59 protein-coding genes and 1 riboswitch (1 of these 60 running past the window's edge) are annotated in these 57,671 nt (G+C 48.9%); of the genes, 3 read left to right on the top strand and 56 right to left on the bottom strand.

Translation table 11 applies throughout. The annotated features are described in order from the left end of the window. From dusB to pth, 33 genes are all read right to left on the bottom strand, one after another. A protein-coding gene (dusB, locus tag QD47_RS10400) for a tRNA dihydrouridine synthase DusB (RefSeq protein ID WP_044646060.1) crosses the window boundary here: on the bottom strand, positions 1–984 show its 5' portion. The gene continues 45 nt to the left of window position 1, outside the view; the window shows 984 of its 1,029 coding nt (coding positions 1–984); it begins with the start codon at positions 982–984; the stop codon falls past the left edge of the window. Between the two features lie 46 nt (positions 985–1,030). Then, entirely contained in the window at positions 1,031–1,231 is a 201-nt protein-coding gene (locus tag QD47_RS10395; protein WP_044646059.1) for a helix-turn-helix domain-containing protein, read from the bottom strand. Then, positions 1,183–1,731 (bottom strand): 2-amino-4-hydroxy-6-hydroxymethyldihydropteridine diphosphokinase, encoded by a 549-nt coding sequence (folK, locus tag QD47_RS10390; protein ID WP_044646058.1) that lies wholly within the window; start codon positions 1,729–1,731, stop codon positions 1,183–1,185. Before folK ends, QD47_RS10395 begins: the two co-directional genes overlap by 49 nt. A gap of 9 nt (positions 1,732–1,740) precedes the next feature. Then, the gene (gene folB / locus QD47_RS10385) at positions 1,741–2,103 is read right to left on the bottom strand and encodes a dihydroneopterin aldolase (RefSeq protein ID WP_044646057.1); all 363 of its coding nucleotides are present in this window, start codon (positions 2,101–2,103) and stop codon (positions 1,741–1,743) included. 70 nt (positions 2,104–2,173) lie between these two features. After that, on the bottom strand, positions 2,174–3,040 hold the full coding sequence (gene folP, locus QD47_RS10380; RefSeq protein WP_044646056.1) for a dihydropteroate synthase: 867 nt from the start codon (positions 3,038–3,040) through the stop codon (positions 2,174–2,176). Next, the gene (locus QD47_RS10375; protein ID WP_044646055.1) at positions 3,037–3,933 is read right to left on the bottom strand and encodes an aminotransferase class IV; all 897 of its coding nucleotides are present in this window, start codon (positions 3,931–3,933) and stop codon (positions 3,037–3,039) included. Before QD47_RS10375 ends, folP begins: the two co-directional genes overlap by 4 nt. Positions 3,934–3,936: 3 nt before the next feature. Next, positions 3,937–4,512 (bottom strand): aminodeoxychorismate/anthranilate synthase component II, encoded by a 576-nt coding sequence (gene pabA, locus QD47_RS10370; RefSeq protein ID WP_044646054.1) that lies wholly within the window; start codon positions 4,510–4,512, stop codon positions 3,937–3,939. 5 nt (positions 4,513–4,517) lie between these two features. Continuing rightward, entirely contained in the window at positions 4,518–6,140 is a 1,623-nt protein-coding gene (locus QD47_RS10365) for an anthranilate synthase component I family protein (RefSeq protein WP_044646053.1), read from the bottom strand. 129 nt (positions 6,141–6,269) lie between these two features. Next, positions 6,270–7,208 (bottom strand): cysteine synthase A, encoded by a 939-nt coding sequence (gene cysK / locus QD47_RS10360; protein ID WP_044646052.1) that lies wholly within the window; start codon positions 7,206–7,208, stop codon positions 6,270–6,272. A 216-nt stretch (positions 7,209–7,424) separates the two neighbouring features. Further along, the gene (locus QD47_RS10355; RefSeq protein ID WP_044646051.1) at positions 7,425–8,369 is read right to left on the bottom strand and encodes a peptidyl-prolyl cis-trans isomerase; all 945 of its coding nucleotides are present in this window, start codon (positions 8,367–8,369) and stop codon (positions 7,425–7,427) included. 20 nt (positions 8,370–8,389) lie between these two features. After that, the gene (hslO, locus tag QD47_RS10350) at positions 8,390–9,274 is read right to left on the bottom strand and encodes an Hsp33 family molecular chaperone HslO (RefSeq protein WP_044646050.1); all 885 of its coding nucleotides are present in this window, start codon (positions 9,272–9,274) and stop codon (positions 8,390–8,392) included. A 224-nt stretch (positions 9,275–9,498) separates the two neighbouring features. Continuing rightward, entirely contained in the window at positions 9,499–10,266 is a 768-nt protein-coding gene (locus QD47_RS10345; protein ID WP_044646049.1) for a type III pantothenate kinase, read from the bottom strand. Between the two features lie 6 nt (positions 10,267–10,272). Continuing rightward, positions 10,273–11,163, bottom strand: a complete 891-nt coding sequence (gene nadC, locus QD47_RS10340) for a carboxylating nicotinate-nucleotide diphosphorylase (RefSeq protein ID WP_044646048.1) — start codon at positions 11,161–11,163, stop codon at positions 10,273–10,275. Beyond that, positions 11,153–12,766 carry an L-aspartate oxidase gene (gene nadB, locus QD47_RS10335; RefSeq protein WP_044646047.1) on the bottom strand — a complete coding sequence of 538 codons (1,614 nt, stop codon included), beginning with the start codon at positions 12,764–12,766 and terminating at the stop codon, positions 11,153–11,155. The genes nadC and nadB overlap by 11 nt, the downstream gene beginning before the upstream one ends. Positions 12,767–13,045: 279 nt before the next feature. Then, positions 13,046–15,085, bottom strand: coding sequence for an ATP-dependent zinc metalloprotease FtsH (ftsH, locus tag QD47_RS10330; protein WP_044646046.1), 2,040 nt, complete (start codon positions 15,083–15,085; stop codon positions 13,046–13,048). A 97-nt stretch (positions 15,086–15,182) separates the two neighbouring features. Further along, positions 15,183–15,722, bottom strand: coding sequence for a hypoxanthine phosphoribosyltransferase (gene hpt, locus QD47_RS10325; RefSeq protein WP_014279057.1), 540 nt, complete (start codon positions 15,720–15,722; stop codon positions 15,183–15,185). A gap of 47 nt (positions 15,723–15,769) precedes the next feature. After that, complete coding sequence (gene tilS / locus QD47_RS10320) at positions 15,770–17,218, bottom strand: tRNA lysidine(34) synthetase TilS (protein WP_044646045.1); 1,449 nt, start codon at positions 17,216–17,218, stop codon at positions 15,770–15,772. A gap of 64 nt (positions 17,219–17,282) precedes the next feature. Continuing rightward, on the bottom strand, positions 17,283–18,224 hold the full coding sequence (locus QD47_RS10315; RefSeq protein WP_044646044.1) for a protein kinase domain-containing protein: 942 nt from the start codon (positions 18,222–18,224) through the stop codon (positions 17,283–17,285). After that, positions 18,208–18,957, bottom strand: coding sequence for a vWA domain-containing protein (locus QD47_RS10310; protein WP_044646043.1), 750 nt, complete (start codon positions 18,955–18,957; stop codon positions 18,208–18,210). The genes QD47_RS10315 and QD47_RS10310 overlap by 17 nt, the downstream gene beginning before the upstream one ends. Positions 18,958–19,083: 126 nt before the next feature. Beyond that, on the bottom strand, positions 19,084–21,591 hold the full coding sequence (spoIIE, locus tag QD47_RS10305) for a stage II sporulation protein E (RefSeq protein ID WP_082067159.1): 2,508 nt from the start codon (positions 21,589–21,591) through the stop codon (positions 19,084–19,086). Between the two features lie 514 nt (positions 21,592–22,105). Then, complete coding sequence (locus tag QD47_RS10300; RefSeq protein ID WP_025683065.1) at positions 22,106–22,633, bottom strand: S1 domain-containing RNA-binding protein; 528 nt, start codon at positions 22,631–22,633, stop codon at positions 22,106–22,108. Between the two features lie 123 nt (positions 22,634–22,756). Further along, positions 22,757–23,086 (bottom strand): FtsB family cell division protein, encoded by a 330-nt coding sequence (locus QD47_RS10295; protein WP_044646042.1) that lies wholly within the window; start codon positions 23,084–23,086, stop codon positions 22,757–22,759. Between the two features lie 4 nt (positions 23,087–23,090). Further along, a complete protein-coding gene (gene yabQ / locus QD47_RS10290; RefSeq protein ID WP_044646041.1) occupies positions 23,091–23,669 on the bottom strand; it encodes a spore cortex biosynthesis protein YabQ in 579 nt (192 codons plus the stop codon). Then, positions 23,666–23,950, bottom strand: coding sequence for a sporulation protein YabP (gene yabP, locus QD47_RS10285; RefSeq protein ID WP_014279048.1), 285 nt, complete (start codon positions 23,948–23,950; stop codon positions 23,666–23,668). The genes yabQ and yabP overlap by 4 nt, the downstream gene beginning before the upstream one ends. Before the next feature lie 148 nt (positions 23,951–24,098). Next, the gene (locus QD47_RS10280) at positions 24,099–24,377 is read right to left on the bottom strand and encodes an RNA-binding S4 domain-containing protein (protein ID WP_014599342.1); all 279 of its coding nucleotides are present in this window, start codon (positions 24,375–24,377) and stop codon (positions 24,099–24,101) included. Beyond that, positions 24,377–24,649: an HU family DNA-binding protein gene (locus QD47_RS10275; RefSeq protein ID WP_007428028.1), complete on the bottom strand. Its 273-nt coding sequence runs from the start codon at positions 24,647–24,649 to the stop codon at positions 24,377–24,379. Before QD47_RS10275 ends, QD47_RS10280 begins: the two co-directional genes overlap by 1 nt. A 302-nt stretch (positions 24,650–24,951) precedes the next feature. Next, the gene (gene yabN / locus QD47_RS10270; protein WP_044646073.1) at positions 24,952–26,451 is read right to left on the bottom strand and encodes a bifunctional methyltransferase/pyrophosphohydrolase YabN; all 1,500 of its coding nucleotides are present in this window, start codon (positions 26,449–26,451) and stop codon (positions 24,952–24,954) included. Between the two features lie 162 nt (positions 26,452–26,613). Beyond that, positions 26,614–28,419, bottom strand: coding sequence for a putative polysaccharide biosynthesis protein (locus tag QD47_RS10265; RefSeq protein WP_044646040.1), 1,806 nt, complete (start codon positions 28,417–28,419; stop codon positions 26,614–26,616). A gap of 142 nt (positions 28,420–28,561) precedes the next feature. Next, a complete protein-coding gene (gene spoVT / locus QD47_RS10260) occupies positions 28,562–29,104 on the bottom strand; it encodes a stage V sporulation protein T (RefSeq protein WP_044646039.1) in 543 nt (180 codons plus the stop codon). 167 nt (positions 29,105–29,271) lie between these two features. Further along, positions 29,272–30,390: a peptidylprolyl isomerase gene (locus QD47_RS10255; protein WP_044646038.1), complete on the bottom strand. Its 1,119-nt coding sequence runs from the start codon at positions 30,388–30,390 to the stop codon at positions 29,272–29,274. Continuing rightward, positions 30,374–33,901, bottom strand: coding sequence for a transcription-repair coupling factor (gene mfd / locus QD47_RS10250; protein WP_044646037.1), 3,528 nt, complete (start codon positions 33,899–33,901; stop codon positions 30,374–30,376). The genes QD47_RS10255 and mfd overlap by 17 nt, the downstream gene beginning before the upstream one ends. A gap of 206 nt (positions 33,902–34,107) precedes the next feature. Next, entirely contained in the window at positions 34,108–34,338 is a 231-nt protein-coding gene (locus QD47_RS10245; protein ID WP_025682476.1) for an anti-sigma-F factor Fin family protein, read from the bottom strand. 87 nt (positions 34,339–34,425) lie between these two features. Continuing rightward, positions 34,426–34,986 carry an aminoacyl-tRNA hydrolase gene (pth, locus tag QD47_RS10240; protein WP_044646036.1) on the bottom strand — a complete coding sequence of 187 codons (561 nt, stop codon included), beginning with the start codon at positions 34,984–34,986 and terminating at the stop codon, positions 34,426–34,428. Positions 34,987–35,061: 75 nt separating this feature from the next. On the opposite strand from pth, the gene QD47_RS10235 reads away from it, so the two are divergent. Next, entirely contained in the window at positions 35,062–35,262 is a 201-nt protein-coding gene (locus tag QD47_RS10235; protein WP_044646035.1) for a hypothetical protein, read from the top strand. 69 nt (positions 35,263–35,331) lie between these two features. Here QD47_RS10235 and QD47_RS10230 read toward each other — a convergent pair whose 3' ends face one another. The 13 genes from QD47_RS10230 to QD47_RS10165 all read right to left on the bottom strand — a co-directional run bounded on the left by QD47_RS10230 (position 35,332) and on the right by QD47_RS10165 (position 48,023). After that, entirely contained in the window at positions 35,332–36,285 is a 954-nt protein-coding gene (locus QD47_RS10230) for a ribose-phosphate diphosphokinase (protein ID WP_025682473.1), read from the bottom strand. 59 nt (positions 36,286–36,344) lie between these two features. Next, positions 36,345–37,742 carry a bifunctional UDP-N-acetylglucosamine diphosphorylase/glucosamine-1-phosphate N-acetyltransferase GlmU gene (gene glmU, locus QD47_RS10225; protein WP_152643787.1) on the bottom strand — a complete coding sequence of 466 codons (1,398 nt, stop codon included), beginning with the start codon at positions 37,740–37,742 and terminating at the stop codon, positions 36,345–36,347. Positions 37,743–38,088: 346 nt separating this feature from the next. Continuing rightward, positions 38,089–38,376 (bottom strand): septation regulator SpoVG, encoded by a 288-nt coding sequence (gene spoVG, locus QD47_RS10220; protein ID WP_007428016.1) that lies wholly within the window; start codon positions 38,374–38,376, stop codon positions 38,089–38,091. A gap of 162 nt (positions 38,377–38,538) precedes the next feature. Beyond that, entirely contained in the window at positions 38,539–39,378 is an 840-nt protein-coding gene (gene purR / locus QD47_RS10215; RefSeq protein ID WP_044646033.1) for a pur operon repressor, read from the bottom strand. A gap of 185 nt (positions 39,379–39,563) precedes the next feature. Next, entirely contained in the window at positions 39,564–40,418 is an 855-nt protein-coding gene (gene ispE / locus QD47_RS10210) for a 4-(cytidine 5'-diphospho)-2-C-methyl-D-erythritol kinase (protein WP_044646032.1), read from the bottom strand. 156 nt (positions 40,419–40,574) lie between these two features. Next, positions 40,575–40,754, bottom strand: coding sequence for a small, acid-soluble spore protein, alpha/beta type (locus QD47_RS10205; RefSeq protein ID WP_007428013.1), 180 nt, complete (start codon positions 40,752–40,754; stop codon positions 40,575–40,577). A 164-nt stretch (positions 40,755–40,918) separates the two neighbouring features. After that, entirely contained in the window at positions 40,919–41,197 is a 279-nt protein-coding gene (gene veg, locus QD47_RS10200; RefSeq protein WP_044646031.1) for a biofilm formation stimulator Veg, read from the bottom strand. Between the two features lie 201 nt (positions 41,198–41,398). Continuing rightward, entirely contained in the window at positions 41,399–42,295 is an 897-nt protein-coding gene (gene yabG, locus QD47_RS10195) for a sporulation peptidase YabG (protein WP_044646072.1), read from the bottom strand. A gap of 148 nt (positions 42,296–42,443) precedes the next feature. Then, complete coding sequence (gene rsmA / locus QD47_RS10190; protein ID WP_044646030.1) at positions 42,444–43,328, bottom strand: 16S rRNA (adenine(1518)-N(6)/adenine(1519)-N(6))-dimethyltransferase RsmA; 885 nt, start codon at positions 43,326–43,328, stop codon at positions 42,444–42,446. Positions 43,329–43,335: 7 nt separating this feature from the next. Continuing rightward, positions 43,336–43,881, bottom strand: a complete 546-nt coding sequence (gene rnmV / locus QD47_RS10185; RefSeq protein WP_044646029.1) for a ribonuclease M5 — start codon at positions 43,879–43,881, stop codon at positions 43,336–43,338. Between the two features lie 146 nt (positions 43,882–44,027). Continuing rightward, positions 44,028–45,176 (bottom strand): 3D domain-containing protein, encoded by a 1,149-nt coding sequence (locus QD47_RS10180; protein ID WP_044646028.1) that lies wholly within the window; start codon positions 45,174–45,176, stop codon positions 44,028–44,030. A 269-nt stretch (positions 45,177–45,445) separates the two neighbouring features. Next, a riboswitch (cyclic di-AMP (ydaO/yuaA leader) is annotated at positions 45,446–45,726 on the bottom strand. A 201-nt stretch (positions 45,727–45,927) separates the two neighbouring features. Then, entirely contained in the window at positions 45,928–46,698 is a 771-nt protein-coding gene (locus tag QD47_RS10170) for a TatD family hydrolase (RefSeq protein WP_044646026.1), read from the bottom strand. Between the two features lie 41 nt (positions 46,699–46,739). After that, the gene (locus QD47_RS10165; RefSeq protein WP_044646025.1) at positions 46,740–48,023 is read right to left on the bottom strand and encodes an HD domain-containing protein; all 1,284 of its coding nucleotides are present in this window, start codon (positions 48,021–48,023) and stop codon (positions 46,740–46,742) included. A gap of 330 nt (positions 48,024–48,353) precedes the next feature. Here QD47_RS10165 and QD47_RS10160 point away from each other — a divergent pair, with 330 nt between their 5' ends. Beyond that, positions 48,354–48,608 carry an AbrB/MazE/SpoVT family DNA-binding domain-containing protein gene (locus QD47_RS10160; protein ID WP_007428005.1) on the top strand — a complete coding sequence of 85 codons (255 nt, stop codon included), beginning with the start codon at positions 48,354–48,356 and terminating at the stop codon, positions 48,606–48,608. Between the two features lie 124 nt (positions 48,609–48,732). Here QD47_RS10160 and rsmI read toward each other — a convergent pair whose 3' ends face one another. The 10 genes from rsmI to QD47_RS10110 form a co-directional block, all read right to left on the bottom strand. Then, positions 48,733–49,614, bottom strand: a complete 882-nt coding sequence (gene rsmI, locus QD47_RS10155; protein ID WP_044646024.1) for a 16S rRNA (cytidine(1402)-2'-O)-methyltransferase — start codon at positions 49,612–49,614, stop codon at positions 48,733–48,735. Further along, a complete protein-coding gene (locus tag QD47_RS10150) occupies positions 49,611–50,366 on the bottom strand; it encodes a tRNA1(Val) (adenine(37)-N6)-methyltransferase (protein ID WP_044646023.1) in 756 nt (251 codons plus the stop codon). Before QD47_RS10150 ends, rsmI begins: the two co-directional genes overlap by 4 nt. Before the next feature lie 89 nt (positions 50,367–50,455). Beyond that, complete coding sequence (gene yabA / locus QD47_RS10145) at positions 50,456–50,830, bottom strand: DNA replication initiation control protein YabA (protein ID WP_014279024.1); 375 nt, start codon at positions 50,828–50,830, stop codon at positions 50,456–50,458. Positions 50,831–50,857: 27 nt separating this feature from the next. Beyond that, positions 50,858–51,658 (bottom strand): PSP1 domain-containing protein, encoded by an 801-nt coding sequence (locus QD47_RS10140; protein ID WP_014279023.1) that lies wholly within the window; start codon positions 51,656–51,658, stop codon positions 50,858–50,860. Positions 51,659–51,796: 138 nt separating this feature from the next. After that, a complete protein-coding gene (holB, locus tag QD47_RS10135) occupies positions 51,797–52,792 on the bottom strand; it encodes a DNA polymerase III subunit delta' (RefSeq protein WP_044646022.1) in 996 nt (331 codons plus the stop codon). 150 nt (positions 52,793–52,942) lie between these two features. Continuing rightward, positions 52,943–53,386 carry a YaaR family protein gene (locus QD47_RS10130; protein WP_044646021.1) on the bottom strand — a complete coding sequence of 148 codons (444 nt, stop codon included), beginning with the start codon at positions 53,384–53,386 and terminating at the stop codon, positions 52,943–52,945. Between the two features lie 200 nt (positions 53,387–53,586). After that, positions 53,587–53,916, bottom strand: coding sequence for a cyclic-di-AMP receptor (locus tag QD47_RS10125; RefSeq protein WP_007427998.1), 330 nt, complete (start codon positions 53,914–53,916; stop codon positions 53,587–53,589). 81 nt (positions 53,917–53,997) lie between these two features. Next, the gene (gene tmk, locus QD47_RS10120) at positions 53,998–54,639 is read right to left on the bottom strand and encodes a dTMP kinase (RefSeq protein ID WP_044646020.1); all 642 of its coding nucleotides are present in this window, start codon (positions 54,637–54,639) and stop codon (positions 53,998–54,000) included. A 104-nt stretch (positions 54,640–54,743) separates the two neighbouring features. Beyond that, entirely contained in the window at positions 54,744–56,327 is a 1,584-nt protein-coding gene (locus QD47_RS10115) for an aminotransferase class I/II-fold pyridoxal phosphate-dependent enzyme (RefSeq protein ID WP_044646019.1), read from the bottom strand. Positions 56,328–56,472: 145 nt separating this feature from the next. Continuing rightward, entirely contained in the window at positions 56,473–56,658 is a 186-nt protein-coding gene (locus QD47_RS10110) for a sigma factor G inhibitor Gin (protein ID WP_025682457.1), read from the bottom strand. Between the two features lie 404 nt (positions 56,659–57,062). On the opposite strand from QD47_RS10110, the gene QD47_RS10105 reads away from it, so the two are divergent. Beyond that, a complete protein-coding gene (locus QD47_RS10105; protein WP_044646018.1) occupies positions 57,063–57,587 on the top strand; it encodes a hypothetical protein in 525 nt (174 codons plus the stop codon). Positions 57,588–57,671: the final 84 nt, after the last annotated feature.

The following is a 57,671-nucleotide window of genomic DNA, read 5'->3' as shown; positions in this document are numbered from 1 at the left end:
ATCATTTTCTACCGTGTGTAGTCCGGATACAAAGCCATCCAAAATACGTACCATATCATCACGTTTCGTTTCTTCCATAACAACGTCCTTAATGCGTGCAGAGCCTCTAAGTCCTTTGAGGTACCAGGCCAGATGCTTACGCATTTCGCGGACAGCCACAGCTTCACCCTTCAATGCCACCAGGCGGTCCATATGCAGAATGGCAATGCGGATTTTTTCTTCCGGTGAAGGATCAGGCAAAAGCTCACCTGTCTGCAAATACTCAATCGTACGGTACAGCATCCAAGGATTACCCAGAGCGCCACGTCCGATCATAACACCGTCACAGTTGGTCAAATCGAGCATCCGGCGGGCATCTTCCGGTGTTGCCACGTCCCCGTTTCCGATTACAGGAATGGAAACTGATTCTTTAACTTCTTTTATAATATCCCAGTTCGCATGTCCCGTATACAATTGCTCCCGTGTACGGCCATGTACGCTGACAGCCTGACCTCCGGCACGTTCTACGGCACGGGCGTTCTCTACGGCATAAATATGCTCGCTGTCCCATCCAATACGCATTTTCACGGTAACAGGTTTACTAACGGATTCCACGACAGCGGATACCATTTCATAAATTTTATTGGGATCGAGCAGCCAACGGGCACCCGCATCACATTTGGTTACCTTGGGAACCGGGCAGCCCATATTGATGTCAATAATATCTGCGTTCGTCTCCTGATCCACAACCTTCGCCGCTTCCACCAAAGATTCACGATCTCCCCCAAAAATTTGCAGACTGAGCGGCTTCTCGCGCTCATCTACGAACAGCATCTCACGGGTGCGCTTGTTGCCGTGAATGATCGCCTTGTCACTAACCATTTCTGCGCATACCAAGCCTGTGCCAAATTCTTTGGCAATCAGACGGAAAGCAGGGTTACACACGCCCGCCATCGGAGCCAGGACGACCTGGTTTTTCATTTCAATACCGCCGATTTTCAACATTCTCTGTTCACTCCTTTATTCATACTTGTATATGGTGTACTTATCGTCATTCCGTCAGTTCCCGGACTTCAATTTCTAGCGTTTGGGCAATAATGTCCAACATGTCAGGCTCTATTGTTCGGTTGCCCCGTTCCACAGCACCCAGTACGGCCAAGGATATGCCGGTTCGCTCAGCCAACTCCTGCTGCGTGAATCCTTTTAGCTTCCGAAAGGCGCGAAGCCGCTGCGCCAGCTGCTTGTTTTCCAAAACTGTATGCCGTCCTTTCCATCCAATGATTTCAATGCAGTATGCATGATACTGTACAGACCGGATGGATCTTGGTTAGGAACGATGTCAGCTAATGGCACAAGCACAAAAGCGCGCTCCAACATACGGGGATGAGGAAGCTCCAAATCCGGTGTAGCCAGCTGCACCGCTTCCATCCATAACAAATCCAGATCAATGGTGCGCGGACCGTTAGGAATATGTCTTACTCGACCCAGACGGCTCTCTACTTCTAACATGAAGGTCAGAAGCTCCTCTGGAGCAAGTGTTGTGGATATGGCTGCTGTCATATTCAAAAAAGAAGGCTGATCCAGATACCCGACAGGCTCTGTTTCGTACAGGCTGGAGCAACGCAGCACCCGTATACCCGGATGTTCGTCCAGCGCCGTGATGGCTTCATACAGGGTATGCTCACGATCCCCCAAATTAGCCCCTAAAGCAATATAAGCCTCTGATGCCTCAGAGGTCGAATGTGCGTTCATGTACCGTTCCTACTTTCTTGCGCGATAAAGCCCAACCGTCACGCCCTCAAAATGAATATCGAACGGCGGATGCGGCTTCGTGACTTTGACAGTCAGTGCATTGACACTAGTATAAGTGTCCAGTAAGGAAGATGCAATACGTTCGCCCAAAGCTTCAATCAATTGGTAAGATTCCTTTTCTACAATATCTTTAACGGTGTAATGCACCTCAGCGTAATTAACCGTTTTGTCCAATGCATCTTGCTCGCCCGCCTCACGCAGATCAAGCTCCAGTTCCAAATCAATGTAGAAACGCTGTCCCAGCTTACGTTCTTCAGGAAAAACGCCGTGATATCCATAATACTCCATGCGATGTAAAACTATTTTATCCATCGTGGTAGTCCCCCTGTTTTTTTATTTCAATTTTTTCTCTAAAATGCAGTGACTTTATGCGGAGTGGGCTTTACCCCCCATAACTCAGTGCATTTTTGGACCCGTACACCATCGCATCACACATCCGTACCGTGCGTTTGATTTGCGCAACATCATGTACACGCACTATCTGACAGCCTTGGGCAATGCCAAAGGCGACCGTAGCCGCTGTGCCCTCAACCACATCATCTACAGGCAAATCCAGCGCTGTACGGATAAATCTTTTGCGTGATGTCGCCAGCAACAGCGGGTAGCCCAACTGACTTAGTGTATCCAGAGAAGTCATAGCATGGATATTTTCGTCGTAATCTTTGGCAAACCCGATGCCCGGATCTAAAATGATCTGTTCCGCACGTACACCCGCATCCAGCGCCAATCGGATACTTTCTTTTAAATCATCAATCATATCAGGTATTAAATCGCTATAGTTACGGTCATGACGATTGTGCATTAAAATGACTGGACAATCGAATTGTGAAGCCACACTTGCCATGTCAGGGTCTGCCTTAAACCCCCACACATCATTGATGATATGCGCACCTGCTTCAAGCGCCTGCCGGGCTACTTCAGCTTTGTAAGTATCCACGGATAATGGAATGTGCGGAGCAATACGGTGAATAGCCTGTACTACCGGAATGACACGTGCCAGTTCTTCTTCCACGCCTACCGGATCATGCCCCGGCCGGGTGGACTCTCCGCCAATATCAATAATATCGGCTCCATCCTCCACCAGCTTCAAGGCATGTAAAACGGCAATCTCCAGACTATTGTGCAATCCGCCATCGGAAAATGAATCCGGGGTCACGTTCAGTATACCCATCACCTGTGTCGAATCTCCGAGCGTAAGCTCGGCCTCGCCCATCTGATAGCTTCGTCGGTAAATGGTCGGTATATTCAATTTATCCCTGCTTTCTCTCTGTAATCGTGTAACAGCAGAGCTGTTATGGAACCGGCCTGTGTCCAGGCATCGGATAACTGGTGCGTCGTTCCATCCGGCTCCAGCAGTAGGCTCACAGGCCGGATTTCCTGTATGGAATTCGTCATAAATATTTCATCGGCCAGTCGCAGCTCGTCCCAATGGTATAGACCCTGCTCACAGCGGACACCTCTCGCTTGCGCCAGCTCCAGAATGAGTCCACGTGTAATCCCTGACAGGATACCTGTGGACAGATCTGGGGTGTACAGCGTACCGTTTCGGACAAAAAACAGGTTGCTGACCATTCCTTCTGCCAGGAAACCGTCTGCCGTAAGCATCATCCCTTCAGCCTTATGCTGGACGGCAGTGGCGTACTGCTGAAGCTCCCGCTTGGCGAGAATGTTATTCATATAATGGAGCGACTTTAAACGAATCTCGCCCTCGGGCGTGTTTCTCGGAGTTCGCAACAACTGAAGCGCCGATATGGCAGTTGTTCCCACGGCCTCTATATGCGTAGCGGGTAACGGCTTGGCGAACAAAATATGGTTAGGGCGCGTATAGTCACCAGATGGCAAGCCGAGTACCTCTTCGCCCGCTGACACGGTGTAGCGGATATATGCTTCGTTCAGACCATTCGCGGCCATCAGACTGTGGATATGCGCGGTAAGCTGGTTCTTGTCCGGTTGAAAAGGAATGCCCAGCATCTGGCAGCCCTCTGCCAGTCTGTGCAAATGACGATCGAGCAGAAACGGAACTCCCTTGTAGGTACGGAAGGTCTCAAACAGGCCCATTCCGTACAAAAAGCCGTGATCACTTACGTGAATCACGGCATCTGCGGCTTCCGTGAGGACGCCATTGACTCCGATGTATTTCATGAATCAGACGCCTACCTTGCGTTTCAGGAAATTGCGTAACAGTTGATGTCCGTGGTCCGTAATGATGGACTCCGGATGGAACTGAACTCCTTCCACAGCAAACTCTTTATGCCGCAAGCCCATAATTTCACCTTCCGCAGTTTCAGCGGTAATTTCCAGACATTCAGGCAGGCTCTCGCGCTCCACCAGCAAAGAATGATACCGGGTCGCTGTAAACGGGGAAGGCAAACCTTCAAATACCGATGTATTATGGTGGAGAATCGGTGATGTTTTGCCGTGCATGAGTCGTTCAGCCCGGATGACATGACCGCCAAACGCCTGTCCGATGGCCTGGTGACCAAGACAAACGCCGAAGATCGGAATCCGTCCTTTAAAGTGGCTAATCACGTCCAGCGATATTCCCGCCTCATTCGGCGTGCATGGACCCGGTGAAATCAGAATATGCTCCGGCGCCAACTCTTCTATGCCTTTCAGATCAATCTCATCGTTCCGTCTTACGGTTACTTCCTCGCCTAGCTCACCCAAATACTGAACAAGATTGTACGTAAACGAATCATAGTTATCAATCACCAAAATCATACGACTCACCCTCCTGTGATACCGCTCTTGCTCAAAGCGGCTTCTTCTTCACCACATTGTACTGCCTTCATGACGGCTCTTGCCTTATTTCGGCACTCGCGATATTCCCTGTACGGGTCTGAGTCAATGACAATGCCTGCACCTGCCTGTAAGTAGGCCGTGCTGCCTTTGACAGCTAGTGTTCTTATTATAATATTTAATTCCATATTGCCGTTATAGTCAATCCATCCCATGGACCCTGTATAAGGACCACGCCGGACAGGCTCTAATTCTTCAATAATTTCCATAGTACGCACCTTGGGCGCTCCGGTAATGGTTCCCCCCGGAAAGGTGGCGGCGATCACATCTAAAGCGGTACGACCCGCGGCCAGCTTGCCCTCTACTTGAGAAACGAGATGCATCACGTGCGAATAATACTCCACTGTCAGCAGCTCCGGCACATGCACCGTTCCGTATTCAGCAATCCGGCCGATATCATTACGTTCCAGATCGACGAGCATAATATGCTCGGCACGCTCTTTTTCGCTTGATAGCAGTTCGGCAGCCATGGCAGTATCCTCTTCCGGTGTAAGCCCTCGCCTTCTCGTACCTGCAATGGGACGTGCGCTGACGCGTCCATCCTCCAGCTTTACCAGTAATTCCGGCGAACCGCTGACGATTCGTAAATCCGGCATCCGCAGCAGGCCCATGTAAGGGGAAGGGTTCAGCAGGCGAAGCCACTCATAGATATCCTCAGGTCGGGCTGCCAGCGTACGTTGCTGACGAATCGACAGGTTCACCTGAAACACGTCACCTTGTGCAATGTATTCCTGCACGCCCTTTACGGCGTGTTCAAAGTCCTTTTGGTTGAAAGCTGCTTTCCAGCCTTCTTCTTCATGATGAGCAACGAGCAGCTCTTCTTCGGCAAGCCTTGCGCAACGGCGAATATAAGCAGGGTCAGATGCTCCGGCTTGTATGATGTTTTCCCACTGAGTCAGCATACGTTCTGCACGCTGGACAGCTTCTGCGTAATATTCGGAAAGTATGGCTTTCTGCTGATCCAAAGCGACATCATCGACATTGACGGTGTTACTACTGACGGTATCCAAGTGAACAGGTGCGGGCGTATGAATAGCGCAATAAATACGGGCTTCCTCATGATCATAGATCCATAGCTCGTTCACTTGCATCCATATATAGTCCGGTATGCCTGTATCGTCTGCTGCCTGAATCGGTAGGCGCTCCAGTGAGCGAGCTACATCGTAGCCAAGATAACCAGCAAAGCCTCCAGTAAAAAAAGGAATACCCGGTACGCGCGGCGCACGGTAGGGAGCGATCCAGTCGTTCATGACTGTCAGGGGCTGACCTTGTATGAGATCACGCTTGCCGCTTTTTAGATCGATCCAGACTGCCTGTTCCCCTTTACCTTCCAATAAAGCAACCGGATTTAAGCCCAGATAGGTGTATCTCCCGCCTTTAGCGCTCTCCAGTAAAAAGGCATAGGGTGACGAATCCTCCCATGCCTTCTGCCATGATAAGGGTAAACCGTCCGCAGGTAACTGATACTCAGCAATATATGGGAGTATACTCCATCCTTCCTTCTGCCAGGCCTGCCACTGTGCCTCCGTTACTCTAGCTGTCGATTTCATGCGTGTGTGCTTCCCCTTCCCTTACTTTGCGCAAAGTCTATATGCTACTTTTTTAAAAAGAATCCCCCACCCCCTGGCAACAGGGAAATGAGGGACTCCTTACATATAGTATACACAATTACGACGTAATTACAGCTCGAAATTATACAGTGGCGTACTCAGGTAACGTTCACCATTACTTGGAACGATGACAACAATGCGCTTGCCTTTGCCCAATTCTTTAGCCAGTTTCAAAGCAGCATGAACAGCCGCACCAGAGGAAATACCTGACAAAATGCCTTCTTCCTTGGCTACTGTACGCGCAACTTCGAAAGCTTCATCGTTTTCTACATGAATAATTTCATCATAGATGTCACGGTTCAAAATTTCAGGAATGAAGTTGGCACCAATCCCCTGAATTTTGTGGGGTCCTGGCTTACCACCAGCCAAGATTGGAGAAGCAGCGGGCTCTACAGCAACGATTTTGATTTCAGGGAATTCTTTCTTAAGCACTTCCCCTGCACCAGAAATAGTACCACCTGTACCAATCCCGGCTACAAAACCGTCCAAGCTACCACCGATGGAGCGGATGGCTTCAACGATCTCAGGGCCTGTCGTTTCACGGTGAATCTTGATGTTGGCTTTGTTCTTGAACTGCTCGGCAGCAAAATACTCCGGATTCTCACTCAGCAGCTCTTCCATTTTCTTAACAGAGCCGTTCATGCCCTCCGATCCGGGTGTCAGCACAAGATCCGCTCCGTAAGCGCGTAGCAGGTTGCGACGCTCCAAGCTCATTGTTTCTGGCATAACGATTACTGCCTTGTAGCCCTTTGCAGCTGCAACCATAGCTAAACCGATTCCTGTATTACCGCTGGTAGCTTCAATAATCGTACCGCCTGGTTTGAGCAGTCCTTCACGCTCAGCCTCTTCCACCATACTAATCGCGATGCGGTCTTTTACACTGGACCCTGGGTTCTGGTATTCCAGTTTCAAATAAATTTCTGCGCTATCTTCCGGTACGATCCGGTTAAGACGGACGAGAGGGGTTTCACCGATAAGTTCGGTAACGTTATTGACAACTTTAGCCATGATAAGTTCCTCCCTGACATTGAATGTTATATTAAATTTTGCAAAATCACATTGTTAATCAATCCTGGTTTTAATTTCCGATAAAAAAGGTAGGTTTTCCACGATAATCATAACAATCTTCAAATCCATTGTCAATACGAGCCATAAAAAACACGATGCCTCCAGCTCTGATCTCCAGCATCGCGCTTCCTTCAAATCAAGGATCGCTCACTCTGTTTATAGAGAAATGGAGGGCATATCTTTTCCAGGCAAAATGCGTACCCCGTATTTATCACGCAGGCTTTTCTCTACCTCTTCCAGAGGGGCAGCTTGAGCGAGTGCAAGCGAGCGGCGAATTTGCTGTCGAATCTGTTGTTCGTTCGGGGGAGCTTCCAGGCGGATATCCTGTACAAAAATGACGGCGTAGCCATCGTTAACAGCGATGGGACCAGCAACATCACCGGAACTTAGCTCTCTCGCTGCCTCCATAATCTCTTGCGGCTGAAAAGGATCATACTCATCCACCCATCCCAGCTGTCCGCTTTTGTCTTTGCCGTCAAGATGACTGGAATGTTCTTGAAGAAGTGTATCAAAGCTTTCTCCCTGCTTAACCCGTTCAAGTAGCCTCTCAGCTTCCTCCGCTTGGGTCGGGTATATAGCTGCCAACTTGATCTGCTTGCCGACTGCAAATTCCTCAGGATGTTGCTTCCAGTACTCGTCAATCTCAGTTTCCTGAACTTGAATACCCTGTGTGGCTATTTTCTCCAACCCAATCCGGTATTCCGCCTCATTCCGCAAATCATCCGGATTTAAGCCGAACTGTTGCTGCATTTCATCAAAATAGGCGCGATCCGAGGCATACCCTTTACTATCCTGCTTCAGCACCTGCTGCAAATCCTCTTGGGTAACCTTGATACCGAGACGCCCAGCCTCCGCCTCCACAACTTTGCGGTTTAACATTTGCAACAGTGTAGTGGCTCCATAGCGTTTTTTCAGCTCTGCAATCCACTGTTCCTCAGATATGCCTTCCTGACCCATCTCCGCCACAGTATGATCGCCGTCGTCCTTGGTTACATCACCCGGCTTTAACAGCCCGCGAAGCATGATAAAACCACCCAAGGCGGCGACACTGACGGTCAGGATAATGACAATCGTCCATAATCCTTTCTCCCGTGTAGTCATCGCTCGCACCGCCCATCCGGTTAGGCTTTGGCTTGATCTAACAGATTTTGCAATTCGTCTTTATTAAACCGATAAGCCTCATTACAGAAATGGCACACGACCTCGGCCTGTCCCTCTTCTTCAATCAGCTGCTCCAATTCGCTTTCTCCCAAGCTGATTAATGTTTTTTCCACACGCTCTGGCGAGCATTCACATTGAAAATGAATATCCATTTCGTCGAGAATCCGAACGTCCGGCAGCATCCAGCGCAGCATTTCATCAAGCTCTAAGCCCTGATCCAACAGAGCTGTAACTGGCGGAATGGAACCAACTGCATTTTCGATGGCCGTAATCTCATCATCATCCAAGCCCGGAAGCAACTGAATAATAAATCCGCCCGCCACGATAACCGAGTTATCGGTATCCACCAGCACGCCCAAGCCCACCGCCGAAGGTGTCTGCTCTGATTTGGCAAAATAGTAAGTAAAATCTTCACCCAGCTCGCCGGAAATAATCGGCGTACTGCCACGATACGGTTCTTTTAATCCCAAATCCTTGATGATATGAATAAAGCCCTCTGTTCCGACAGCACCTGCTACATCCAGTTTGCCCATACTATTACTCGGCAAATGTACATGCGGCTCGGACACATAGCCCCGCACCTCACCTACAGCGTTGGCATCAACGACGATTTGTCCGATTGGACCGTCACCTTTAACTTGAATGGTCAGTCGCTCTTTACCTTTTAACATAGAGCCCATAATGGCACCCGCTGTAAGTGTTCGTCCCAAAGCAGCGGTGGCGGTAGGATACGTATCATGTCTTCTCCGCAGTTCCTCCACCAGTTCTGTTGTCCGAACCGCAAAGGCTCTGACCCTTCCATCCATAGCTGTACCACGAATAAGTCGATCCTGTTTCTTTTCCATATTGATTTCCTCCCCTATGCTCAGAGCAGCTATATGCTGTTATTTTCGTTAGTAAGTGTTCCCGCATAACTACAAAGCATGATTTTCTGCTATATAAATAACCTGTATCTACAGATCACGCGAATCGTTCAAAAACGTAACATATTTCAGTATAGACGAAAAACGCCGCCAATCCAAACCGGTTTCATCTCCGGCTGGCCTCGGCGGCAGCTTATATCCATTTTTTATTCAGCGTTACGTTGGTAAATGATACGCAAGCCTTCCAGCGTTAACATCGGCAACACTTTCTGAATGCTCCTTGTCTCCGAGGCAATTAACTCGGCAAGACCTCCAGTAGCAATAACCGTAGGCTCTGCCTGCATTTCCTCCTTGATGCGCTCCACAATTCCGTCCACTTGCCCTGCATATCCAAAAATGATCCCCGCTTGCATAGCATGAACCGTATTGCGGCCGATGACCTTCTTGGGTTTTTCCAGCTCAATGCGAGGCAGCTTGGAAGCCCGTTGATACAGCGCCTCCGTCGATATCCCGATACCTGGCACAATGACTCCACCCAAGTAGTTTCCCTTGTCATCAATACAATCAAACGTCGTCGCTGTTCCAAAATCCACCACAACCAGAGGACCGCCATACCGCTCGACAGCAGCAACGGCGTTCACGATCCGGTCAGCCCCTACTTCACGCGGATTTTCATAACGCAGATTAAGACCGGTCTTGATTCCCGGTCCGACGATTAGGGGCGTTCTGCCTATGTATTTGTCGCACATTTCCTCCAATACATGGACCAGCGGTGGAACGACTGAGGAGATAATGACCCCTTCAATATCATCCTTAAATACACCGCCCATACTAAAAAGATTATGTATGAGCACGCCGTATTCATCTGCGGTTGCCTGTCTGGAGGTGCTAATCCGGTAATGATGCAGCAGCTCGCGCCCCTGATACATCCCCAGCACAATATTGGTATTGCCCACATCCACTACAAGAATCAATCGGTGTCACCTATCTTTCTTTGCGTTAAGGTCAAGGCTGATATCCAGATTATGAAAAGAGTACGTCAGCCTGCCTACAGAAATCACATCTACGCCGCTCTCAGCCATCGCACGCACCGTTTCCAGCGATACATTGCCTGAAGCTTCCGTTTTGACATGTGGAGCCTGTTCCCGAATAAAACGAACTGCTTCCTTCATATCCTGAACGGACATGTTATCCAGCATAATAATATCCGCTCCGGCATTCAGCGCTTCCTGAACTTGTTCCATATTTTCCGTCTCTACTTCAATCGTCATCGTGTGCGGAATATGAGTACGTGCCCGGGTCACCGCCTGCATAATCCCACCCGCACCCTTGATATGATTATCCTTAATCATAACGGCATCGTACAAGCCAAACCGATGGTTGGAACCGCCACCCACACGAACAGCGTATTTTTCAAGCAACCGATGCCCTGGTGTTGTTTTCCGTGTGTCCACCAAGCGCGTCGAAAGTCCGTGGAGTTGGTCGACAAAAGATTTTGTTCGCGTCGCAATGCCGGACATCCGCTGAATCAAGTTTAGAGCCAAACGTTCTCCAGTCAGAATCGCATGGGTACTTCCTGTCACTTCTGCCAGAACGGTCCCCTGCTTGATCCATTGCCCATCGGTCACCAGTGGAGTGAAGGACAGCGAGGGGTCCACGACTCGAAATACGAGTTCTGCCACAGGCAAGCCCGCAGCAACACCGGATTCCTTGGCATGGATTACCGCCTTGGATTGATGATTCGGCTCGATGGTCCAGCGCGTGGTCACATCGCCCGATCCTGTATCTTCTCGCAGCCAGCTGCGAATTTGTGCTGTCAGTTCTTCCTGATACCCGCTAAACTCTCCATAATGCTCGCTGTTAGATGTCATGAACGCATTCCTCCGTTATCCCTTGCTCACGTCGCTGCTGGACATGCTTGCGCCATACGCCATCGTCTGCTGTAGGGAAATCGTCACGGTAATGTGCTCCCCTGCTTTCCTCACGCAGCAACGCCCCATCCGTGACCAGCAAACCACAGGTGAGCAAATTGGCAAACTCAATCTCTTCCCGACTGGTCAGGACAGCGCTGAAAACGGACATCTGCCCCCGTAGCTGATCCAGTGCTACTTGCAGCCCCTCCCCATTCCGACGGACTCCGACATAATGAACCATTGTTTCTTGCAGCTTAAGCTGCTGCTCCATGATAGACGAAGCAAGAGAGTCCACGCGGTTGTCATTGTAGGAAATCAGCGTATGACCGGCCAGCGGCGGTAAAGAATGTAACCGCTCGACAATCCTGCTGCCGAATACGACCGCCTCAGATAACGAATTACTCGCCAACCGATTAGCCCCGTGTACACCCGTCGAAGACACCTCACCACAAGCGAACAGGCGTGCAAGGGTGCTTTCTCCATGCAAATTGGTCTGGATACCGCCCATCATATAATGCGCAGCGGGCGCTATAGGAATCCAGTCCGCCGTTATATCGAGATCAAAGGACAGGCATGTTCGATAAATGGTTGGAAACCGTTGCTTGATCCGTTCAGAAGGCTCATGTGTAATATCCAGATATACAAACGCAGCCTGCGTACGTTCCATCTCATGAACGATGGCACGAGCTACAATATCCCTTGGTGCCAGTTCCTGTCGGGAATCATACTGCTCCATGAATCGCTCTCCATGAATATTGCGCAGCACTGCCCCCTCGCCCCGCACGGCTTCGGAAATCAGGAATCTTGGAGCGCCCGGATGACACAAAGCTGTCGGATGAAACTGTATAAATTCCATATCCCGCACAGCTGCGCCAGCGCGATATGCCATAGCAACCCCGTCCCCAGTCGCGATATCGGGATTGGTCGTGTATCGATATAATTGTCCGCCGCCCCCGGAGCATAAAATCGTCGCATTCGCAGTGACATATAATCGTTCGCCATTCGGCTTTTGAACCAGAGCACCGATGCACTCGCCTTGCTCGGTCAGCAGGTCGATCACCATATGCTCGTTCCATACCTCGATAGCGGGATGATCAGCGACCTTCTCTGACAATGCACGAACAATTTCATAGCCAGTGGCATCCCCATTTGCATGCAAGATGCGCCGATGGCTATGTGCGCCTTCCTGTGTCAGCGAAAGTTCGCCATTCTCCCGGTCAAAGGCCGTCCCTAAACGTATTAATTCCTGTACACCGCCTGGCCCCTCATGAACAAGGGCCCTGACCGCTTCCGGTTCACACAGACCTGCACCTGCAATCAGAGTATCTTGAATATGATAAGCTGGTGCATCCTCAGCCGAAGTGACAGCGGCGATGCCGCCTTGCGCATACTTGGTGTTGCTTTCCAATAATGCCTTCTTGGTAATTAGCAACACCCGCCGATTCTCCGCAGCCTTAATGGCCGTATATAAGCCCGCAATGCCGGAGCCAATAATCATCACGTCGGCTTCGAATTTGGGTAATTCCGCTACATCAAAATCAACCAGATATCTTGGAATCATGCCTTCACCTGTTTCACAGAAGAATAGCGCACACCATAGGTTGTACAGTATGCGCTCACGGTATATGTTCAAAAGGATTGAAAGTCGGTTACAGCGGCTGACAGCTTGTATAAGCTAGGAACACGAACAGCCGTTTATTTAACAATAAATGTACACAACGTTCCTTCGTCTGTCAAATCGCCTCAGCTATTTCTCCAGTATTTAAAAAGCTCCGGAAAACCAATCGTTACTGGTTCTCCGGAGCTTTCATCTACGCTTATTCAACTGTCAACCTGATAATCAGGTTGTTGTCGGTGGAGTACCTCCAGAGTTGCCCGAATTATTACCGTCCTCTGGCTTTTGCAGATTAGGAATATCATTCGGTTGATCCGTTGTATTCTTTGGCTCGTCATCCTTGCCTTGAATACGTACACGAACGTCTCCGATGTTGTCGATCACAGGCTCACCATTTTCCGGTGTACCTTCTCCCTCATTCGTGCTGCCGTCCAAAGAACCTGTCTCGATCAAACGTTTAATTTGCTCAAGTTCCAGAGTTTCTTCAACCAGCAAGGTTTGGGCGATCAAATGAACCTCTTTGGAATACTTGGTCAGGAGTTCTCTGGCACGCTCATAAGACTCGGTGATGAAACGGTTCATCTCCTGGTCAATCTGATAAGCGATCTGATCACTGTAGTTCTGCTCATGACCGATATCCCGTCCAAGGAATACCTGGCCTTGCGAAGTACCGAACTGCATTGGACCGAGTTTCTCACTCATACCGTATTCCACGATCATGCTGCGTGCGATGCTTGTTGCTTGTTGGAAGTCACTGTAGGCACCTGTTCCGATTTCACCAATGAACAGTTCCTCAGATACGCGTCCACCCAGCAAACCAGTGATTTTGTCCAGCAATTCCTGCTTGGTCGTCAGCATGCGATCTTCCTTCGGAAGCATGATGACATATCCGCCTGCGCGTCCACGTGGAATAATCGTTACCTTGTGAACCATGTCGGCATTTTCCAGAAAGAAGCCGATAATCGTATGGCCTGCTTCGTGATAAGCTACAATCCGTTTCTCGCGGTCACTGATTACGCGGCTGCGTTTTTCTGTACCTACGATAACACGGTCGATCGCTTCATCCACTTCCCGCATCGAAATATCTTTACGGTCACGACGGGCTGCCAACAACGCAGCTTCGTTCAACAGGTTTTCCAGATCAGCGCCTGTAAAGCCTGTTGTACGCTTCGCGATAACATCCATTTTAACATCTTTAGTTAATGGCTTGTTGCGTGCATGTACAAACAACACAGCTTCGCGACCTTTAACGTCTGGGCGATCGACTGTAATTTGACGGTCAAAACGTCCCGGACGAAGCAATGCCGGATCCAGAATATCCGGACGGTTCGTTGCAGCTACAATGATAATACCTTCGTTCGCTCCGAATCCATCCATCTCAACGAGCAATTGGTTGAGCGTCTGCTCACGTTCATCATGTCCGCCACCCAATCCGGCGCCACGTTGACGTCCGACAGCATCAATTTCATCAATGAAAATGATACATGGTGCGTTCTTTTTCGCGTTTTCGAACAAATCCCGGACGCGGGAAGCGCCGACACCGACGAACATTTCTACAAAATCAGAACCCGAAATGCTGAAAAACGGTACTCCGGCTTCACCTGCAACAGCTCTTGCCAAGAGTGTTTTACCAGTACCCGGAGGGCCCACTAACAGAACACCTTTTGGAATACGGGCGCCCACAGCTGCGAACTTACGCGGGTCCTTCAAGAATTCTACGACTTCAATAAGCTCCTGCTTCTCTTCGTCGGCTCCTGCCACGTCTTCGAAGGTAACTTTCTTCTTCTCTTCGTTATAAAGACGGGCTTTGCTCTTGCCGAAGTTCATAACTTTGCCGCCACCGCCCTGCGCCTGATTGAACAGGAAGAAGAACAACAGGAACATGATCACCAAAGGAACAATAGAAGTCAAGAACGTTAGCCAAATACTTTCGCCTTCCATTTTCTTCTGTACGTATTGAAACCCGTTCGTTTCACTAGCATTAACCAATTCGGTTAAAGCAGAGTCCGTTGGCGGAACATACACAGAAAAATTGGTGGATTTGGCATCAGCCGGCTGCTTCTTATATGCACCGGTTACAAGATAGGCGTAACCGTCAAATTGGACCGTTACTTTAGAGATATTATTAGCTTTAACCTCTTGCCGTAATTGGTCATATCTAGGGAGATCGGAGGCTTCGTTACTGTTGCTGACAAACTGAACGATACCCACCACAACTAAAAAAAGAATCAAATAAAAACCAGAATTCCGGATGAACCGATTCATCCCCTACCTCCTCTCGAAACACTTAAGTTATTTTACCATAGCCTATAAGCCCTTCTCAACAAAGGACGCTATTTAGTCCTAGGACTGGAGGCTGAGATTAGCTGGTGTAGATTTCCGGCTTCAAAATCCCTATGTATGGGAGGTTCCGGTAGTGCTCGGCATAATCCAGACCATAACCCACAACAAACGCATCCGGAAGAGTAAATCCGGTATAATCAGCTTCAAGATTAACCGTCCGGCGAGCAGGTTTGTCAAACAGGGTTACGACACATACCGAATTGGCATTACGGTTCTTAAGCAATTCAATCAAATGAGTCAACGTCAGGCCACTGTCGATAATATCTTCGACGATCAGAACGTCGCGTCCTTCAACCGAAGCGTCCAAATCCTTAATAATTTTAACGACGCCTGATGATTTGGTGGACACACCATAACTGGATACAGCCATGAAATCAAGCTCCAGTGGTACTGTAATAGCTTTAACCAAATCCGCCATAAAGATAAACGCACCCTTCAGCACGCAGATCACCAACGGATTCTTTCCTTCGTATTGCACGCTGAGCTGTGCGCCCAATTCCTTGATTTTACTCTGAATTTCTTCTTCGCTGATTAATACTTCCTGAATATCATTTTGCAACGGTGTAAACCCCCTAAGTTTATACTATGAAAGCCGTTCCTGCGCAATTACCGATGCCCTGGACTCTCCTGTCTTTGCCATGACATGTATATAACCGAAGACGTGTGCTTTTGCACCGCGGCATGTACAGAACGCCGCACGCCCGGAATCCAGAGAATAGCCCCGGAACGGTCGCAGACGACGGGAATAACGGGACGCAGCGAAGGAGGTATTTTTTCATCAATGAAAATATCTTTAACCTTTTTTCTTCCGTTTAATCCCATTACATACATGGTATCTCCAGGTAATCGCGAGCGTACTGTCAACGGCAAGACCAATTCATCTGCGTCGAAGCACGCTTCCTCCTCATTCGCCGGATTTTGCCCATCCGAATAGGAAGTTCTTCGCCACCGAAGTATCCCCCCCGCCTCAGGCAATTCAAGCTCACCGGAAATAGGCAATACGTCCAGTCCATAGCACCATTCGCCCATAACGCCTTGCGTACGGTCAAACAAAACCGCTTGGTCATATTCGCGGACTCCAACTGCACCACCGCCCAAGTCCAGACTCCACGTGGATGGTCGTTCCTGGAGAAGTCTCAGTCGAACGGTCTCAATTTTACGAAAATCTAAATTTTCACTGTCCGAAGGCAGATAATTTAATATTAGTTTAATCAACCTCCGTTGTAAAGCAACGGATAGCTTACGATAGGAAACGATGGAAAACATATACCTGCTGTTATCTATGTGCACCAATTCCTCATATACCGCCAGCGTGGATGCCTCCATAAAATCATTTTCGTCAGCCATGGTTTCAGCCAGCCGATTTAGAGAAGGTGTCAGTTGCTCATTATATTGCCCCAAAAAAGGAAGCACATCCATACGAATGGAGTTGCGGCGGTATTTCGATGATAAATTACTGCTATCCGTTACATAGGAAAGGTCATGAAACTTGCAAAACTCAATCAGGTCAGCCTTGTACATACGAAGCAACGGGCGAATGAGTTGCACATTTTTTTCCTTGCGTGTCAGCCGCATACCTGCCAGACCCGCCGGGCCACTACCGCGCAGCAAGTGTAGAAGAACGGTTTCGGCCTGATCATCTCCATGATGAGCCATCGCAATATGCTGTGCCGCCCACTTTGCAGCCGTATCATGCAAAAAGGCATAGCGCAGCTCGCGAGCCGCTTCCTGCGGTCCCTTGCCGCTCTCCTTCATATAAGCGGGCACGTCAACGCGAATCATTTCAAACGGCACCTCAAGTTTCCGGGCCATGTGGCGTACCTCTTCAGCCTCCGCATCCGATTCCTCCGGCCTGAAGCCATGATGGACGTGAGCACAGATCAACTGCAAAGGCATATGTACAACGGATATTTCATGTAAAATGTGCAAAAGGGCCACCGAATCCGGCCCGCCGGATACAGCAACCACAATGCGGTCTCCGGGGCTCCACAGCGAATGATCCCGCGCGAGGGCGAGCACTTCCTGTACAACACCGGTCGGTTTTGTTGTTCCCATTCACGACCCTCTTTTCTGCCGACCGAAAAATGATGATCATCTTTATCTTATGTAAGTCCTGCCGCTACCTTAGCGCAATCCAGAGCGCTCCGGCAAGCAGCAAAAGCGAGAGAGTGAAAGCATATCCCAGCCAGCGTGGAGTTCCTCTTTTCACGGACGATTGCCTGACATGCGCAGCAGCCAGACGCGACCAGGAACGAGCCGCCACACGGGTATCGGGATATTCTCCACGCACTGCACCCATCAGCCATTCGGCATAGGGTCGTAATACACGGCTACGACGAATGATGATGGTTAATTCCGCCGTATTACGCAGCTGTGGTAGCCTGCCCGCCGCTACTTTTAACGATTCGCCCTCCAATATATGAATAGTCAGAAGGGCGAAGGCAAACAGATCATACTGAGAATCGGCATTTCGACTGCCCGCATTCCAGAATCCCCTGTCATACCATTCTGTAAACTGCTTGACGCTCCGTCCCGCAAGGGACACCCCGCCATAATCAATCAACTCGGCTTCTCCATAGGCATTGACCAAAATATTTTGAGGCTTCAAATCGCCAAATACCCATCCTGCCTGATGCAGATCAGCCAAACGATTCAATATGCCAGTTCCAGCCACACCATACCATTCCGCTCCCTTGAGCGCCACAAAACGGTGAAGCGGATCTCCCTTGACGTATCGCATGACATAAAAGGGTATCTCCCCACCGCTACGCAAGGATACATCGTCCACCTCGAACAAAAAGGATGGATGTCCGTTTTGCTGGAGAGCAGATTGGGTTCCCTGCGACTGCAATGTGGTCAGCACGTTAATCTCCGATTGCAGATCAAGCGTGTTCTTCCCCATTTTCAGAGCAAATTGTCGATCTGCCTGTGCCTCTTTTACTAAATATACAGTTCCGTTCGCCCCACGGCCCAGCAGACGCTGAATGACATAGCTGCTCCGCTTCCACTTGCCCTTGATGACCGTTCCGGGTGCAAGAACGGGATCAGACGACGTAGTCACCGAGCATCCCTTCTCCTTTGCCATAGGATTCTACCATATCTTTCTGTTCCCCTAGTGTAACATATCGGTAATAATCAATCACTTGTAAAATGGCTGGACCCGTTGGCGTCGCCCCCTTCATCCGCAAACGGCCGAATATCGACTTAACCTGGCTAAGTTCAGAGGTCCAACCCATATCCATAACCGCATCTTCACCCATCCGTCCCCCAGGAAAATGAAAGACAGAAATACGGCTAGGTCCGCTTCTGGACTGTAAACTGAGCAGCAAATCCCGAATACTGTCTTCTACGGCAGGCAGCTTGGGCTTCATACTCGCACTGGCATCAATGAGCAAAGCAATTTCCAAAGCGCTGGTTTCTGTCAGTTCATCCATCACCTCAACCACCTGGGCCCGTTTGGCCGGCGGCAGTTCACCGATATGTCGAGCGCCCCCCTCACCCAAAATATGCGTTAACTCTCTATTAACCGCCTGCTGAATCGTTTGAACCACTGTTTTACGGGTCATCATCTGCATGGTCTGTGCCAAATGCTTCGTGCCTACGATTTGGCTGAAACCTCCTCCCGCTTTAGCGATTTCCTGAATCTCCGTACTTCCAAGCTCGCCAATCGTCCCATAATCTATGACTCCGGCTACGTTCACCGTAATGCCTTCCTGTAAAGCCTGAGCCGCCGCCATGACTGGACTGACACCCACATTAGAGCATCCGTCTGTAATGATCAAAATTTGCTTCATAGCTTTTTGACCTCCCGCTTCCTCGTAATCTATTCCGATAGATTCTATCTTTGCCGAATCTGGAACGATTCAAACGAAGAACGCGGATTTTTAAAAAGGAAGTGGAATTTCCCGGGCAATGTCTATTCAGCTAACCGTACGCGGGCGCTCCATCCAGCTCATACCCGGTACATGAAGCGTGGCCCATTCTGGGCGGAAATGATCTATTTTGCTAACAACTACCGTCATGTCATCATAGATTTGATTTTGCTGGTAGCGAATAACTCGTTCCAATAGACAGTCGGCCAACTGCTGCGGGTCATCGCTTTCAATTTCCTGGATCATGCGCTTCATCCATATTTCCTTGTTTACCGCATAACCCGGCGAGTCGTATATACCATCTGTGATCATGATCAAAATATCACCCGGCTGTAATTGAAGCGACACCAAATCAATTTCAATATCCTGTATAATGCCAATCGGCAAATTACTGGCAGATACGGGAATGACCTCCTCCCCTCTTTTAATAAAGCTCGGCGTTGACCCAATCTTCATGAATGTCGTCCGGGCCGTATACTGATCAATCAGCGCCATATCGACCGTAGCATACATCTCCTCGGGTGATCTCAGCATCAGAACAGAGTTGACCGACTTGATCGCCAGCTTCTCATCCATGCCGGATTGCAGTAATTCCTCCAAAATATTAAGCGCCGCGCTGCTCTCTTGCTGCGCCCGCTCTCCGTTGCCCATACCATCGCTCAAGGAGACTGCAAAGGTCCCGTTCCCCAGCTCCATCATGCTGTAGCTGTCTCCCGAGAAAAAATCCCCTCCTTTGGCAGCACTTGCTACTCCTGTGGCAATTTCATATGTTTTGGCGGAGCCAAACATGACTGTAGCCAACCCCTGGCGGCGATCTGCCGCCGTTTCGCGCATCACAGCAATATGCTCGTCCAATATGTCCGACAGCAGTGGAGCAATGATTTTCCGGCATTCGTCAAATCCCCTTGTATAAGCATGGACAATCTCAATTTCTACTTGGCCCGCATCCAGATTAATAATCTCAATAGATTGTATGGATAAGCCCAGCCGATCAAGCGCCTCTCGTATTTGTTCCTCCTGCCGATGCATGGTTTGCCCTTCCCGCTGAATTTCCCGCGCCAAATCCTCCATAATCTGCGATACGCCAGATAGCTGATCAGCAACAAGCTGACGACTGTCGTATACTTGGCGTTTCCACTGCATATTATGCTGGTAGAGGCTATACTGCTGCTTCATCACTTGCAGCACCGCGCCCGTCTTGGCGCATGCCTTGCTCCACTGCGGCGGCATCTGCTCCGGCATCAAATTCGGATTATCCTCAATAGCACTCATCATTTCCGTCATATACTGATGGGTTTGCATAAACTTGCCGTCCCAGCACTGCTCGCACTTGAAGCAGGAGGCACACGTTCCCTCCGCCACAGCGTTCATAAAATGCTCGATTTCACCTTCCGGCTTCGCGCTCTCACTCGCAGATATCTGGTGAAAGCTGCGGGATAGCTGACTGAATACGCGGGAAAATTTCGTCACCCGCTCGGCAGTGAGATCACGGACCCTTTTGGCATACTCATGCTGGGATTTAGCGTGGTCCTGCGTACCAGGAACATAGGTAGAAACCGCTTTAAAGAAGCTTTTTGGGGTCATTAAGAATAATAGAATCGCCGCGCAGCTCTCCCAGGTCGATGTTAGCACATCCCCGGTTCCGTCCAAATAGATTGTCAAAATCGAGGAACCTAGCAACATCCCGAGCGCCACTGCGCCTTTTCGCCCTTCACGCAGCATCCCTGCCAGCAAACCGGCAAAAGCGAGCAAACTCATCTGCACAATCGCAGACATATTGGCCAAGCTTAAAATTAAACCGGTAATCACACCGACGGAAGCACCTAGCGAAGCGCCCCCCACCAAGGCGAACACCAAGACCAAATAGCGAGATAGCACATGATCAACAGACAGTGAGTGAATCGTCCATCCTACCGCTCCCGTCATCACAGAGGCCAGTAAAATGATCAGACACAAAATTTCCTCATTTTTGAGCTGGCTTGTCTTTTTGCGATACGTAAACAATGGAATGGCCTGCGTAAAAACGAGTGTCAGCATAAAACTGAGAACCGCATCCGTCCCCACGATGACAAGGTCATACCAGGTGAAGGACGGGGCCATCACAGCGTAAAATAAATTGACCATAAACACAGACAGGAAAACCATAAGCGGGGCATAAGATAATTCCAGCCGATCAAAGGTTCGTAGCCCGCGATACAGGAGATAGAATACGAGCAGCTCGCCACCAATCATGAATAAGGATGGATAAGGGGCAAGCAGACTGCCCAACACGACCGATACAGCTACAGGCAGCATCAGATCACGCCGCAGGAACATGATGACTGCAAAATAAGCGAGAGCAAAAGGGGATAGCTCGTCCAAAATGGTGGCGCGTCCCAGTAAAAATCCCATAGCAGACAATAGCAGCATCCATCTTTGCGCCGTTACCCATTGCACTGCTTTATGTGAATCCAGCCGCTTCTTGAGTCTGGAAGACCAACCTTCCGTACGTTCTTTAGATTTGGACTTTCTGGATTTCAACCCTGGAAAATGTACCACGTTCCATTTCTCCATCATGCGTCAGGCACCCCATTCATCAATTTGATGTTCCCATCTTAAACCGGAACGATTGAGAAAGTTTGTCAGAACCTCACGTCTTATTCCAAGAAATTTCCGACAAAAAAACGTTCTGCGCGAAAGCACAGAGCATCGGCCTCAATGCCAAGCTACGTCCGCTTGGAAGCGTATGGTAATTACGAGCGCCCTCTCCCTACAAAGCCCCTTCCTGTCGCCCACACCTTCGCTTAGACTAGCGATTTGCACAGAAGATAGACGGAAAACCGTTGGAGTTTGTCGGACGATTATATCCACACGACAAAAAAAACGTCCACTTTTCAGCTTGATCGCCCTGCTTTTTCTTCAACAAATCTTGAATATCATAAAACGCATGCAAGATTACAGTCGGATGGATCTCCCACGCTCCCATAGCTCTTCATATATTTCAGCTATTGTCGGCATAACGCAAAAAAACCGTAGCAGTCTTTCGACTGTACGGTTTTCCGTGTATGGTTGATACGGTTGTCAAAGTGAATTAAACACGCTTCGCGCCGCGTCCTCCGCGTTTACCTTCGGTGTTCTTTTTCAGCGACGAAATGCGTTCCTCACTATCTTTTAGGAAGCGTGACATTTTATCCTCAAATGAAGGTTTACCCGGTGCAGGCTTGAACGAACGGCCTCCACGATCGCGGTTGAAACCACCGCCACCGCCACCACCGCGTCCTTGACTTGGACCTGAACCTCCACCGCCGAAACGGTCGCCTCCGCCTGGTCCTCCTGTGCGCTCCGGTCTTGGAGCTCTTGGCGGACGGGCTTCACTTGCCGGCTTGTCAATCGTTTGCTTAATGGAAAGTCCGATTTTGCCGTCTTTGTCAACATTAATGACTTTCACCGTCACGACATCATTAATCTTCAGGTGATCGTTAACATCCTTAACGTAGTTATCGGCGATTTCCGAGATGTGAACGAGACCCGTGACACCTCCAGACAAATCCACAAATGCTCCAAAATGCGTGATGCCTGTCACTTTGCCCTCTAACTTGGTGCCCACTTCAATTGCCATAGAATAAAATGATCCTCCCTTAAAATATACAACCGATTTTTTTGCAAAAAAATCCCGCTGTGGTGATTTGATTATACAAAATGGCGGAACCAAGGTCAACTAAGCATTGACCCAATGATGCGCCTATTTCTGCTCCCCGATGATCGGCGTCTCTTCCGGTTTGTAAAGACCGTACTTGCTTCTGGCAATTTCTCCGATATACTCGGGATCCTTGAGACGATTCACTTCAGTTTGGAGCTGTTGTTCCGTTTGTGTAGCAGCTTGCTTCTGTTTTTCCTTCTGGGTGAGCTGTTCACTTCGATCGGCCATAATCATACCTTGAGAAAAAAAGGTAAAAATAGCCCAACTACCAAAGGCGGCAAGCGATAGCAACCAAATCATGATTCGCCTGCGCCCGCCCGCGTTGGACTTGGACGTAGGAGATGAATGGCGATCTACAGACGAATTACGCATGATACTACCTCCTTCCAAACCATCTTTTTGCTGTGTTTTTCAGTCTGATGCCGAGCTTTACAAGCAATTCTGGAGTCCTCCAGCGCGCTTTAAGCGGACCGATCAGCCAGACGAGCGGCTTCCAAACCGGCATCAAGATGTATATCAGCATCCTTCCCAGGAACACAATAAGTGCCCATGTCCATCGGACCAGCTTGCGTACCAGCCGATACAGCGCCAACACCGGATGAACAATCAGGATGCGCAGTATGCTGTTCACGATCAACGTCAGTCTGCGGACTATCTTTAATAACATTACCACAAAACGTTGGGTTGTAACACTAAAGGCCCAAAAATAGAGCCAAACCCCCAAAAGTAGTCCTAAAAAGACATAAAACCGCAGCTCACCGCGATTACTCGCGTACAGCACACGGAAAATAAACAGGGCCGAGGCCACCCAATACAGCACGTCCAACATATGAATGCTCCAACGGGCAAAATGAAAGCGGATGGACAGCACCCGGTAGCTGTCGAACACCACTCCCATTGCTATGCCCGACAGCAGCATCCACGTCAATGTCAGCCATTGTGTGTGAGGGTTCATTTGAAGAGCTTGCCGAATAGGCTTTTTCCGTTTTTGGCCGGGGCCCCGGGCTCCAGGTAGACGAGGGAAGTAATCAGACCTTCAATGGACAGCAGCCCCTCTTCCAGACTGAGATTTTTGATATGTAAATGCTGTCCGCGAATGGTGAGATGACCCAGCTCGGTCTGAAGCAGAAACTCTTCACTGTCAAAGCTCTCCACATTGCTGACGCCTGAAATGTCGAGCTGCTTTCGGCTTTGCATGCGCAGGTCATGGTGTTTGGGCTTCCCTTGTTCAATCATGGCATGTACCCCTCCTTCTGTTCTTAGCTTATGAAGGGGACAACAGGATTTAGAACTGCACGAAAGAAACTGCATAAGAAAAAGCACCCCTTCATGAGAATATGAAGGGATGCTTTAATGTACAGCATATTAGAAAGTTAGATTCCAGTTACCAGTTCAAACCATTGTCTCTGGCAATGGGCTCTTCCTTCACTAAAGTGTACATACTTGCAGCCTCGTCCTTGCGTGTAGTGTCGGCGAGCCGTTCCACTCGCACAGTCACCAGCTTCTGGCCAAACTGGACGGTGATTTCATCGCCCACTTTGACCGCACTGCTCGGCTTGGCTTCGCGTCCGTTCACCACGACTCTCCCTTGTTCGGAGACGTCCTTGGCTACCGTACGCCGCTTAATCAGCCGCGAGACTTTCAAGAATTTATCAAGACGCATTAGTTAACGGCTTCTTTAAGCTTATTACCGGCTTTAAAAGCAGGAACGGTCGATTCTGGAATTTCAATCGTGTTGCCGGTTTGTGGATTGCGGCCTGTACGGCTGGAACGCTTGCGCGTTTCAAAAGTACCAAAGCCGATCAGTTGCACTTTGTCGCCGCTGGCGAGTGCATCTGTAATTTCACCAAGAACGCCATTCAATACAGCTTCAACGTCACGTTTGCTCAAACCGCTTTTGCTGGAAATATTGTTGATCAGATCTGTCTTGTTCATAAGTTAAAAGCCTCCCAAATATCAAAAAATAATCATCACGCTGCATGTCCATGAAATGGGGCAGACGTGAGGTCAAACTGCGGCCGAAGCCGCTCTGAACACAACTGGAATACGGTTGCCCGTAGAAAACAGTTATTTTCAGAATTACTACAAGTTATTCTGGCTTGGCCTTAAAAATCCTGCAATAGCAGTCGTTTTTTAATTCGACCCCAGTTAAGCCAACATCCTACTACAAAAGCCTCCCCATTGGCAAGTCTCCTCAAACCGACACGCTTCACAAGGGGATTTTCAGACTTTACGGCCTAGTGTCTGCCAAGAGTCTTTTTCGCTTCCTGCCAGTACGTCTCCATCTCATCTACGCTGCTGTCCTCGGGACGTCGTCCCTGCTCGCGTAATCGTTCCTCAATATACTGGAATCGGTCGACAAATTTGCGGTTGGTGGCCGACAGCGCCTCTTCCGGATCAACTCCCATAAAACGGGCTGCATTCACGGCAACAAATAGCACGTCGCCCAACTCCAGCAACTGCGCCTCCAAGGAATGTCCCTCGCGGACCGCTTCCTTCAGCTCAGCCACTTCTTCGTCCAATTTGTCGAATACACCTTCAATGTTATCCCAGTTAAAGCCTACTTTTGCCGCCTTTTTCTGGAGCTTGTATGACTTCATGAGCGCAGGCAAATCACGCGGGACACCATCCAGTACGGAAGACTGTACTGAAGCTATGCCTTTAATCCGCTTTTCCTCGGCTTTCATCTGTTCCCAATTTTGCAGCGCCTCTTCCGCATCATTCGCCTGATTGTCTCCAAACACGTGTGGATGGCGGAAAATGAGCTTGTCATTCAGCCCTTGAATCACATCATACACATTGAAGGCTCCAACTTCTTCTTCCATCTGGGCATGCAGCAAAATTTGCAGCAGCAGATCGCCCAGCTCTTCCTTCATGTGATCAGGATCGTCCTCATCTATCGTTTCGATGACTTCATAGGTTTCCTCGATCAGATTTTTGCGGATCGACTGATGCGTCTGTTCCCGGTCCCATGGACAACCTTCCGGACTGCGTAAAATATCAACAATCTCATGCAGACGGTCAAAAGAACGCCGTTTCAGCGCATCATCCTCACTACGCGGTATGTACACCAGAGACAGGTTTCCGTAGCCCTCCACCCGATCCAGCTCGTACAGTGGCACTTTATGCACCGCTTCCTCGCCCTCCACGCCAAGCGCATGACCTACGTAGACCTCATAGTCATCAGGATAGCGCTCCATTAAACACAGCTTCACATCTGAAGCCGTAAACGTATCATATACCTGTCCGATCAGCGTGTGCAACTGAGGTTGAAGCCAACTCGCATCCAGCGTACCTGCGTCCAACAACTGGAAACCTTCAATCGGGTCAAAACCAAGACGCACAAAAGCTTCATCCAGAAAACTTTCGCCGCCAAGGATGTTCAGTTGAATATCCTGCACAGGACAACGCTCTTTGAGCAATTGCACCGCCGCTTCCGCTACCATCGGGTGGCCCGGAACCGCATAGACGATTTCGCTTCCGTCCGCAGCTTTAGCGGCCGCTGCTATCAACTGACTGGTAATTTCCTCGTATACCTCTGGAAAAGATTCCTTGGTCTCATACACGGTGTCAAACGACTCGAAGGCCACTCCAAACTCATCCAGTACCTTAACTGCCGGGTGCTCCTTCGTCCGCAGATACAGCGCCGAAGCGCCCCGCATTTTGTTCAATATCCCTATCGTAAGCTGATCCGGGTCTCCCGAGCCTAATCCTACGACTGTTAGTATTGCGCTCATGTCCAATCCTCCGTTCCGCAGAAACGTAGCACACACTTCGTAAATATACGGCGCGTTGCCTGCTTCCGCTTCCTTTGCTTTGGCACTACTATACCACAAAGTATATACAGGCTCATAAAATGGCTACCCCCACCGCGCAACCGCAAGCGGCATAGCTACGGGCTACGCCAGCACGCGCAGTCTGCGCAGCACGGCTGCCAGCGGGCGTCCGAGCTTGGGCACCGCCGCAAGCTCCGCCTCTGTGATCAGCCTCAAGCGTGCGAGGCCGATCACAAACACCACGGCGCCTGCGGCTACGCCCAGCAGGCTTTCCGCCACCGCCGTGGCACGGCCTCCGGCGGCCCACCCCAAGGCACCCAGCGCTGCGCTGGTGCCCCACATCGCCGCCGCAGCTGCGCAGGCCAAGGCGACAAGCAGTGCCGCCGGCTTGAGCACGCTGGCGGACCAGCTCCAGCGCAGCCCCGCCAGGCGGGCGAGCAGCGCGATGTTGATCGCCGCTGCCAGCAGATAGGCGGCGGCTCCCGCGATGGCTGCGCCAGCCGTGCCCAGCTGCGGCACGAGCAGCCAGTTCAGCAGCGCTTTGGCTGCGGCTGCGGCGAGCATCGCCACGGCTGGGGCGCGAACTGCCCCCAGCCCTTGCAGTAGCGCCGCCGAGATGATGCTGAGCGTGCCGCCTACGGCAGTCAGCGCCATCCAGCGCATGACTCCGCTACCGGTGTCATCCGCGTACAGCATCACATTGACGGGCACCGCCAGCACAATTAAGCCTGTCGCGGCGGCTAGTCCCAACAGCCAGAACCAACGCAGCGATTGCTCACACTGGCGGCGCGCCAGCTCCGTACCGCCCGTTACCCGGGCTTCCGCCAACGACGGAATGAACAATGCCGACAGCGTGGTGGCAAACATCATCACCAGCTGTACAAGCGGCAGACCCCGGTTATAGACACCAAAGGCCACCATAACTCCTGTATCGTCCAAACCCTCCTGCTTTAACAAGCGAGGTACCGTAAACGTGTCCACCAAACTAATCAGCGGAACTGCCAGCGCTCCCAGGCAAACAGGCAGGGCATAACGAAGCAATGCCTTTAGCAAAGTACCATAACTCTCCGTCCGGTGGGCTTTTCCAGCCCGCTCCTGCACTGTCCCGGATGCACTCTCTAGCACACCTGATACGACAGCACGACTGCCACTCACCAAATCGTCCGTCGTTCTCTCTATGACGCCCAAATTTCCAGACGCAGTCTCCTGTATGCCCATCTGTTCTGTCTTCCCAGCGGCCTGCAAAGCCTGCTCAGACGGCCTCTCTTGCCTTCTGAGCTTCTTCCTGTGGTTGCGCCAGAATAGCAGCATGACGACCAGACCCGCTGCCCCGCCAGCCGCAGAACCAAAAACAGCCCCGGCAGCAATCATATCGGGTCCGGCTCCTTGCGACAGCATAAGCAGCAACAGCATGATCATCACACCCACCCGTACCGTCTGCTCCGTCACTTGGGAGACAGCGGTCGGGATCATATTTTGCAAGCCCTGAAAATATCCCCTTAGCCCCGCCATAACCGGCACGAACAAAAAGGCAAAGGCCGCCGCCCTCACCGAGGGAATAACATGAGCATTGTCGATCCACTGACCGATCAGCGGTGCGCACGTATACATCAGCACGCCCAGAATCACACCAAACATGCCCAATACAAGGGAGGACAACCGGGCTACACGTTGCCCTGCGGCCCGGTTTCCCACCGCCTCATATTCTGCTACAAATTTGGATATCGCTGCCGGAAATCCAGCAGCGGCAATAGTAATCAACAGCGTATAAAAAGGATAAACCGTATTATAAATACCGAAAACGCCGTCACCGCCGATATTTTGCAGCGGGATTTTTTGCAATGTGCCGATCAGCTTGCTCGCTACCGCCGCCAGTGTCAAAATGACAGCACCCCGTAGTAGCCGCGAAGCGGCGCGATTTTCCTGCATCGTCCGTTCCCCACTCCTACCTGAAATATGCATCCTTCACGAGTCCTATTATACCGCCTCTTTCTCTGGAAAGAAAAAAAGCCCTGCAAGACGACAGACGGCTTTCGCCATTCAGTACGTCTTACAGGGTCGGACCGGGGGATTACTGTTCCATTTGTTTACCGAGGAAACCAGCGGCTGTTTCAGCCATTTTGATCTCCATTTCGGCCATCTTCACGTTTTCGTCCTTGTTCAGCAACACAACGGAACCAATAGGATCACCACCCGAAACAATGGGAGCCGCCACAAAGGACGAAAGTGTTTCTTCGTGGTCTCTTGTCAGCTCATAGGAGCCGCTGGCTGTTTCCAGTACCGTTTTGCGATTATCCATACTTCCTTCGATAATGCTGCCGATCGGCTTGTCCAGAAACTCTTTTTTGGAGCCTCCAGCCACCGTAATAATGGTGTCCCGGTCGGTAATCATCGTAATATGGCCTGTGCTTTCAAACAGGGACTCAGCGTATTCTTTGGCGAAATCACCAAGTTCACCGATAGGTGAATACTTTTTCAAAATGACTTCTCCGTCACGATCCACAAAAATTTCAAGCGGATCTCCTTCACGAATTCTCAAGGTGCGGCGAATTTCCTTAGGAATAACTACCCGCCCCAGATCATCAATACGGCGAACTATACCAGTAGCTTTCATTTCACATGTTGCCCCACTTTCTCAAGAAGAATTTAGTAAACTACTGACGGTATCGAAAGACGCTTCCGCTCCCCCGGAAGCGGTCACGAAGAACGTCACGGTCATGGTGTTTATGGTGATATCTGACCATAGTATTCATCTGTTCCCAATTCCTTATGCATGTTCAGTTATTTACCTTCGGTTGTAGCTCCGTCCTTGGCTGTTCCTGCTTTGGTATCAGTGGTGCCACTTGTAGTGCCCTCAGGCGTAGTTGTGCTGCCAGCGCCCGGTGTGGTGCCGCTTTTCTCTTGCGAAGCAGGTACCTTCGGCAGGTTGAATTTCAAATTAAGATTGGCCAAATCTTTTTCGGTAAAGTTTTGAATACTTTCACCAGCCAACTTGTTTTTCAAAGCAGCCTTCTCGTTGTCCTTCAATTTATCAAACGTAGGCTCATTGCGGGATTCCACCTTGATGATGTGATATCCGTATTCTGTTTCCACCGGATCTCCGATTTTATTGATCGGCTGCTTCTCGGCTGCTTCCTTGAATGCAGGCACCCATTGAGCTACGGATGCATTCTCATATAAACCGCCATTGGAAGCCGAACCCGGATCTTCTGAGTATTTCTTGGCAATCGTCGCAAAATCAGCTCCACCATCCAGCTTCGCCTTCACTTCTTTGGCCAGCTTGAGAGCATCTTCTTTCTTGCGTTGTTTCTTCGTTTTTGGATCTTCAAAATTAATCAGTACATGGCGCACGGTTGCTGTCGTGAATTGATCTTTGTTTTTCTCAAATTCCTGTTTCAACTGATCGTCCGTCACTTTGTTCGTCTCACTGTTGATCACCGTCATCACACGGGTAAAGTAATCCTTCACACCCTGCTCAGTCAGTTTTTGATCACTTAAAAATGTCTTGAATTTAGCATCTCCAACCGACTTTTTATACTGCTCCAGTTGTTCGGTTCCTTCTTTGGCGCCCTGTTCCTTGGACTTATCGTCTGCTTTTTCAGCCAAAAGCTTGTACACCACTTCTTGCTTGGCAATTTGCTCCCGCACCTGATCCGAAGCAAGCATCGCTCCATATTCCGGATACAGGAATTTCATCATACTGATTTCCTGGTTAAACTCATTTTCCGTAATGGTTCCGCCAGTGTAGGTCACGACAACCTTACTGCTGTCCTTCGGTTGGTCCTTGACCTTACTCTCCTCGGCTTGCTTCGTACATGCTGCCAGCACCGATATAGCCAGCACCGCGGCAATGGCCACCGATAGCATTCTCCAAGGTTTTCTTTTATTTGGTTGTGACATTTTGCAGTTCCTCCTTCAAGGTGAATGCATCTTTTAGTGCACTCAAAAATTGCTCCAGCAGCTCTAGTATCTGTGGATCATCCAGACCTCTGCCTTTGATGCGTGCGCTCATAGGAGTGCCCTGTTCAAATTGTACACGTCTTTCAAAGCGATTGCCAATCTCCGCAAGTTTGGCGGTCTGTACCGCCTGCTGGCGCCCTTCGTGGAATTTCAACACGATGTTGTCATCCCGCTGGACAATGGACTCAATGCCATACATGCGTCCGTATACCTTGAGACGGGCTACAGCCAACAAATGACGCACAGCCTCCGGCAAATCACCAAAGCGGTCAACCAGCTCATCCTCCAGCTCCATTGCCTCGTCAAACGTGCTGACTGCTGCAACCTTTTTATAAATCTCAATCTTCTGAATACTGTCGTAAATATAATCTCCTGGCAGGTAAGCATCCACGCCCAAATCAATGGACGTACTCCAATTTCGATTCGACAGATCCTCTTCTCCAAGTACGCTAACCTTGCGCTTATTAATTTCCTCAGCCAGCATTTGCGAGTAAAGGTCAAAACCGACGGATGCAATGAATCCGTGCTGCTCTGCACCGAGCAAATTCCCCGCTCCGCGAATCGACAAATCGCGCATCGCGATCTTGAACCCGGAGCCCAGCTCCGTAAACTCCTTGATCGACTGAAGACGCTTCTCTGCCACTTCCGTCAGCACCTTATCCCGCTGGTACGTAAAATAAGCATAGGCAATCCGGTTGGAACGGCCTACACGCCCACGCAGCTGATAAAGCTGGGACAGCCCCATTTTATCGGCATCATGCACGATGAGTGTATTCACATTCGGAATATCCACCCCGGTCTCAATAATGCTGGTGCTGACCAGTACATCGTATTCACCGTCCAGGAAGTCCAAAATAGTCTTCTCCAGCTCGGATTCGGACATCTGACCGTGACCCACGCCCACCTTGGCATCCGGCACAAGCGCATTGATCTCGGCAGCCATTTCCTGAATGCCCTGTACGCGATTATACAGGTAGTACACCTGTCCTCCACGTGCCATCTCGCGTTCAATCGCCTCACGCACCAACGTTTGGCTGTGCTCGACAACATAAGTCTGCACCGGAAAACGATTTTCCGGCGGTGTCTCAATGACCGACAAATCGCGAACCCCGAGCATAGACATGTGCAGCGTACGCGGAATAGGCGTAGCCGTTAAAGTCAACACGTCCACATTCGTTTTCAGCTTTTTCAGCTTTTCTTTATGCGTCACACCAAACCGCTGTTCCTCATCGACAATGAGCATCCCCAGATCCTTAAACACCAGATCCTGCGACAGCAGGCGATGGGTGCCAATGACAATATCGATCGTCCCCTGACGAACCCCTTTAATCGTCTCATTCTGCTCCTTGCGCGAACGGAAACGGCTCAACACCTGAATGTTGAACGGATACCCGGAAAAGCGCTCACGGAACGTCTCATAATGCTGCTGTGCCAAAATCGTCGTCGGTACTAACACGGCCACCTGCTTGCCCTCAATGGCTGATTTAAACGCAGCACGAATGGCGACCTCTGTTTTGCCGTAGCCCACATCACCGCATAGCAAACGATCCATCGGACGGCTCTGCTCCATGTCCTTCTTGATCTCTTCAATTGCCCGAATCTGGTCACGTGTCTCTTCATACGGGAACATATCCTCAAATTCCTGCTGTTCCGGTGAATCCTTTTCAAAAGCAAAACCCGGCGCTGACTGCCGTTCTGCATACAGCTTGATCAAATCATCAGCAATGTCCTGAACCGAGCTGCGAACCTTGCTCTTCACTCGTGTCCATTCATTTCCGCCCAGCTTGTAAATCTTAGGTTCCTTGTCCTCTGAGCCGACATACTTCTGAATTAGGTCAATCTGCTCAATCGGTACAGACAGCTTATCGCCGCCCGCATAGAGAATGTGCATGTAATCCTTATGGATACCGCCAACCTCCAGCGTACCGATCCCCATGTACTTCCCGATCCCGTGATTCTGGTGTACGACATAGTCGCCCACCTTCAGCTCGCTATAGCTCTTAATCCGCTCTGCGTTGTCCACATGGCGGCCCTGCTTGCGTGCTTTGCGCTGCTTTTGCGAGAACATTTCGCCCTCGGTAATCACCGCCAAATGAATAGATGGCATCTCAAAACCGCTTTGCAAATTGCCGATAGCCATCGTTGGCTCATCAATACCGTAATCCTGAAGCACCCGGCGCATCCGATCCAGCCGCTCGTCTCCACTCGCCAGCATCATAACCTGTGTGCCCGCCTTGCGCCAGCGATCCATTTCCGCCTTGAGCACATTCATTTGACCGTGGAAATCCTGCATGCCCCGGCAGATGAAATTCAAAATATTTTGCGGCTGTGTATGCGGAACCTGACGGAGAAAGATCGACAGGAACAACGTCTGGAATCTCCGGTTATACAGCAGATTGTCCGCGTTATCCGACAGCTCTAGCTGCGGTAACGTTTTACCGTTTTGAAGCAAATGCAAATTCCACTCGGACTCATCCCGTTCAAGCTGCTTGGCTGTTTCCAGCATCCGCGCCGGCTCGTCAATGATCAGAATGGTGTCTTCCGGCATGTAATCTGCCAAGGTTTTGCGTTCGGGATACAACAGCGAGATATATTTATAGATTTCGTCAAAATACACATGCTCACGCAGCAGCTCAATTTCGCGGTGAATCTCTTCTTTCAGATGCAGCTTGGCCTGACGGTCTGTCATTTTGCCGAGCTGCTCCTCCAACAGAATCGCTGCGGCATCTGCCGCCTGATCCATACGAGCGTTATCCGCTATGACTTCCTTGCACGGCGTTACGGTAACTTCCTGCACCTTTTCCACCGAACGCTGATCTTGCGGGTCGAACATACGGATGGAGTCAATTTCATCATCGAACAGCTCCACGCGGTAGCCCCAACGGGTTGTCATCGGATAAAAATCGATAATCCCGCCACGGACACTCATCTCTCCACGTGATTCTACACGCTCCACCCGCTGGTATCCCATCTCGACCATATGCAGCAAAAACGGCTCCAGTTGGATCGTTTCGCCTTCTTTCAGCTCGATTCGGGCTTCACGCCATGTCTCTGGAAGCGGCAGCAAACGCCGGACACCAGAAAACGGCACGACAACAATCCCACGAAAACCCCGGGCGCATCGTATCAATACTTCAATTCGTTGGGATAGCGTCTCCGGGCTGGATATGGCGGCCTCAGCAGCTACCAGCTCATTCGAGGGGTACAACAAAACCCGTTCTGGAGGAAGCGCTTCCTGCAAATCATCTGCTATTTTTTGAGCGGCAAACATGTTGTGCGTCATGACCAGGATCGGTCGTCCGGTATCTTCGGCAAGCGCGGCCATCAGTACCTGTCGGGAAGAGCCCGATAAACCAGATATGAGCTGTTCCTTCATGCCTGATGAAATACCTGCTGCAATGGATGCATAATCAGCATCCTTGGTAAAAGCCTGAATAAGTGCTTGTAACAAAAAAGGCACCCCTTTATGCTTATAAATAGTTGCATGTAAATTTATTCACAATAACGGCATGTAACTGAATAGCAACAGGTATTACACGCTTACTCTGGGAGAGAGCAGCAAACTGAAAAAGAAGCCTCAGCAAGGCTGCCAAGGCTCCATAAGCGGGATTACCGCTTCACCTCTCAAGCTGGTACATGAGACCAGTTGAATACCTGTTATTGGAGCGGATTTACGAGCAGGCTTAGCTCCGGATTATTTTCCAGCGCCTGGTTGCAATGCTCGCAAATGACTTTGACGGTCACTTCACCGCCCGAATTATACGCTATTATATCTCTACGTTCGGCAGGGGTCAAGGAATGGAAGCCCAACCTTTCTTCGGTTATTGCTGCGGAATCAATCCGTCCCAAGAAAGTTCGACAATGTCTGCATACATAATTCACAATCATGTAATGTATATGCCTCCTGAAAGTTTTCTATACCTTTCAGTATGTCCAACAAACTTCCATTTAAGCCCATCCTGCCTGCTCCGGACCTTACTTATTGAATTCAGCCATAGTCCGTTCAAAAGGATGACCCAAGCTGTATTCCAAAGCATCACACGTGTCCTCTATCATTCCAGCCAGCAATTCCTTCTCCTTCTTCGGAAAGGTTCCCAGAACATAGTCCACGATGGCGTAGCCAGGTTCAGGGCGGGAAATGCCCATACGAACCCGATTAAAGGATTGTGTGCCGGTATGCTGGATAATCGACTTGATCCCGTTATGCCCGCCTGCACTACCTTGATAGCGGAGTCTTATTTTGCCGACTTCTGTATCCAAATCATCGTAAACCACGACCAAATCATCCATATCCGCTTTGTAATAGTCCATATAAGCACGCAGAGACTCGCCTGAGAGATTCATATAGGTCATCGGCTTGATCAGCACGGTTTTCACTCCACCAATATGTCCTTCTCCAATCAACGCCTTGCATTTACTTTGGTTAATCTGGATGTTATGACGGGCGGCCAGAGCATCCAGCGCCATAAATCCAACATTATGTCTCGTTTTTTCGTATTGGGGACCGGGGTTGCCCAATCCTACAATCCACTTCATAAACCGTGACACCCTCTTTCGAAGTCTTGATTTTTTGGTAAAATAGTTATACTGAACAGGAAGGTGCGTGCTGGTATGCTCAATCAGGGTAATATCCTCTTATATGACAGCCATTTTCTATATCATTTAAAACATTCGGTTCCTGTCCAAGTCTATGACGGGAATGTACATATCCAGATTGGCATCATTGCGCGTTTTAACGAGCATTTTGTCGAAATGGAGGACACGCTATACAATCGTCAGCGCTTCACATTTATATCCAGACCGGGCTTTTAGCCTGACATGCTGATAGGGGTTACCTTTTCCAGTTGGAAAAGGCAACCCCTTTTTTTAATGAGCCAGCGCTTATTCGATTTCAAACAGTTTGCTGATTGACAATTCCTCATGCACACGGATAATGGCTTCTCCCATTAATGGAGCCACAGATAATACCTTCAGCTTGCTTGTCGGATTGGGGTGAACGATCGGAATGGTATCCGTCACGACCACCTCTTTTAACGGTGAATTCTCCAGTCTTTCCATAGCAGGCCCGGAGAGCACGGCATGCGTACAGCACGCATACACGTCCGTTACGCCGCCTTCCTTGAGCGCATTCGCGCCCAGCACGATGGTTCCCGCTGTATCAATAATGTCATCAATCAGAATAGCGGTTTTACCCTCAATATTTCCGATGATGTTCATTACTTCACTTACGTTCGGCTCAGGACGACGTTTGTCGATAATAGCCAGCGGGGCATTCAGGAAATCCGCTAACTTCCGCGCACGCACAACACCGCCGTGGTCAGGGGAAACGACAACCGGGTTTTCAATCTGCTTCGAACGGAAATACTGGGCCAGAATTGGCGCACCGAACATATGATCCACCGGAATATCAAAGAATCCCTGAATTTGCATCGCATGCAAATCCATACTGATTACACGGTGAGCACCCGCTTTTTCAATCAGGTTAGCGACAAGCTTCGCCGTGATCGGATCACGTGAACGTGCTTTCCGATCCTGACGGGCATAGCCGTAATATGGCATAACGACATTAATGCTTTTGGCGGAAGCCCGCTTGAGTGCATCAACCATAACCAGTAACTCCATCAAGTTGTCGTTAACTGGCAGACAAGTCGACTGCACAATGTATACGTGGCAACCGCGTACACTTTCAGACAGCTTGATCTGGATTTCACCGTCACTAAACGATGTGGTATGGGATTCCCCCATTGGAATTCCGATATAGTCCGCAATCTGGTGGGCCAACTTCGGATTGGAGTTACAAGTAAATATTTTGAGTTTGGAATCGCAATAAGTCATTTATAGAAACCCTCCGTGCTGATTCATTCATTACAGATCCAACAGCTTGCTGATTAAGGTTATTCCGATCTTTTCTTCTTCGCTTTGGCACGCGCGCGGATTTTATCCGCATATCCGGCTTTGTTCTCTTGACGCGGTCTGGCAATGGCCAGATCGTTATCAGGGACAGCATGTGTTACGGTGGAGCCTGCTACGACATAAGCACCTTTTCCGATCTTAATTGGGGCGATCAGATTCACATTACTGCCAATAAAGGCATCATCTTCAATTTCTGTAATAGATTTATTATACCCATCATAATTAACCGTTATTGCCCCACAACCGATATTAACGTTTGTACCTACCTTGGCATCACCGACATAGCTCAAATGGGACACCTTGGAATGATCACCAATGGTCGCATTTTTCACCTCAACAAAATCACCAATCTTCACATGCTCACCCAGCTTCGCACCCGGACGCAGATAGGCAAACGGACCCACAGATGTACTGCTGCCCACTTCAGCTTCGTTCAACACCGAATGTTTCACCGTTGCGCCAGAATGAATAAGGGTATCCTGAATCTCAGTCTGCGGACCAATCACACAATCTTCACCGATTTGTGTTTGACCTCGCAGCCATGTGTTCGGATACAGCACTGTATCGGAGCCAATGACAACCTCACTCTCGATGTAGGTAGAGGACGGATCAATGATGGTCACACCGTTCAGCATATGCTTGCGCACAATGCGTTCTCGCATGTATCCCTCAGCCACTGATAAAGCGACCCTATCGTTCACACCGATGGATTCCGACACATCATCTGTTAAATATGCCTCAACCTTCTCGCCTTCGCTATGCAAAATACCAATGACATCTGTCAGGTAGTATTCCTGCTGTGCATTGGTGTTGGTTACTTTGTCCAAAGCTGCGAACAGCTTGGCATTATCAAAGCAGTACGTTCCTGTGTTGATTTCCCGAACAGCGTCTTCCTCAGGTGAGCAATCCTTCTGCTCCACGATCTTGAGCACTGCTCCCGCAGCATCACGGATGACCCGGCCGTATCCCTTAGGGTCGTCCAACTCAGCGGTCAGAATTGTTGCGGCCGCTCCCCGACTCTCATGTAGCTGCACCAAGCCCTCCAGTGTTTCCGCTGTAATCAATGGGGTGTCTCCACAGATGACGATGGTCGTACCTTTCTCCTGACCGAGCAAGTCTTTGGCCTGCTTGACAGCATGCCCCGTTCCCAACTGCTCTGCCTGAAGCGCATATTCTGCCGACGGTCCCAAATAAGACTGTACCGCTTCCGCACCGTGACCCACAATCACCACACTGCGGGACACTCCGATGTCACGAACCGTGTCGAGTACATGACCGACCATCGGTTTCCCGCATACCGGATGCAGAACTTTATATAATTTGGATCTCATACGTTTTCCCTGCCCTGCGGCAAGAATGACTGCCAACCTTTCCAACAAGTCCAACCTCCTATCCTGAAAATAACAATTTCCCTTTGGCTAAAACGTTAATTTCCAGATCAGATTTTTCTTACCTTTTCACAATCCTCCTGAAAAATAACGGTGAACCTTTAGTTAATGGCTATTTTTTCAGGCCAGCTTGTGCTGGACATTCATCCCCCGGGACGCATTGCTGCTTGATCCCTGTCTTATGAAAAAGTCGCTTCGGCAGCCCGGATGGCTCCAAGTTGCCTTAAAACTGACTGTTAACTCATTAAAGAATATATCTCATTCCAGACAAAAAGAAAAGAGAGCCACAGTTTGTGGCCCCCTTTTTCTTTTGTACCCCAATCTTGCTTTAGGCGAATTAAGCGCCTTCTTCAATAGCTACTTCTTCATCCACCGCTGCGCGTTCGTACTCAGTTAGTACAGCAGCCTGGATCTTCTCCCGGGTTCCTGAAGATATAGGATGGGCGATATCGCGAAACTCTCCGTCCGGGGTGCGTTTGCTAGGCATAGCCACGAACATCCCGTTATTACCATCGATAACTCGGATGTCATGAACTACAAACTCGTTATCAATCGTAATGGATGCAATCGCCTTCATTCTTCCTTCTGAGTTCACTCGGCGGAGTCTAACATCCGTAATCTGCATGTGTGTTTCACCACCTTTTTCCAAATAGGACTTGGTGTATACATTCCACACAGCATTTCGAATTCCTTCTTTTTTTGGACAAAACGTATCCTAAATTCAGGTAATTTTTTTGAAAAGATTTCTTTTCGACATATTTAGGTATTTTTTGATGAATTGTGACATTTACTGACCTGTAGATTCATCAAAATAATTCCCCAGCTTGACTGTAATTTGCTTGCTTCGAGAATCGACCGCGGTCAGATTCGCCAGTGAAATATAATCGTGCAGCAAGCGTTCTCCATTCTCCACCTCGCCCGATTCTACCAGCACACCTACTCCGGCTACCTCAGCATCAAACTCAGCCAGCAAGTCGACCATCCCCTGAATCGTGCCACCTGCCTTCATAAAATCATCCACGATGAGTACACGCGATTTCTCGCGCATCGCCCGTCTGGACAATGACATCGTATGCAGGCTCTTTTGTGACCCTGAGACGTAATTAATACTCACTGCCGAGCCCTCCGTTACCTGATGATCACGCCGTACGAGGACAACGGGCAAGTTCAGTTGTGCCCCGGTTGCATAGGCAAGCGGAATCCCTTTGGTCTCCACCGTCATGACTACATCGATCTGTCTGTTGGCAAACGCAGTAGCGAATATTTTACCAGCCTCATTCATCATCGCTGGTTGACCCAGCAGATCCGACAGATACAGATATCCTCCGGGTAAGATGCGATCCGGCTGCTCCAGCTGTGCACACAGGTCATTCGCAAATGTGAGTGCATGCTGCTTGGACAGTCTTGGGATCAGCTTGACGCCTCCTGCCGCTCCCGCCAACGTCAGAAGCTCACCAATGCCTTCATCCTCAAATACTTCCTTGATAATGGCCAGGTCTTCGCTTATGGACGATTTAGCCGCCCCATAACGATCCGCAAAATGCGTAAGAGGCACCAGCGTATGCGGCCGTGACAGCAAAAATTGTGTCATTTCCACCAATCGTGAGCTTCTTTTAAGTTTTTTCACAACAATTCCTCGCGATCTATTCTTCTCCTGCCGCCCGCTTTGTACAGTAAAAGCACCGGCGGACTGGCCGGCTGCTGGCGGAATGTAAGTGATATAGTAAAATCCGAATATTTAATAGTAAATATATCATCTTCGTACGTATTTGTACAACAAATACCACTAAAATTAGAAATAAATAACCATAATCAGGTCAGAAGTCGTACTGCATACACATCCTTGCAGAATCCTCTGAGTCCGTTATAGATGCGCGGTACTTTGGCTTCCTTCGACACCAGCCCGAACACCGTAGGACCACTGCCTGACATCAGCACCCCATCCGCTCCTAATCGAATCATAGAGTTTTTAAGATGCTCCACCTCCGGGTACAGCTTGAGTGTGACATCCTCCAGTACATTCCCGAGCGCATTACATACATCGGTAAAAGAAGCGTTGCGGATCGCTTGCTCCATCTGCCGGGCAGACGGGTGATGCGTGATCTGATCCGCTTTGACGCGTCCGTACACTTCAGCCGTCGATACATTAATCGGCGGCTTCGCGAGAATGACCCAGCATTGGGGTGGATTCGGAAGTGGCCTAAGCAATTCCCCGCGTCCACTCGCTAAAGACGTACCACCTGTAATACAGAAGGGCACATCAGAACCAAGCTCAGCGCCCAGTACTCTTAATTCAGCATCCGAGATGCCAAGCTTCCACAGCTTGTTCAGCCCACGCAGCGCTGCCGCGGCATCACTGCTTCCGCCTGCTAACCCTGCGGCTACCGGGATATGCTTGTCCAAATGGATATGCACGCCCGTAGAGACATCATAACGTTCCTTAATCAGACGCGCGGCCTGAAAAGCCAGATTTTTCTCATCTAGCGGTATGTACCCGGCTTGGCTTGAAATGATAATGGTATCACGTGGTAGCTCGGACATGGTCAAACGATCAGACAGATCGACCATGGTCATAATCATTTCAACCTCGTGATATCCGTCATCCCGTTTGCGTAATACATCAAGCATTAAATTGATTTTTGCCGGTGCTTTTTCGTATATTTTCAAGGCGTTCACCCACCTTCAACTTTTCCCTCAAGACAGCTTAACATATTATATCAGACTCAGCGTGTCAAGTCATGAGGTTCAAAAAAGCGGAGACCACCCGGTATAAAACCGGAGATCCCCGCTTTTTCATCAGTACTACCGAAGCACTAACGATGGCTACGATTTGCGGGAGGCTGCCTGCTCTGCAAGCTGAATGGCCCGCTTCACCATATTGCCCGCATCCTTGGCCTTAATGCCTCCCCAGCCCTCTTCCTTGACCGTATCGTAAAATCCAAGATCCTTAGCTAGCTCATACTTAAGCTCTTCCGACATGACACTTCGTCTTCTCCGACTCATGCATACGCCTCCTTCGACAGTGGAATAAGGAAGATCATTCCCGCCTTAGTATGCGCAAAGACGCGATGCTTCATCCTGCCCCATATATACAAAACGGCCCCGTCATTTGGAATGACGAAGCCGCCGTTAAACCTGCAAAGCCGGTATAGATTACATAAAATCAATTAAGGTGTGTCAAAACATTCGACACTTGTATGGGAGTCGGGATCATATACAGTAACTTCCACCGACTCGGTAAGAATGTCAGCATAGCTGTAGGAGACACGTTTGAACGTTTGTTGCTCCTGATCCAGCTTGACGATAAAAACAGAAGGGTACGTTTCTTCCAAGACACCAGTTCGTTCGACGGTCTTACGGCGTCCGCCGTTAGCCCGCAGCAAAATTTTTTGCCCTACATGTGCGTCGAGACTGCGTTTGATTTCCAACAGCGTATTTTTAGCCATTGCCTAACGACCACCTCTTTCCTTGTCCATTATAACGAATTTTAGAGACAATGTCAAATCAAGCTAAATATTATATCAACACGAAAAATAAGTTGTCAATTTAATTTTTTGCGAACAGGAATAATGCGTATAAAAATGCCAAAAAGCCCCTGTACCCAGAGGCTTTTTATCCAGATAAATCCTATTTAACAGGTTCAAACCTTAGATTGCGGAAGGCGTTACTTTAAGAGTCGACAAATTTTCCAGCTTCGGCAGACCGATACGATAGCTTCCCCGGGTTTCGATACCACCCACTCCACGGCTGCCACTGATCGTCTGATGAAACAAGTCGCCCATGTTGACTGTATCACGGATGGACGTAAAGGCAGCCTTGGCAGCCACATATACCGGGTCCAGCGCGTGAATCAGGATACGCCCTGGTGAGCTGGCAAAGTTCGCTCCTGCACGCAGCAGCGCTTCAAAATGGGACTGACACGCTCCCGCCACAATCGTCAATGAATCCAGATGACGTTCATATTGTCTCGCTACCTGGATCGCCGCCACAAAATTTTGCGAATTTTTATAGCTTTTCAGGCTATATAAATCATAAGACTGCGGCTGCTTCAATACCCCGTCATGTCCGGTAATGACTACGATATCCGGGCGAATACGGGGAAGCAGCCGATACAACGTGTCGGCCATAGCTGATTCGTGAACATGATGTCCCTCTGCAGGAACGCGAAGCTGCTCATATAAGCTGAGACATTTTTTCAAATAACCGGGGTCCCCATCCAGATGAAGTACCTTGCCGGGCATTTCAAAATACGTCGACTCCACCGGATCACTCCACTCCCCGATCAAAGCCGCCTGACTGCGGGCTGCTTGCTTCTGCCGTGCCTGCTGCAACAGATTGAGAGACTCATCCGCCTTAATATGGGCCTGCCGTGTCTTACTGCTAATCTGGTCTGCAGGCACCTTGACCAGATCGTTCACAGGGGAATCGGCAAGCAGCCGAAATTCCGTCCCTTTAATGATCGCTTTATCCCGCTGGATGTCCTCAACGCGAAACGTGACATCTCCGCCATACGATTTTCGAACGACCAAGTCTCCTAAAATCATCACACTGTATCACCCCTCCCATATCGTATGGGTGAATGCACAGTTTGGTTCCTTATCATGCTCAAGAGCTTATACAAACCAGCCACAACCGTGCAAAGCGCAACCAGAGACTCTCTGACTGCTGCTAAGCGATAGCTCGTGCGTCAGGTCAGGAAATCCCGGCTTCCAGCAACACAGCGCTCAGACGCGCAAATTCCTCGATACTCAGCGTCTCGCCCCGACGGGAAGGCTCTATGCCTGCCTGAAGCAACAGCGGCTCCAGCGTGTCCCTGTTCTCTTTGGTAAAGAAGCGGCTTTTCAGGTTATTCGAAATGGTCTTGCGACGCTGGGCAAATGAAGCATGTACGACTTCGAAGAAATGCTGCTCGTCCACCACCTCTACCGGAGGCACTTCCCGCACACGCAAACGGATGACCGCCGATTCTACATTCGGCTGGGGAATAAACACCGTATTCGGTACGATGCAGACCAATTCAGGTTCGCTGTAATATTGCACTGCAATACTCAAACTGCCATAATCCTTCGTCCCAGGAGACGCTGCCATACGCTCAGCCACTTCCTTTTGGATCATGACGACGATATTCTCCAGAGGGAGCTTGTCCTCCAGCAGCCTCATCAGAATCGGTGTAGTGACGTAGTACGGCAGATTAGCGACGACGCTCACTTTACTAACCCCGGCAAAATCGGAAGCGAACACCTCTCGCAAATCCAGCTTTAGCACATCCCCATGGCGTACCTTCACATGCTCATAAGGGGCCAGCACCTCTTCGAGAATAGGCAGGAGCCGCTGGTCAATTTCCACAGCAGTAACTACCTTGGCCGTTTGCGCCAGCTTCTCAGTCAAAGCGCCAATCCCCGGACCGATCTCAAGTGCGCCCTTCGTTTCGTCCAATCCCGCAGCATTCACGATCTTGTTCAGAATATTTTGATCAATCAGAAAATTTTGTCCCAAACTCTTTTTGAACGAAAACCCGTGCCGCTGAATAATTTCCTTCGTGCGCCGTGGTGTTGCTATATCTTGAATCCCTGTCATACGGATATCACAATCCTTCACTTTCAATTTGTGCCAGCGCACCGGCAAATTCCTCACGGCTGATCTGGAACACAGCGAGCCGTTTATGTAGCTGCTTACCGTTACAGTAACCAATACCCAGCACATTACCCAAAGTCATACGTCGTGCAGCAGCATTCGGGTGGGTGATAAGTCCGGCGTCAATCAGGTCCGCCCAATCAATTAGCGGATCGGCCCCTTCCACCGTCGTATGCACCCGTGCGAGAGCATGTCTGATCGCTTCAGGCGAGGCATTCTCCACGCCAATATCCCCTTTGCGCGTCGCTTCTGCCTCTGGTATAAAGGCCTGCTTGCAGCCGGGCACCTTGGAGGCAATAATTTTGCGGATACGCTCCCCTGCATGATCGGGATCGGTCAAAATAATGACACCCCGCCGCTCCTGCGCCAGCGCAATTTTGCGCAGCGTCATTTTATTAATGGCGGAGCCCCCCGTTTCTATCGTATCCGCTTTGACAGCACGGCGAATAGCCACCGTATCATCCCGACCCTCTACCACGATCACTTCCTTGATCATTTGCGTTTCCCTCCACTGCTACACAGTCAGCTATATTCATCTTTCCCAGCTTTTGAAAACAAAATAAGAAGAGGGTATCCTCTTCTTAGCATGCATAACTATGATGTTAATACTATCGCATTGCCCTAAACATATACAACACGTTTTTAGTTCATTTCAGGCTTCACTGGTCCAATCACATATACGGTTTTACCGTGCTTCCGACCAAACTGATTGGCTTGACTCAAACTCTCATAATACACATCGATTTTGTGGCCTTTAATTGCGCCACCGGTATCCTCCGCACGGCGGAAGCCCACCCCTTCAATATACACCCACCAGCCGATTGGAATCACACTCGGATCGACAGCGATGGTGCGTCCTTCCGTGACACGCGTGCCGGATGCGGTACGTGTACCGATACCTGGCTCCTGTGACGAATACGCCGTCATGGAGACGTTTTGTAATACTTTGTTATATTTAAAATTCACACCTGCTTTACGGACAGCATTGTCCGAACTAACCCGTGTTGCCTTAACGGCATCTTCAGGACCGACGGAAGCAGCCAGAACGACCGGCTTTTTCTTCGTTCCTACCGCAATCACCTTATCCACACGATTCTGCGCGACTTCCTTGTTTACCAGCTGCTTGGATACCAATTTTCCGTCATGGTATACCTTTTGAACATGCTGGACCACAACACCCGTTTTACCGCTTTGGATGACCCGATTATCGCCTTTATAAAGACTTGGATCGGCCGTTTTGATGACCTGATAAGGTACCTGTTGCTTCTGTTCGACCTGCTGTTTCTTCACACGGATGATTTTTATGTCCATGTTAGACGAAACAGAAGCATCCAGAGCAGGATAAACTTTATCATTTGACGATAATTTATAGCCCGAGGTGCGAATGGCACCCTCTACTGTATTTTCTGTTGTGTACAATTTTTTCGTCTCATTGGCTGAGGATACTTTGACCTGATTGGCACGTTTGATGACTACGCGATCCCCATCCTGTACTGCTCCGTTCAGCGGCATCGAAACCGTATCATGCGGCTGAAGTGAAATAGAATGCTCTTTGAGCAAATCTTGGAGCTGGGATTGTCGGGTTTCTACCGCAGATGCCTTACCATCGATGACAAAAAAGACCTGTTTTTTAGATTCAGTGTACACCAGAATTGAAATCATAATCGTTAGTGCGATTAGAAAAATAGCAACCAAAGCAGCCTGGCGCACATTTTCTTGCTTCCAACGCAATACGTAAGACATGCTGGATGAGCGTGACTCATGGGTCTCCTCTTTTTGGAAAATGCCCATTTCCTCCGTCCTCCTTACATAGCCCGCCGTCTGGAGTAAGACATAGTTGAGATTGACGTGACTATAACAGATTTTCTACAAGACAAGCCCGTAATGCGACTGTCCTGCACCATGTACCCGTCTTCGCGGCATGCTGTCCTCCCCTGTTTAATCACAGTATGATGACAGATTTTCTTTTATTCACAACAAAAAAAGCCAGAGAAAGAGACTAGAGAGCTCTTTCGTGGCTTCCGGCATGTGCGAATATGCGGAAAAATCATGCACGAGATGGCTTCTCTCTTGTTACGCTTACGGGGTTAGCTGTCGGGTTCGGACGTAGAGAGACGCCCTAGCTTGGGTCAACCGCTCATGGCGGTCGCCTTCACATTCACCCCGAAGACCCAGAAAGAAATCGAAATACGGCCCCTCCACCTGTTCAATCCCATCCGGGAAAGAATTTCGGTCGAGCCGGCTGGCGGAAGAGACGCTCCCTTCTTGCCATACGCCGGACGTACTGTAAGCCATATCGGTTCCCCCGTTCCCTGTAAAAGGGACTCAGCGAGACTGGTTCATGAAATGAGCTGTTGATGTTTACACTCAAACAACAATTCACTGAAAAGATGATATCCTGTTTCTATGCATGTTGTAAAGCAGGTTTCAAGTACATTTTTCAAAATATTCGGTTAAAATATTGTAATATTCTTGAGTTTCCTGCAACAAATTCATGATTAGCTTCGTCTATCTCTTTATTTTGATCGATTTCTTCACTTTTTCACTTAATGTCAAATCGTCCCAAGGCATTTTGGGTCGTTATTGACACTAATTCCTCCACCGTAATTCCCTTGATTTGGGCAGCCGCCTCTGCGACCAGTCCCACGTGTGCGGACTCATTTCGCTTCCCGCGGAACGGATGAGGCGTTAGGTAGGGAGCGTCCGTTTCAATGAGCAGACGGTCCAGCGGCACCTGTGCGAGTACCTCCTTTGGCTGCTTAGCATTTTTGAACGTTATTGGCCCGCCAAAAGAGAGGTGAAAGCCCATATCCAGCACCATTTTAGCCGTCTCCCAGCTTCCGGAAAAGGAATGCATGACTCCGCCAACCTCACTCGCTTTTTCTTCACGCAAAATCTTAACAATATCTTCATGCGCATCCCGGTTATGGATGACAATTGGCATGTTCAGCTCACGAGCCAGTCCAATCTGGTTGCGTAGCACCCGATGCTGTACATCCTTCGGTGATGTGTCCCAATAATAATCCAGACCAATCTCCCCGATCGCCACGACTTTCTTATGACTGCATAACGATGCAATCCATTCCATATCTCCCTCCTGCATCGTAATCGCATCCTGTGGGTGCCATCCAATCGCCGCATAAATAAAATCATACGTCTCAGCTAATTTCATCGTGGATGGAATCGTCTCACGATTAAATCCGATATTAATCATGCGGGTTACTCCCGCTTCGACAGCACGTGCTATAACTTCTTCCCGATCTTCGTCAAATTGCGGCGCATCCAGATGGGTATGAGTGTCAAATAAATTCAAAATTCATGTCCCCTTATTTACTTTTATTGGCATACATTTGTCTATTGTTTGACAAAATAATTCCTTATTTCGGCAGGAAGCTTGTCCTTTACCCCATCCAATTTGTTTTGGGGATAGTACATGTGATATTTACCCCGGTGAATACCGCTAATGGAGCGCACAATTTCCGATACTTCGGAAATTTCTCTCACTTCTCCTTTACGTCCAAGCAGTAAAATCTGGTTGTCCGTCGAGCCACCCTGCCGAAACACATCATAAGGAAGATCCGTCGGAAAATCAATTTCCAGATCATATTCGGGATGCAAACCAACCTGCTGCAACGCTGTCCGAATGTCGTCAATGGTATCTGTATCCATATTTTCAATCTCTACATATTTATACAGCTTACGATCCATAAAACGGGCGCTCAAATCACTTAAAATCTCGTCCTTTTCCTGTTTCCACTGACTGAATACTGTCTGAATCAAAGATTCGTCGAGCATCAAATATTGTTCCACCGTAAGCTCCCCCCGAAAGAGATCCGGCAACGGTTCCAGCAGAAAACTAAACTCATATCCGTTTCTAAACAGCTCCTTCGCCCGCTTGAAAATCTTACGCAATAAAATTTCCGAGCTGCGCGTTACAGGATGAAAATAAATTTGCCAATACATCTGATAGCGTGACATCAGATAATCCTCTACCGCATGCATACCTGACTCCTTCACAACAATTCTTCCATTATGAGGACGCAGCAGCCGTAAAATACGATCCAGATCAATGGTGCCATAATTGACTCCAGTCGAGTGGGCATCCCGCAGCAAATAATCCATACGGTCTGCATCCAATGGGCTTGTGATCAGGTTAACGACAATTGGCTTGTCATACGTTTTGGCAATGACCGCAGCCACCTTCGTCGGAAGCTCCTCATCGACTTGCCTCAGCACAGCGTTAATCTCCGTATTCCCCAATACAATCCGGCATGTCCAATCCTCGTGGTTCATATGAAAGGCTTCTTCTATGGAATGGGAAAACGGGCCATGCCCCACATCGTGCAACAAAGCCGCACACAGCGCGACTAAACTTTCTTCCTTCGGCCAATCCGAAAATTCGTCGCGTTCAAATTGGGAAATAATACGCCGTGTAATCTCGTACACACCTAGCGAATGCGAAAAACGGCTATGCTCCGCTCCATGAAACGTAAGATAAGATGTACCCAACTGCCGAATGCGGCGCAAGCGTTGGAACTCTGGAGTATTGATCAAACGCCATATCACTGTATCCTGAACATGGATATAGTTATGTACCGGGTCCTTAAAAACTTTTTCTTCACTGAGTGGCTGGTGCAAGATATCAGCTCCTTTAATATTCTGAATAATGGATTAAGATACAATAAAATCCTAAACGATCTCCTTCATTCGACATAATATGTCGTAATATGTCGAATTATAGATTTTCGACATTTCCAAATCGACAAATGGCTTAAATCATCAATAAAATAAGGTAATACACACGCATCATGCTCTTTATTCTAAATACTTTTGCATAATTAACCTGTTAGTAAATTTTTAAGGTTGACTGTTTTGGGAATCGTTGGTATAGTAAATATCAGAAAAGAGAAAAATTTGTCGAATCATGACACTTATATTATTTTAAAGGCGAGAGGAGCCTGATTTATTATGATGAAATCCACTGGTATTGTAAGAAAAGTTGACGAGCTCGGACGTGTTGTTATTCCAATCGAATTGCGCCGCACATTGGGTATTGGCGAAAAAGACGCTTTGGAAATTTATGTTGATGGCGAACGCATTATGCTCAAAAAATACGAGCCTGCTTGTATCTTCTGCGGCAACGCCGAGAACGTAATTTACTTCAAAGGAAAAATTGTTTGCCAAGATTGCATCTCAGAAATTCCAACACCTGTGACAAACTAAGATTTTTAGTATATAATAGACTTATAAGTGATTGTTAATTCTAACCTTTTTCATATATACTCCTTGTTGCCTTCCACGGTTTGAACCCAACCGTCGGAAGGCCCTTTTTTGTTTAAGGAAGTTTTCATAAAAGAGCGTTATATACATCCCTTTTGGAAATGGAGCGGTCGGTAGCTGTACGCTTCATAGCGTCCTTGCGTGTCAGCCCTTCTGTCTCATAATGCGCAACGTGGGCCTCCAAAGATAAGGACTGCCACCATGCCTGTCGCTCCTCTTCCTCTTCTGCTTCGTTTTTCCCTTCTACTACCAGGCAATATTCACCAAGCGGTGGATGCTCCTCCAGTCTGGCAAGACATTGCTCCGCCGTTCCTCGTACCCATTCCTCATGCAGCTTGGTCAACTCACGTGCAAGCACCACTCTGCGTTCTCCCAGTGTTTCCTTCAATACCGTCAACGTCCGCACAATACGATGAGGGGACTCATAAAACAGGATCGTGCCATGAGATACCTGAAATGACTGTAGCAGCCTCTCGAGATCCTTTTTCTCCCGTGGAGGGAATCCGGCAAATGTAAATCTTTCGGTATCCAGTCCGGAGGCAATCAAAGCTGACAATGCTGCGTTTGCCCCAGGAATGGGAATAACGCTAATTTCTGCTTCCAGCGCCAGCTTGACCAGATCCGAACCTGGGTCCGAAATGGCCGGCAGACCTGCATCGCTAACCAGTGCCAAATTTTTTCCTTCTATTATATAACGTATCAGCTCAGGCCCACTGGCAGCTTTATTATGTTCATGATAGCTGAATAGCATTTCCGGCGTGATATCAAAATGTGTGAGCAGTTTGCGCGTCTGCCGCGTATCCTCTGCTGCTATAATACTGCACGATTTTAAGGTGTTAATCGCCCTAAAGGTCATATCGTCCAGATTACCAATCGGTGTCGCAACGAGATACAGCTTGCCCCGTTCTTCTCCGCCGGTTATAAAACTTTTTTGCACCGCTGCCTTCACTGTAAATCCCCCTTGCTTACTTCTCCATAGATATCCCTTATTTCCTGAGTATAATTCCCATTCTCCTGATATACAATGAGCGGCGGCAACAGACGAACCTCCGGCTTACCATCACATAGCGCCTCGATGAGCACCATATTCGCCTCCATATGAGCCCGTGGGTGGACAAATCGAATCCGTTTTGGCTCCAGTCTGTTGGCACGCATCAGTGTTATAATCTCACCTAGCCGCTGCGGACGATGAACCATGGACACTTTACCACCATTACGGACAAGCCGGGTACACGCCTGAATGACCTCTTCCAGCGTACAATGCACCTCATGACGTGCAATCGCCTGATGAGGGTTTAGCTTAATATCGCTACCGTTTAGCGGCATATAGGGGGGATTTACCGTAATTGCATCATATACACCATGTCCCGTGATTTGAACCAACTCACGTAGATCGCCTTCCCGAATCTGAATCGCTGCCTCCAGTCGATTCAGGCTGACGCTGCGTCTAGCCATATCTGCTAAACGTGGTTGAATTTCAATTCCTTCGATAGCTGCTTTGGTTCGTGTCGTTAGCAGCAGGGGAACAACCCCATTACCTGTACATAGATCCAAAATCTTTCCACGCTGTGGAATACCAGCAAACCGTGCTAGCAAAACCGCATCCATGGAGAAGCTGAACACCTCATCACTTTGGATAATACGCAGATTATGTGACAATAGATCATCAATTCGTTCAGACTTCTGTTCATTTTCGTACATAGCGCTCTCCCATCTTTTTACCCCAAATCGTTCTGAATCCATACTTCCTTACAAAAAAGCCGTAGGCACCTTGCTCCTACGGCTTGTTTTTATTTATTCAAAAATGACAGACAGAAAAGGCAATCGCCTTCCGTTCGCAAATGTCCGTAATACACGTTGCATATATGAAATCCTTCATGATACAGCCTTGCCAGATTGTCGTGGCCTTCGCCGACAACCTCACCCGTTTCCTCTTCATCCTTAATGACGATCGGAGGAGAAAGCTTCGGCCTTTTTGCCGTCTTTTCTTCTCTGGAGGTTTCACGTTTGAGCATCTTGCGCACCTGTTCGTTTTCAATCGTTAGTCGTTGATTTTCCTCCAGCAGCTCTTTTACTGCCAGTTTCAATTCACCCAGATCGCTATGCAACTGTCCCATTTGGGTTTCCATTTCGTGAATACGCGCAAAAACATTTAATTTATCCAAGTTTCCACCCCGAAGCAACCTAATGGTTTACTTGACGACTACATCGTCCATTGGAAGTTCCTTGACCTTGCTAATCTCAAACAGTTGAACATGTACCGTACGATGTCCAGCATTTACGCCTACGACTTTGCCTTCTCCGAGAGAGGTGACGACCATCTTGCCAACCTGCGGCAATTCTTCCTTCATACTCTCGTAGTTATCATGTTCGAACTTGAGACAGCACATCAATCTTCCACACAACCCGGAAATCTTCGTCGGATTCAGCGACAAGCTCTGATCCTTCGCCATCTTAATGGATACCGGTTCAAAATCTCCCAGCCACGAAGAGCAACACAGGATACGTCCGCAAGGACCGATCCCGCCCAGCATTTTAGCCTCATCCCGTACTCCGATCTGCCGCAGCTCAATCCGTGTACGAAAAATACTGGCTAAATCCTTTACAAGCTCCCGAAAATCCACGCGGCCCTCTGCCGTAAAATAAAAAATGATCTTATTGCGGTCAAATGTAAATTCCACGTCTACCAGCTTCATTTTAAGGCCATGGTCTTTGATTTTATTTAAACACGTACCGAATGCATCCTTGGCCGCCAGTTTATTCTCTTCTACAACAAGAGCGTCATCATCTCCGGCAATACGGATGACTTTCTTTAAGGGCAGGACAACGTCCGAATCATTTACTTCTTTTTTGCCCACCACAACCTTGCCATATTCAATACCGCGTGCGGTTTCTACAATAACGCAGTTTTCTTTCTCCACCGGAAGGTCCAGCGGATCAAAATAATAAGTCTTGCCCGCCTTCTTGAAACGGACACCCACTACACTATACAAAAATTAACCCCCTTGTATGCCACTAAACCTCATTTGAAGCCGACATGTTACGAATGGCCGCAATTGAAGTCTCACTGTCGCACAAACCGGGAACCTGGCGTCGCGGATTGTGCAGAGTGGAACAAGCGCGCCTTCCTGTTAGCCGGTGATGGAACCGCTTGTATCGGACAACCCAATCAGAAGCTGCTCTACACACAATTGACCATTGACGTGAAAACGGAGCTTCTTCCTGCAATTCGCGGCCAAATCCATATAAGAGACCCATTGTTCCGTGCTGCGGGTGATTGCCAATTTGGAGACGGACTCCAAATGATCTATGAAAACAATGCTTTCGTGCCTTCCGTAACGGAAATGAAGCATATCCTTGAACCACAAATGAAACAGATGAAACAGAATATCCAGGTGTTCAGAAAGTCCAGTTTTAAAAATCTTCTGTTGAGCGAGAATAATGGACGAACTTCCCCGGCTCATGGACTCCTTCACTAATTGTAACACTACGTTTCTAATTTCTGCAAACCAATTCTGCTGGAGAATTTCTCTACATGATTCCAGTCCCGAGGCAATGTGAACCGCCGACCGGACAAGTCCTGCCGTATAGCCTTCCCCGATTAAGGCCTGCATCATCACTTCAGGCTGCAAAGCATGAAAAGGAACCTGCTGCGTCCGTGATTGGATCGTAGGCAGCAATGCCTGTCCATTTTCCGAAATGAGTATGCCCACCACTGGAACCTGAGGCTCCTCCAGAAACTTAAGCAGGCTGTTTGCAGCTTGCACTGTCATGGTATCCGCCTGCTGGATAATATATACCTTCGGATTGGAGCTTTCTGATTTGTAAGAGAATATGCGCTGAAGTCCGCGAATCTGGTCAATTTTAATCGTAGCTCCATCCGGCTCTACGATAAACAGATCCGGGTGATTGCCGTGCTCTACCTTACGACAGGACAGACATTCGCCACATGCATCATCCGTCATTCGCTCACAAAATAATGCTTTGGCAAAGGTCTGCGCCATCTTCATCTGTCCGCTTCCCGGCGGCCCGCTAAATACATAGGCATGGTTGACCGCCTCATTCCGAAGTGCGCTTTGCAGCATTTTTTTAGCTATATCCTGACCCATTATCTTTTGGAAAGACATATTTCCTCACCTATTCTGCTGCTATTTTTCATATTCCCAACCGTTACCTACATGAATATAGTCAAAAATAATCTGCCAGCATCATCAGCAAGCAGATTATTCCTTCGTGGCAACAGCCCGTTTGTATTCGTTTATGGCAGAAGTCTACATTTAAAACGAGAGATTAATCAGCAGCCCTCTAATTTCACCGACTCCTTGCAAAAGCTCAATCTTGCCTTGCTCAGTTTCGAGCAGATCATCTGCCATCTTGAGCAACAGCTCATCCACTTCATCAATCAGCTTATACCGCTTGCTGCGTCCCCGACGATCCCAGCCCTTTGTGTCCTTCATCGACACGCCACGTCGAACCGTATCCTCCAGAAACCGTTTAACCAGCATCTTATAAGCCTTCAGCTCACGAATCGTCATCGAGCGTGCCAGACGGTCTCCCTGCATCTGAATTTCCTTAAAGCGACGGTTTAGTTCCTCCTGCGAAGCCTGCTGCCCATTTTGCTGCATAACATCGGAAAAGCTCTTGGACTGGATGGGCTTCGCATTCATTTCATTAGTAGACAACGTACTCTGTAAAGGGCGATAGCCCGGATTTATTTTCATATAAACCTGCTTTCCCCCCGAATACTTCCGCTTTTTCCCTTCATAAACAGTTCAACATGGAACTGAGGGAAACCAGCGGACTTCCAGGGACCGCGCCTTGGCGCTACCGTTATAGTGGATCTGTTCCTTACTCCCATGATACGGGCAAGAAACAGGTAATTCCCCTATCATATCGGCAGAATAGGTCCTATTGTGTAGATTCAGAAGTGCTCAAAACGGTCTACAGGCATCACGAACACCGTCGCTCCACCCACCTGTACTTCAACAGGCAAAGGCAGATAGGAGTCCGTCGTCCCGCTCATAGGGGTAACGGGTGTGACTAGCTGTTCACGTACCTTGCAACTGCTGCGAATGACATTCATCAACGAGTCCACCTGATTGTCATCGACACCGATCATAAACGTCGTATTCCCTGCTCGCAAAAATCCGCCTGTACTCGCCAGCTTGGTAGCACGGAAATTAGCTTTCACCAGTCCGCTGGATAATCTGTTACTATCCTTATCCTGCACAATCGCAATAATCAGCTTCATCCTGTATTCCTCCTTTAAGCCATATTAGGAACAAGCTAGTCCCTAGCTCAATTTTACCGTATATCCTTCGACAATTACATGCTAAAGTTTTGAATTAATCGCTTTTTTCAGCAAATCCTTTAAAACTTGCTCTACCTGCTCCGTTGCGGGAGATGCATCAACAATCGTAATTCGCTCCGGAAATTTGCGGGCCAGCTCCAGATACGCCTCTCGTACTTTATGGTGAAAAGATATACTCTCCATATCGAGGCGATCCATTCCCTCTCCCCGGGACGCATGAATTCTAGCCAATCCCAATTCAGGTTCGATATCCAGATAAAATGTAGCATCCGGCTCCCAATCATCCACCGCAAAACGATTAATCGAAGCCACTTCCTCCATTCCGATCCCTCTCGCAAACCCTTGATAGACCAAGCTGCTATCCACAAAACGATCACATAATACGATAGCTCCCTTTTCAATAGCCGGCTTTACCTTCTCCACCAGATGCTGACGCCTGGCCGCCGCATACAGAAGCGCCTCTGTCCGGGCATCCATACTGGTATGGGTAGGGTCCAAAATGATAGAGCGGATCTTTTCCGAAATTTCGATCCCACCTGGTTCTCTCGTCGTGACAACTGGATAGCCTTCTTCCTCCATAAACTTAGCCAGCCGTTGAATCATCGTTGTTTTACCGGAGCCGTCTCCCCCCTCCAGCGTAATAAAAATTCCTTTGCGATTCATGCCATTCCCTGCTTTCCAGCCTGAAAAAATAAGAGTCACCTACAGGCTCATATGCTTCTTTTATTCAGTCTTCTTTTATTTGTTAAGTCTCCAACATCTAATCTTTATTTTAAACGGAATACCCGAATTGTAAGCAACTTTTCATCTGCTGCCCCTTGCCATTTGGCTCCCAAATCCCGGAGACGTCTCATTCGTTGAGCAATCGGTTCCGTAATCATTTCTCCTGCATATAACAGTGGAATACCTGGAGGATACGGGATTATCATTTCCGCAGCCACCCTGCCAGCGGAGTCCTCTACAGATACTACTTCCATCTGATCCGATTGAACTGGTTGAAGTCCAAACTGCACCGGACTAGAGTAAACCGTCGTAATATCATTGTTCCACGTGGAAAAATCCAAATCCGGTCCATATTGCTCCTTCTGCATGGAACCCGGCCCACCAGCCGTCTCCTTAAACCGTATATCATTATTTATATGCACAAGAGCCTGCAACAGGTGATTAGCATCTTTAATCGTGGAGCCTAACGTAAACAATAAAACAACATGTTTTTCGTCACTCATCTCCGGAATACAGCCATGCGCTTCCAACTCATGCTTTAAGCCAAAGCCATCCAGTACACCAAATGCATCGTACAGCACCATTTTAAAAGGGTCATGGGTCGAATATCTGCCCACGTTCTCTCCATCCCTCTCCAAGCGCTCTGTAATGCCCCCTTGGGCTTCATTCCCCTGAGGCGCTTGCTGAATAGGCTCTACGAGACGAAAGCGTGGAAGCAGCTTCAGACCTTTTCTAAAAGCATCTGCTGCCGCCAAACCTTCCGTAAAGGCATTCGTCCCATGAACCGCAATATGCCGCCTTGCCAAATCCAGAGAAGCCATTAACGGGTATGAAGGGCTGGAGCTTTGCACCATTGCTAATCGCTGACGAAGCAGCTCCCGGTTAATCCATCCTCCCTGCACGTGTAGCATGGCCCCCATAGTCATGGCTGGTAGCATCTTATGTGTCGATTGAACGACCACATCAGCCCCACAGGACAAAGCAGAAGCCGGCAAACGGGGATGCAGGCCGTAATGGGCACCATGCGCCTCATCTACCAGCAGGGGCACATGGGCCGCATGACAAGCCTTAGCTGTCGCTGTCAGGTCATGTCCCATCCCGTAGTAGTTAGGCATGGTAATCAGTACCCCTTTGGCGGAAGGATAGGCTTTTAATGCGGTCTGTATCGTATCCGTCGATGGAGCAACCGCAAGCCCGCTGGTCGTATCTATTTTCGGCTCCAGAAATACCGCAGCAGCCCCAGACAGCATAAGACCATTCAGGACTGACTTGTGTACGTTTCTCTGTACCAGCAGTAAATCCCCCGGTTTCGTACACACGGTCAAAATCATTGCCAAATTACCGACTGTACTTCCTCCAATCAGCCAAAAGCTTTCCTCTGCACCAAAGCACATCGCCGCCAGCTCCTGGCCCTCACGGATCACATCCTCAGGGTGATGCAAATCGTCCAGTCCGGTAATTTCGGTCGCATCAATAGACATTACTTCTTTCAAGAGAGATGCAATATCTTCATTTTCATATACTTGTCCATTTTTGTGGCCAGGCACATGATAAGAAGCATTGTCCTGAGCCCGGTAACGTAATAGAGCTTCCATTAATGGTGCGTGTGAAGCCTTTTTCCCCATCATTCTGCAATCCTTCCGAAACAAAGCTTTATATCTACCCTATTTTATCGTAAAATCAAGCGGAATCCTACTTTTACTCACAGAAAAAAAAGCCCGTACCGACAGGCCCTGGAATACTAACCCTTTAAAGACTAGCTGACAAAGGATATTATGCATTTTTCTGTACCCAAATTTGCTTTAGTTGATCAATAAAAAAATGATATTTGGCGTCTGTCGCATCCGTGCGCACCATTTCAGCCTCACACGCATCGCAGATAAACTCGGAAACGATAAAGATGCCTTCATGCTTGTGTTGTCCGCATATAATGCAGCGGTGGCCGCCTTGATCATGCATATCCATCCCACCCTTGTTTCTTTTACTATTAGTATGGGGCACTTTCTACTATTTTAAACCTTTTCATAGCCCAACTCGACGATATACTCTATATATATTCCATGTGAGCCCTTATGGTGTTTGTACCCACATGTTTAAAAAACAGCCTTCTATGCCGATATAATAAGAAAAGCTCCTACACATGGATACCCTTTCATTGGAGCCGTTTCATACTTCATTCGTGATAGCTTTTCCCTGTAATTATAGAATAGGTTGGCTCACACTAGAAGCCGATCATTCTATAGCCTTACCCAAGCAATTTAGTGCTTGTCAGAGCCGCATGAGCGCAGCACCGTCCCTTTTTCCGGCTGTGGGCGGTCGAGAAGCCATTTGTGATGCAGTAGATTAATGAAAGGACTGTTTGCATGACAGAGGAAACCGGAACCAAAGCTACCTACTATCACTACAAGCTCATTAAAAAAATCAGTATTCCGCGTCAGCTGATATGGAGTCACATCTCGTTGCCTGTTATTATGCTTCTTTTCCTGCTTCTTGCCTTTTCATGGACCAGCCTGTTTTTGTTTGCTTTAGCTTTTTTCCTGACCTTATGGGTACACTTCGTGATTTCCCGATCCGTACTGTTCATAAGCAAAACAGCCTTCCGCAAGCGTTGGGCATTTCACCGCAAGCTGCCTTGGCTGGGCTATATGACAGACCAGTACATAGGCTACGGCCTCTTTCGCCGTGTGCATGTACATACGCTATGGATTGGCATCTGCTTGTCCGCTGTATTCATTCTCTGGTCTCCGCCAGCGTTTACTGTATCCTTGCTCTTTTGGCATCTGTGGCTTATTGCACCGCGCCTATACATCCTGAGCCGTCTTACAGGCGAAAGGAAAGATGGCATGTTGAAGTTCACCGATGAAGATGCCTCATATTATCAGCAGTAGACTAGCCATTCATCTATCCATATAGATAGAAGCTTATACCTGATCTGGCATATCCCCCATGAGCTAGAACCCCATATCAAAAAG

The organism is Paenibacillus terrae, from assembly GCF_000943545.1.
Taxonomy (GTDB): domain Bacteria; phylum Bacillota; class Bacilli; order Paenibacillales; family Paenibacillaceae; genus Paenibacillus; species Paenibacillus terrae_A.
The sequence above is the reverse complement of the archived record's forward strand: the minus strand, read 5'-3'. Positions and strand labels throughout refer to the sequence as shown.

Coding starts and splice junctions, on each gene's coding strand:
- folK (WP_044646058.1), bottom strand. CDS start 1,731: ATGAACGCACATTCGACCTCTGAGGCATCAGAGGCTTATATTGCTTTA.
- folB (WP_044646057.1), bottom strand. CDS start 2,103: ATGGATAAAATAGTTTTACATCGCATGGAGTATTATGGATATCACGGC.
- QD47_RS10375 (WP_044646055.1), bottom strand. CDS start 3,933: ATGAAATACATCGGAGTCAATGGCGTCCTCACGGAAGCCGCAGATGCC.
- pabA (WP_044646054.1), bottom strand. CDS start 4,512: ATGATTTTGGTGATTGATAACTATGATTCGTTTACGTACAATCTTGTT.
- QD47_RS10365 (WP_044646053.1), bottom strand. CDS start 6,140: ATGAAATCGACAGCTAGAGTAACGGAGGCACAGTGGCAGGCCTGGCAG.
- cysK (WP_044646052.1), bottom strand. CDS start 7,208: ATGGCTAAAGTTGTCAATAACGTTACCGAACTTATCGGTGAAACCCCT.
- QD47_RS10355 (WP_044646051.1), bottom strand. CDS start 8,369: ATGACTACACGGGAGAAAGGATTATGGACGATTGTCATTATCCTGACC.
- hslO (WP_044646050.1), bottom strand. CDS start 9,274: ATGGAAAAGAAACAGGATCGACTTATTCGTGGTACAGCTATGGATGGA.
- nadC (WP_044646048.1), bottom strand. CDS start 11,163: ATGACATCTAACAGCGAGCATTATGGAGAGTTTAGCGGGTATCAGGAA.
- nadB (WP_044646047.1), bottom strand. CDS start 12,766: ATGATTCCAAGATATCTGGTTGATTTTGATGTAGCGGAATTACCCAAA.
- ftsH (WP_044646046.1), bottom strand. CDS start 15,085: ATGAATCGGTTCATCCGGAATTCTGGTTTTTATTTGATTCTTTTTTTA.
- tilS (WP_044646045.1), bottom strand. CDS start 17,218: ATGGGAACAACAAAACCGACCGGTGTTGTACAGGAAGTGCTCGCCCTC.
- QD47_RS10310 (WP_044646043.1), bottom strand. CDS start 18,957: ATGAAGCAAATTTTGATCATTACAGACGGATGCTCTAATGTGGGTGTC.
- spoIIE (WP_082067159.1), bottom strand. CDS start 21,591: ATGATGGAGAAATGGAACGTGGTACATTTTCCAGGGTTGAAATCCAGA.
- QD47_RS10300 (WP_025683065.1), bottom strand. CDS start 22,633: ATGGCAATTGAAGTGGGCACCAAGTTAGAGGGCAAAGTGACAGGCATC.
- QD47_RS10295 (WP_044646042.1), bottom strand. CDS start 23,086: ATGCGTAATTCGTCTGTAGATCGCCATTCATCTCCTACGTCCAAGTCC.
- yabQ (WP_044646041.1), bottom strand. CDS start 23,669: ATGAACCCTCACACACAATGGCTGACATTGACGTGGATGCTGCTGTCG.
- yabP (WP_014279048.1), bottom strand. CDS start 23,950: ATGATTGAACAAGGGAAGCCCAAACACCATGACCTGCGCATGCAAAGC.
- QD47_RS10280 (WP_014599342.1), bottom strand. CDS start 24,377: ATGCGTCTTGATAAATTCTTGAAAGTCTCGCGGCTGATTAAGCGGCGT.
- QD47_RS10275 (WP_007428028.1), bottom strand. CDS start 24,649: ATGAACAAGACAGATCTGATCAACAATATTTCCAGCAAAAGCGGTTTG.
- yabN (WP_044646073.1), bottom strand. CDS start 26,451: ATGAGCGCAATACTAACAGTCGTAGGATTAGGCTCGGGAGACCCGGAT.
- QD47_RS10265 (WP_044646040.1), bottom strand. CDS start 28,419: ATGCAGGAAAATCGCGCCGCTTCGCGGCTACTACGGGGTGCTGTCATT.
- spoVT (WP_044646039.1), bottom strand. CDS start 29,104: ATGAAAGCTACTGGTATAGTTCGCCGTATTGATGATCTGGGGCGGGTA.
- QD47_RS10255 (WP_044646038.1), bottom strand. CDS start 30,390: ATGTCACAACCAAATAAAAGAAAACCTTGGAGAATGCTATCGGTGGCC.
- QD47_RS10245 (WP_025682476.1), bottom strand. CDS start 34,338: ATGATTGTGAATTATGTATGCAGACATTGTCGAACTTTCTTGGGACGG.
- pth (WP_044646036.1), bottom strand. CDS start 34,986: ATGAAGTGGATTGTAGGATTGGGCAACCCCGGTCCCCAATACGAAAAA.
- QD47_RS10235 (WP_044646035.1), top strand. CDS start 35,062: ATGCTCAATCAGGGTAATATCCTCTTATATGACAGCCATTTTCTATAT.
- QD47_RS10230 (WP_025682473.1), bottom strand. CDS start 36,285: ATGACTTATTGCGATTCCAAACTCAAAATATTTACTTGTAACTCCAAT.
- spoVG (WP_007428016.1), bottom strand. CDS start 38,376: ATGCAGATTACGGATGTTAGACTCCGCCGAGTGAACTCAGAAGGAAGA.
- QD47_RS10205 (WP_007428013.1), bottom strand. CDS start 40,754: ATGAGTCGGAGAAGACGAAGTGTCATGTCGGAAGAGCTTAAGTATGAG.
- veg (WP_044646031.1), bottom strand. CDS start 41,197: ATGGCTAAAAATACGCTGTTGGAAATCAAACGCAGTCTCGACGCACAT.
- yabG (WP_044646072.1), bottom strand. CDS start 42,295: ATGATTTTAGGAGACTTGGTCGTTCGAAAATCGTATGGCGGAGATGTC.
- rsmA (WP_044646030.1), bottom strand. CDS start 43,328: ATGACAGGGATTCAAGATATAGCAACACCACGGCGCACGAAGGAAATT.
- rnmV (WP_044646029.1), bottom strand. CDS start 43,881: ATGATCAAGGAAGTGATCGTGGTAGAGGGTCGGGATGATACGGTGGCT.
- QD47_RS10180 (WP_044646028.1), bottom strand. CDS start 45,176: ATGGGCATTTTCCAAAAAGAGGAGACCCATGAGTCACGCTCATCCAGC.
- QD47_RS10160 (WP_007428005.1), top strand. CDS start 48,354: ATGATGAAATCCACTGGTATTGTAAGAAAAGTTGACGAGCTCGGACGT.
- QD47_RS10150 (WP_044646023.1), bottom strand. CDS start 50,366: ATGTACGAAAATGAACAGAAGTCTGAACGAATTGATGATCTATTGTCA.
- holB (WP_044646022.1), bottom strand. CDS start 52,792: ATGTCTTTCCAAAAGATAATGGGTCAGGATATAGCTAAAAAAATGCTG.
- QD47_RS10130 (WP_044646021.1), bottom strand. CDS start 53,386: ATGAAAATAAATCCGGGCTATCGCCCTTTACAGAGTACGTTGTCTACT.
- QD47_RS10125 (WP_007427998.1), bottom strand. CDS start 53,916: ATGAAGCTGATTATTGCGATTGTGCAGGATAAGGATAGTAACAGATTA.
- tmk (WP_044646020.1), bottom strand. CDS start 54,639: ATGAATCGCAAAGGAATTTTTATTACGCTGGAGGGGGGAGACGGCTCC.
- QD47_RS10115 (WP_044646019.1), bottom strand. CDS start 56,327: ATGATGGGGAAAAAGGCTTCACACGCACCATTAATGGAAGCTCTATTA.
- QD47_RS10110 (WP_025682457.1), bottom strand. CDS start 56,658: ATGCATGATCAAGGCGGCCACCGCTGCATTATATGCGGACAACACAAG.
- QD47_RS10105 (WP_044646018.1), top strand. CDS start 57,063: ATGACAGAGGAAACCGGAACCAAAGCTACCTACTATCACTACAAGCTC.